This is a genomic window from Spirosoma taeanense, from assembly GCF_013127955.1.
In the GTDB taxonomy this organism is placed as follows: domain Bacteria; phylum Bacteroidota; class Bacteroidia; order Cytophagales; family Spirosomataceae; genus Spirosoma; species Spirosoma taeanense.
On record NZ_CP053435.1, the window covers coordinates 2,822,006 to 2,879,676 of the forward strand.

Here is a 57,671-nt window from a genome sequence, read left to right on the forward strand (position 1 = left end):
CAGGAAAGGCGAAAGCAGGCTTAAACTTTTTCCTGTAACCAGCCGTTCTCCTTGTGTATGGAAACGCTCGAAAAAATCCGTAAGGCGTACACTGAATACGTCCTTGAGAACGGAAAACAACCCACCTCCGTCTTCCAGTTCGCTAAAAAACTGAAACTTGCCGAAGCCGACTTTTACGTCCACTACCCATCGTTTGATGGGATTGAGGCTGATATCTGGCTGACGTTTTTCAATGAAGCGAAAGCGGCCGTTGAGGGCGATGAAACCTTTCAGGGTTATTCAGTACGCGAAAAATTGCTGGCTTTTTATTATACCTGGATTGAATTGCTTAAAAGGCAGCGCAGCTTCGTCGTTTATAGCTACGGCCGCCTGCGCGAAGGCACTTCGTCCGGTGCCGTGAGCCCAACGTCCCGAGCTGGCATGAGCGCCCGCCGAAACAGCGCCAATAGTCGGGTACTGCAGCCATTTAAAGAGGCCTTTCTCGATTACGCCCGCGATCTGCTGGCCGAAGGCCGCGAAAGCAAGGAGGTCGAACCGCGCCCGTTCGTAACCGACCGCTACCCCAATGCGCTTTGGGCGCAGACGCTCTATCTGCTCGATTTCTGGGTACGGGACGTCAGCAAGAACTTTGAAAAGACCGATACTGCCATTGAAAAAGCTGTGAACACCGCTTTCGATCTGATCGGTCGCTCACCCCTAGATACCCTGTTCGATTTCGCCAAATTCATATACCAAAATAAATGAGTGAACAAGCGAATGAATGAGTGATTCATGCGGGCGAGCCCCGTTTCACTCATTTACTCGCTCGTTCACTCTTTGAACTTATGAAAACCCAAAGCTCCGTCCCGACGACTAAAGTTGCCCGCGCCAGCCAGTTTGTGAAGGCCGGAGTCAAGGTTGGCGGGAATTATATCAAGCATTACAGCAAGAAGCTGATTGACCCCAGCCTGTCGAAAGATGAGCTGCATAAGGATAATGCCGCCGACATCTACGATGCGTTGAGCGAGCTGAAAGGCTCGGCTCTAAAAATGGCGCAGATGCTGAGCATGGACCGGGGTTTGCTGCCCGTAGCCTATTCCGATAAGTTCACGATGGCGCAGTATTCGGCTCCGCCCTTGTCGGGACCGCTGGTCGTGAAAACGTTCCGGACGTATTTTGGTAAGTCCCCCTCGCAGCTATTCGACAAGTTTGATATTGAGGCCGTCAATGCGGCCAGCATCGGGCAGGTGCATCAGGCCTGGAAAGACGGCAGAAAGCTGGCCGTAAAGGTGCAGTATCCCGGTGTGGCCGACGCGGTCAGTTCGGATCTGAAAATCGCTAAGCCCCTGGCCGTTCGGCTGCTGAACCTCAACGAGCGCGACATTGACCGCTATATGGGCGAGGTGGAGTCGAAGCTGCTGGAAGAAACCGACTACGAACTGGAGTTGAAACGCTCCATCGAGATTTCGCAGGCCTGCGCCCATCTGCCGGGGCTGGTGTTTCCGACGTATTATTCTGAGTTTTCGTCCCGCCGGATTCTGACGATGGATTGGCTCGATGGCCTGCACCTGAAGGATTTTCTGAAAACGAATCCGTCGCAGGCGGTTCGCGACCAGATCGGGCAATCCCTCTGGGATTTCTATGATTTTCAGATTCATACGCTCCGGCAGGTTCACGCCGACCCGCACCCGGGTAACTTCCTGATGCGGCCCGACGGCACGCTGGGCGTCATTGACTTCGGCTGCGTGAAGGTGATTCCGGACTTTTATTACGATAACTATTTCCGGCTGGTTAATCCGGATACCATTGAAGACGACGCTCTGACCGAACAGATTTTCGAAAATCTGGAATTTTTGACCTCGGCCGACTCACCGAAAGACCGGGCGTTTTTCTCCGATCTGTTCAAACAGATGATCCGGATGCTGGGCGAACCGTTTGCCGTTGAGGAGTTCGATTTTGGCGATGACACTTACTTTAATAAAGTGTATGCTTTTGCCGAAGGACTGTCAAAGGTAGACGAGCTGAAGAATTCAAAGGTGGCCCGTGGGTCGCAGGATGGTCTGTACGTTAACCGTACGTATTACGGTCTGTATGCCATGCTCAACGAACTGAAAGCCCGCGTCGTCACAACAAAACCCGAGTGGCTCCGGTCGAAAAAGGCCATCGCGGTCTGACGCAAGAAAAGCGAAAAGCCCCGGGAATGAACCCAGGAGCTTTTTTCGTTTTTGCGGGTTTATGGGCGCAGGCGTACCAACTCCAGTGTTACCTTTACTTTATGTTATTAACCACCGATACGCCCATAGCGCATACACGACCTCGTTTTGATGACATATTTATGGAGCTGGCCGTTAATCTGGCCAAACGCTCACACTGCATCAAAGCGCAGGTCGGAGCCGTGCTGACCCGCGATACGCGCATCATTTCCATTGGGTACAACGGCCCGCCCGCCGGTACGCACAACTGCGACGAGGAATACCCCGGCGTCGGTTGTCCGCGCGACTCCAAGGGCTCATGTTCGCTGGCGCTCCATGCCGAAGAAAACGCAATTCTGTACGCAGCCAAAAATGGCTCGGAGGTGGAAGGTGCCACGATTTACGTCACCCTGTCGCCCTGCATCGCCTGCGCCCGGATTATCTACAGTATGAAAATAGCCCGGGTCATCTACCTGCATTCGTATGCCGAATACAAAGGGATCGCGTCGGACGAGGGCGTTGATTTTCTGCGTCGGTTTGGCGTTACGGTGGAGCGGTACCACCCTGGCAAAGGGGTTACACTGGTTGCCGAGCCGCCCCTGGCTACCAAGCGCCTATGAACCTGCTGGCGCACGCCTATCTGTCCAATCGGCAAGACGGCCTGATCGTCGGTAACTTCATGGGCGATTTTATCAAGGGCGACCCCACTCACCCGCGGCACGAACTGACGCCCGTCGAGATTATGGGGGTTCGATTGCACCGCGCCATCGATACCTTCACCGATGCGCATGCTGAAGTAGCAGCCGCGCGCACGCTGCTGTATCCACGCTGCCATAAATACGCTGGTGTGGCCGTGGACGTGTTTTTTGATCATTTTCTGGCGATTCGATTCGGCGAGCTGACCGGCGATTCGCTGGCTGGCTTTACGCGCTTCTTCTATGAGACCCTGCAGCGGCATACCGACCGACTGCCGGTGCCCGCCCGCCGGATGCTCAGCGCCATGGTTCAGTATGACTGGGTGACACATTACCAGACCACCGATGGTATCGACCGGTCGCTGAAAGGACTATCGCGCCGGACGACCTTTGCTTCGGGGCTGGACAGCGCCATTGTCGATTTTGAGCGGTATTATTTTCAGATTGGCAATCATTTCGACTACTTCTGGCCGCAATTGGCCGCCCATGCCCGCCAGACACTGGTGCGACTATCAACTGTCGGTTAACTTTGCAGCCGGAGTTTTGGGGAGAGAGAACTCCAACTACCGCATCCCGGATCACAATAACAGAAAAAGAGTTTGATTCCCGCCGTTGACGCCCTGCTGAAAGACATCCGCAACAAGCGGATTGCGCCCGTTTACCTGCTACACGGCGATGAGCCGTATTATATTGATCGCGTTGCCGAGGAGCTCGAAAAAGTAGCCGTACCCGTTGCCGAGCGCGGATTCAACCAGTTTGTCCTGTTCGGGAAAGACACCGACGTCGGCGCGGTGCTGAATTACGCCCGTCGATATCCGTTTATGGCTGAGCGGCAGCTGGTTTTAGTCAAAGAAGCCCAGCAGATGGCGGGTATTACCGATAAATCGGCGCAGACGCTGCTCGAAGATTACGCCCTTAATCCGCTGTCCAGCACGATTCTTATGCTGTGTTACGTCCGGGAGGAAGGTAAACCCAGCCTGGATGAGCGCAAGTCGTGGGTGAAAGCTTTCGGAGCCAAAGGCAAGCTGCTGGGCGTAAAGAAGCTATACGATAACAAAATTCCGGATTGGGTAGGGGAGTACTGCCGAGAACAGGGCGCAAAGGTTAGCCCCAAAGCCTGTCAGCTCCTGGCCGACCATATCGGTAACGACCTCAAGCGGCTGGCGGGCGAGATCGACAAGATCCTGCTGAACCTCCACGTCGGCGAAGAGATTTCGGCCGCTACGGTCGAGCGGCTCGTGGGCATCAGCAAAGAATACAACGTCTTTGAATTACAGAAGGCGCTCGTGCAGCGCGACGTGGTGAAGGCCAACCGTATTGTAGACTACTTTGCCCGGAATCCGAAGGATAACCCGCTGGTGGTGATTCTGGCGCAACTGTTCGGCTATTTCAGCAAGGTGGTGCTGGTGCAGGCCAGTAAGGACCAGACCGATAAAGGACTCGCTCCGCTGCTGGGCGTAAATCCGTTCTTCGTGAAGGATTATTTATCCGCGGCCCGGACGTTCCCCCTGCCAAAAGTAGCGGCCATTATCCAGGCCATCCGCCGGGCCGACGCCCGCAGCAAAGGCATTGATGCGCCGACCATGACCGAAGGTGACATTCTCCGCGAACTGGTCTTTGAGGTGCTCCACTAAGCCGTAGTCAGCGCGATTACACAACGCATCAGAAACCTGAGTTCTGGAATAAATGAAAACTCCCCATCTATCAGTGCACAGATGGGGAGTTTTTACGTAAGGCGGTTTCTATACGCCTGGGTAACCTGGGTTCTGCGGCCGCAGACTTGGGTTATTCAGCATTTCCTGCTTGGGCAGCGGAAGCAGCAGATGCTTCTCCTGCAGAGGCTGGTTGGAACTTAGGTTTACGTGCCCGACGAAGTTGTCGAATCCATTAGTTTTCTCATTGTACACCTTCCGCAGACGTACCATGTCGAACCAGGTGAGTTGCTCGTAAGCCAGTTCATGCCAGCGCTCCCGCCAAACGGCTTCCCGGAACGTAGCCTGCGAGTAGGTACCCAAGGCGGGCGTTTCGAGTTTAGCCCGGTCACGAATGCGTTTCAGCGCGTTGTAGGCTTCCTGCGTCGGACCACCCACTTCGTTCTGTGCTTCTGCATAGATCAGCAGGGTTTCGGCGTAACGAATCTGGGGCACGTTGAGGTTGTTCTGGCGCGTACCAGCAACCCCGGCTGTACCATTGGCTGTGCGGTTGAAATGCTTAAACACATAGGGCGCTCCCAAGCTGAAAGGGGCCCCATTACCGTTGGTATAATACGAGGTGTAAAAGAAGCCCTCCTGATCCTTTGCCCGCAGGTCACCCTTTTCGTACGAATTATAGAAAGCCGAGGTGGGTACCGAGCTGCCCGTTCCGCCGGGGCCATTATAGGTTACCGGTTTAAAGTTGGGGTAGAAATTATCCATCGGGTTACCCGCCACCAGCGTATTATACTGCAGCATGAACAGGTGTTCCAGCCGGTTTTCAGTACTCTCCCGGTGTAAGTCTTCGTAGGTCGAAAACAAATTGATCACTGAGGGGTTCGCATTGGCATACGTGATTACCTCAAACGCTTTGTCGGCGGCCAGTTTGTAATACGCTGCGCCCTTGCTGAGCGGAAAGCCCGCCATGGTCAGGTACACTTTAGCCAGTTGGGTTTTCACCGCGGCCAGGTTAACGCGTCCGCTGACATCCATCCACGCCAGGCCGGCTTTTTCAGCCGTGGTCAGATCGTCCACAATCAGCTTGTAAACTTCTTCTTTAGACGCACGGGTCGGCATGAAGTCTTCCGACGCTGCCGTTTGTGGCTTGGTAATCAGCGGGATATCGCCCCAGAGCTGCACGGCCGTGAAGTAGGCCGACGCCCGCAGAAATCGAGCCTCACCCAGAATTTTGGTTTTCTGAGCCTCGGGCATTGGATTGATGCCCGGCACCTTGTCGAGCACCTGGTTAGCCTGGGCAATAACCCGGTACAGACCATTCCAATAGTTAACCACGTGCGCAGTGTTCCCGTCGTGAACCAGACCATACAGGTTATTGAGGTCCGAGTTCTGCGCCGTTTCGGTGGTCGACGTTCCGGTCAGGGCTTCCAGTAACTGCCAGTTGCTGGAGAAGATACCCGCTCCGCCACCCATGAACCGCAGGTTATCATAAACGGCAGCCAGGGCGGCTTCGGCATGGTCAGGAATGGTATAAAAGCTGGTCGGCGTCAGGTTCGAGGGAGCTTTCTCTTCGAGAAAATCCTTACAGCCAATGGGCCCGGTCAGAGCCAGGCCGCAAAGCAGGGCCCGACTTACAGTTTTTACGAGCGTATGTCTCATCATTTGAAAGTCAATAAATTAAGAAAGACTTAAACTACAGACCGATCTGGAGACCCAGCAGGTAGGTAGTTGGTTTTGGATAATTGTGCCAGATCATGCCCTGCGAGAAAGCGCTGTTGCCACCGCCCTGGTTGGTGGGTGTTACTTCCGGATCGCCAACGATGGGGTCTTCAACCAGCAGGAAGAAGTTTTGGGCCGAAGCATACAGGCGGAGCCGGTTCAGTCTTAGTTTGTTCGTGACTACCGCCGGGAAATTGTAGCCGAACAGCAGGTTACGACCACGGAGGAACGAACCGTTCTTAATCCACCAGCTGTCTACGTTAGTTACATAGCCCGCCCGCGTATCCCGAACCTGAGCGATCATCGTGTTCTGGTTCTGCGGAGTCCAGGCGTTCAGAACAGACGTATAGCTGTTAGCGAGCGCCTGGCGGTCTTCGCTGGGGTGCAGGTTCATGAGCATAACGTCGTTACCGAACATGAACTGTAATTCAAACGTAGCGTCGAAGTTGCCAAACCGGAGGTTGTTGGTCATCGCGCCCCAGCCTTTCGGGCTGCCGTTGCCAATGATGCTGCGGTCAGCATCCGTGATGGCTTTATCACCGTTCACGTCCAGGTACTTGATATCGCCGGGCAGAATCGTCAGACCGTTCCGGTAGCTGGTAAACTTAGCGGCTACTTCACGCTCTGCTTCGCTCCATACGCCCACGCGGGTCAGTCCCCAGAACGAACCAACCGGCTCGCCCACGCGGATGACGTTGGTTGGGTTCGTGAAGTTCGGACCACCTACGTTAAAGATATCCGAAGGGGTAGCCAGCGACAGAACCTTGTTGCGGTTAAACGAGATGTTGAACGTTGTATTCCAGGAGAAGCTGCCCCGGTTGATGTTCACCGTATTCAAACCAAACTCGAAACCTTTGTTCTCCATGGAACCTACGTTGCGCCGGATGGTAGCGTAACCGCTCGACTGCGGTACGGGTGCATCGAGCAGCATGTCGGTGGTCAGGCGGTAGTAATAGTCTGCTTCGAGCGAAACGCGCCCTTTGAACAGACCAATTTCCAGACCCACGTCTGTCTGCGCTGTTTTTTCCCAGCGCAGGTCCGGGTTAGCCAGGCGGCTGATGCCTGTACCGCTTACGCGCGTGTCATTGTAAATGGTTCCGTAGTTGGAACTCAGCAGCGACAGGGACGTATACGGTGGAATTTCAGAGTTACCCGTCAGGCCATAGCTGCTCCGCAGTTTCAGGTTCGAGATGAGGTTATTTCCTTTCAGGAAGTCTTCCTCCGACACCCGCCAGGCCACAGCCGCTGAGGGGAAGAAGGCAAACTTGTGGTTTTCTCCGAACTTGGAAGAACCATCTGCCCGGCCGGTTGCCGTAAACAGGTATTTGTTCTTGAAGCCGTAGTTAATACGACCAAAATAGGAGTTAAACGCAAACCGCGACGCACCTGATCTAACAGAGGGGTTGGTAGCCCCGGCACCTAAGTTGTTGAAACCAAAGTAGTCCGTTGCGAAGCCGCTCACGCTGGCCCCCATAGTGAACTGATTGGTTTCCTGCCACGAAATACCCAACAGACCCGTAAAGGAGTGATCCTGCCCAATCTGCTTGTTATAGGTCAGGTAGTTTTCCAACGACCAGAACGAGGTACGTGTATTGTCAGTCTGTGCGTCGCCATTTCCGCCAATATTCAACGTACGGGTCTGCGACCGGTTTAACTCCTGCGTCTGGATGTTAGCGCCTAATACCGTCCGCATCTCCAGACCTTTAGCGATGCTGATGTTGGTGTAGAGGCTACCCAGCGTTGTCTGCGTGTTCTGAATGTATCGGCGGTCCATGAGCCGGTGATACGAACTCATGGTTCCTTCTGCGTATGGATAATCCCGGTTTTCGGCCATTACGCCGGTGTCAGGATACCGCACGGGTAGGAAGGGGAAGTCCTCCACGATCTGCCGGGCTACCGCGTCATTGACGTCCACCAGGTTTTCACTCTGGTTGTTGTAGCTCAGCGTACCTCCGATTTTCAACCATTTTTTCACCTGGTCATCAAGCGAGAAGCGGCCTGAATAGCGCTTCATGTACGATGTTTTGATGAGACCCTGATCGTCCCGATAGTTGAGCGACAGCGAGTACTGCGTCCGCTCATTACCTCCGCTGAAACCCAGCTGATGGTTCTGCGACAGTTTATTCTGGGTCGTTTCTTTAAACCAGTCGGTATCGTACAACGGATTCAGGTTGGCGTCGAAAACACCTGGGTGAGCCGCGCTGAAGGCTTTCCGCCGGGCTATGGGGTCCAGGTAGGTCCACTTACCAGCGGCCCAGCCGACGGGGTCATACTTGGCAATGTTGGCATAGGCCAGGTCCTCAACGGCCAGGTACTCTTTGGCGTTCAGCACCCGTGGCCGGTTGGGACCAATGGTGTTTACGCTGTACTGCCCATCGTACGTAACCCGGCTTTCTCCGGCTTTCCCTTTTCGGGTCGTGATCAGAATAACCCCGTTCGCACCCCGAGCACCGTAAATAGCCGTTGACGACGCATCTTTCAGCACCTCAACGTTGACAATATCATTGGGGTTGATGTAGTCAATGGCGTTACTAAACTGATCGCCGGTACCCTGCGGCAGCATAACGCCGTCCACGACGTAGAGCGGGTTGTTTGACGAGTTAATGGAGCTGAAACCCCGAATCCGGACGGTCGTACGTCCACCGGGACGGCCCGAGTTGGTGTTTACCTGGACACCGGGTAGCCGGCCCGAAAGCTGCTGGTTGAGCGATGGCGCAGGTCGCTCCAGCAACTCGGCTTCTTTCACACCGGAAACCGCGCCGGTCAGGTCCGACTTGCGGGTCGTACCATACCCTATGACGACAATCTCGTCCAGCGTCTTGTCATCCGCCTTCATGGATACGTTGATAGACGCCTGATTGCCTACGGTGACCTCCTGAGGCAGGTACCCGACAAAAGAGAAAACCAGGGTAACCCCGGATTCGGGTACGTCGAGCCGGTAGCGACCATCGGCATCCGTAACCGTACCCCGTGTTGTGCCTTTTACGACGATACTAACGCCAGGCAACCCTTCATTTTTCTCATCGGTAACGCGCCCCGTCAGGGTCCGGTCGGCAACCATGTAGTTGGTCAGGCTCGTGGCACGTTTGCCGAGTGCGTCCCACTCAGGTGCGGTAGTGGCATGGGCAAGGCTGATGCAGGAGCAGGCCAGGAAGACATGCGCAACCGAAGTCCTCACCATCCTGACAACCTGACCTTGCGGTTGTAAAGGGTTTTTCATAAGCTTCTCGTCGGGCCCCGACGGATTAGTTTAATATTATGGTTGACAAATAAGGTTTTTTGTAAGAACTACCTAGTGACCGGAAACTACTCTTCCGGTGATATTATTTTTTAATAAAATTTAAAATTCACTGTAGTACGGAAGGATGATATATATTGCCCTTTTCTTTATACTATTTCGGTCCCATACAGGCAGACGTTTCCTCCCCCTGGGGGCGGTCGCCTGCCCGGATCAGGAATGGCCCACTAATTATTTGTACCCAGTTTCAGCCTGTTATGACGGCTTCCGAGATTACGGCGCATTTCTCGCGGATTCTTCCGTTGAAAGTAGGCGTCGTCGGGGACTTTGCCCTTGATTTATACCTGACTGTTCAGCCGGATACCGGCGAACGATCGCTCGAAACCGGGCGCGCAGTTTTCTGGGGTAGCCAGCCCCGGTCATCGCTGGGTGCAGCCGGTAACGTCGTGCAGAATCTGGTGGCGCTGGGTGTCCGCGACGTGCGCGTGGTGGGCTGCGTAGGCAATGATCTGTTTGGCCGGGAGATGCGGCATCTGTTCACTGATCTATTGGTCGACACCCGGCATCTGTATACGGTTCATCAGGACTGGGACACCTGCGTGTATACCAAGCCGATGCAGGCGGGTACGGAAGCGAACCGGATTGATTTCGGAACGCAGAACCAACTGAATAACTCGCTTTTCAATCAGCTACTGTTCGATCTGGAGCAGACGTTGCCCGACCTAGACGTACTGATTCTCAACCAGCAATTCGCGAATCCGCTGCTGGACGAAACCCGGGTAACCCGCCTGAATGCCTTGATTGCCCGCTTCCCGAACGTTCGGTTCGTGGCCGACATGCGACAGGTGGGTCAACTGATTCGCGGGACTACGCTCAAGGTAAATACCGCCGAGATGGCCCGGTTTCTGAACCTTGACCTGCCCGATCAGCCAGACTGTGGCTGGTGTGCCCACCAGGCCAGAACCCTGAGCCGCCAATGCCGGGGACCCGTGGTTGTGACGCGGGGCGAAGCCGGGATGCTGTACGTCGATCAGACAGAAATCCAGTCGGTTCCGGGATTGCCGCTGCGGGGTGAGCTGGATACGGTCGGGGCGGGCGATACGGTCGTAGCAGCCCTGGCGGCCTGTCTGGGAGCGGGCATGGCTCCCGCTCCGGCCCTGGAAATCGCGAACCTCGCAGCCGCTGTCACCGTTCAGAAACTACAACAAACCGGCACGGCCAGCCTGACCGAAATCCTGGCCGTACACGCTATGTACAACCACCATGACTAAAGAAACCCTGATGCAGTGCCGCCAGGAACTGCATACCCACCTCACGCAGGAGTTATTGCCCTTCTGGGTAAACCGGAGCCCGGACCGCCAGCACGGGGGCTTTATCACTCAGTTTGATCAATACGGTACCGATACCGGCGAGGATGAAAAGTCTCTGATTGCCCAGACCCGCTCCATCTATACGTATGCGTCGGCGCACCGGGCCGGCTACGGGAATGGCGAACTGGCCGATCTGGCCCGCCACGGGGTCGATTACCTGCTGAACCAGATGTGGGACGACGAGTTCGGCGGATTTTACTGGATGACGAACCGCCAGGGCGAGGTGATCAACGACCAGAAGATCGTGTACGGACAAAGTTTTGCCCTGTACTGCCTGAGTGAATACACCCTGGCGACGGGCGATACACGCGGGGTTGACTACGCCGAAAAGGTGTTTGATCTGCTGCAGAAATACGCCGTTGATACAACCTATGGGGGGTACTTCGAGATGTTTTACCGGGACTGGACTCTCAAAGGACCCGGCCCTGCCGGGGGAGACCGTAAAACTCTCGATGCCCATATGCACCTGATGGAAGCCTTCACCACGCTGTATGAATGCACCCGACGGCCCATTCACCGGCGTAAACTCCGGGAAGTGATCGAACTGCTGGTGAAGAAAATTATGCACCCGCAGTTCGGTACGGGCGTCCCCCAGTTCTGGGCCGACTGGCAGGTAGCACCGCAGATTAAGTTCGAGGTAATCTGGGGCTGGGACCGCTTCACAGAGGACGGCGTCAAGCGGGAAGCCGAAGATAACACCAGTTACGGTCATAATGCAGAGTTCGGCTGGCTGTTGCTGCACGCCCTCGATGTGCTTGGCCTGTCTTACGACACCTACCGCTATGTCCTGCAGAAAGCGTTTGCCCATGCTGCGCACTACGGTGTTGACTGGGAGTTTGGCGGGGTCTTCGTGGAAGGGTCGCACGACGGCACGGTCTATGACCGCGAGAAAGAGTTCTGGCAGCAGGCCGAGGGGCTGATCGGGTTTCTGGATGCGTACCGGTGGCTGGGCGATGAGCTGTACTGGAACGCTTATGAAAATGTCCACCGGTTCGTGCTGGATAAGATGATCAACCATTCCGTTGGCGAATGGTGGCCGCTGATGACGCGGCAGGGCGTCCCAATCTGGACGCATATGAGCCATTCCTGGAAAATCAATTACCATACCGTGCGGGCTATGGTGCAGTCCATTCGCCGGCTGGATCTGCTGCTGGCAGCCAACCCCACCGCTTAGTCGGTTCGGGGTAGCCCGTCCGTCAGTTCAATAGAGGATTTTGCCGGTTCATCCGGTTCAACGTAGCCCATCTGGCATTGGGTGGGCTACTTTCGCTTCATCTTTCCAAATCCTCTTTTCAAGACTACTGATGAACGCTAAACGAATCCTGTTTGCCACCATGCCCATGGATGGCCACCTGAACCCCCTGACGGGCATTGCCCTGCATCTGCAACACCTCGGCCACGATGTTCGCTGGTATACCGGCCCGACGTACGCCGACAAAATTCACAAACTCGGGATTCCGTATTATCCGTACCGGAAAGCGCAGGAAATCAACCAGCTCAACCTGGACACGGTGTTGCCCCAGCGCCAGCGGATTAAAGGCGCGATTGCCCGGCTCCGCTTCGATATTAACCAGGTGTTTCTGCTGCGGGCACCGGAGTTTGTGGTTGATCTGACGGAGATTTATCAGGACTGGCCGTTCGATCTGCTGGTCTGCGATGTAGTGTTTACGGGCGCGCCTTTTATTCAGCAGTTACTGAACGTTCCCGTGGCGGCAATTGGCGTCGTACCGTTGAGCGAAACATCCAAAGACCTGCCTCCGTCGGGAATGGGCCTGACGCCAGCCCGAAGTTTCCTGGGTAAGCAGATTCAGTCGCTGCTGCGCTACGTAACGATCAATCACCTGCTTAAGCCCTGTACGGATCTGTACAACCGGCTGCTGGCCGAACATGGCCTGCCCCCGACCCAGGACTTCGTCTTCGACGCGTTTATTCGTCAGAACGACATTCTGCTGCAAAGCGGCACGCCCGGGTTTGAATATTCCCGTCCGAATCTAAGCCCGAATATCCGGTTTGTGGGCCCGCTGCTGCCCTATAGCCGGGGCGTCAGCCATCCGTTCGTGGACGTTGCAAAAACCAAGGAGTACGAACGGGTCGTGCTGGTTACGCAAGGCACTGTTGAACGGGACCCGGCCAAGATAATCAGTCCAACCCTGGAAGCGTTTAAAGATGATACCCGAACACTGGTCATTGTGACGACGGGGGGCTCGCAAACGGCTGAGCTGCGCAAGCGTTATCCGCAGGCCAACATGATTATTGAGGACTTCATCGATTTCAACGCGGTGATGCCCTACGTCGATGTCTACGTCACAAACGCCGGTTACGGAGGTGTCCTGCTGGCAATTCAGCACGGTCTGCCGATGGTAGCCGCTGGTCTGCACGAGGGTAAAAATGAGATTGCCGCCCGCATTGGTTATTTCAAACTGGGCGTTAACCTCAAAACCGAAACCCCAACAGCCGCGCAGATTCGCCGGGGCGTCGAACAGGTCCTGGCCGATCCTGACTACAAACAGAGCGTCGGGGAACTCCGGAATGAGTTTGCCCGGTACAACCCGAATGCACTCTGCGAACATTATATTCTGAACTTACTTAAGCAGCGGGAACCGACCCCGCAACTGATCGAAGCCTGATTTCGTCCTGCACGCTTGGTACTTCATCAGAAACCAGGCATGCAGGAGAATCCAGAACATAACCACCAAAAACACCTGTTGACACAAAGAAAATCGCATTTTCATGCCTTCACTTGCCTGTTCATAGTCGACCCGTTCAAATTTTTCGTTATTATTGCAACTTTGTTGCATTAATGGGGTTGTAGTCCTTAGGGCTGCATCGAAATGGCGGTCAAGCAATTCATGCGGGGTTTCTGGAAGCAAGCGTTTATGGGGTGGCTGCTGGTTGGAGCAGCCACGGGCGGGTGGGCGCAGACTCCCTGCGTCACCGTATTGACCGGCCGGATTTTGGGACAGGACACGCATCAGCCGCTGGCGGGCGCTACGGTATTCGTACGTGAACTGGGTACTGGCGCTGTGGCTGACACGGCTGGTTACTTTCGGCTATCGGCTGTCTGTCCGGGTCAATACACTCTTAATGTGCAGTTCGTTGGTTATAAGTCCATTACGTCATCTATCGCCGTTAGAACCGATTCGTTGCAGACGCTGGCCCCAATTGAGCTGCTCGCCGACAGCAAAACTCTGCAGGAAGTGGTCGTAACAAAACGACGGTCTGAGGCCGATCAGTTGCTTCAGATTCAGACCAGCCTGGCTGGCAACGCGCTTGCAGCCACGCGGGGGCTGTCGCTGGGAGAGAGCCTGAAAACTTTGCCCGGGCTATATTCCATCCAGACCGGCCCGTCGATATCGAAACCCGTCATCCACGGCCTTTACAGCAACCGGATTCTGACGCTGAACAATGGCGTTCGGCAGGAAGATCAGCAGTGGGGCAGTGAACACGCTCCGCAGATTGATCCTTTTCTGGCATCCCAACTGACCGTAATTAAGGGGGCGGCCAGTATTCGCTACGGTTCCGACGCCATTGGCGGGGTAATTCTGGTGGAGCCGAAAGCGATGCCACTCAAGCCCGGTTTCGGGGGTGAGGTGAACCTGGTCGGAGGGACCAACGGGGGACAGGGCGTGGTTTCGGGACTGATCGAACAGGCCTTCGGGAAAAAACTGACGGGGCTGAGCTGGCGACTGCAGGGAACACTCAAGCGTGTAGGGTATGCCAGAACCCCTGACTACTATCTAGAGAACAGCAGCTATCATGAGAACTCGTTCTCGGGTGCCGTCAACTATACGCGCCGGATTGGCACCACGGGGACGGCAGGCATTGACGTGTTCTATAGCCAGTTTTATACAAAAGTAGGCTTGTTTACGGGCGCGCAGGTGGGCAGTCTGGCTGATTTTTACGCGGCCATCGCCCGTCCCGAACCGCTTCATCAGCCTGGCTTCTCGTACGCGCTCGGGCGGCCCTACCAGCAGGTGCAGCATGATTTGCTGAAAGTCAGGGCGTTCGTCCGGTCGGATCGACTGGGAACCCTGACAGCTACCGTGGCCCGCCAGCAGAACGTCCGGCGCGAATACGATTTGTTGTCATTTAGTCGCGCTACCGACCCCGAACTTTACCTGAAGCTGGTCACGCAAACGGCCGATTTAATCTGGGAACACCAGCCCCTTAAGACCGGGGGCGGGGGCAGTGGTCGGGGAGCATAGGATTCAATGGGCTGACGCAGGGTAACGTTCGCCGGTTTCTGTTTCTGATTCCAAATTACCGTAGCTATGGCGCGGGGCTATTTGCTCTGGAACGCTATGCCAACGACCGCTGGACACTGGAAGGCGGTATCCGCTATGATTACCGCTGGCTGCGCGCTTATTTCCTGGACGAGCCCAGTAAGCAGGTCAGCACTCAGACCCGCAACTGGCGCAACGGAACCGGTTCGCTTGGCGCAACGTACCAGCTAAACCGGCAGCTATCCGTTTCAGGGATTCTCAGTACGGCCTGGCGGGCACCCAGCGTCAGCGATCTATACTCCGATGGCCTGCATCAGAGCGCGGTGGCTTACGAACGGGGCAACCCGGATCTGAAACCCGAGCAGGCTTACAATGCCAGTCTGTCGGTGGAATACACGGGCAAACGACTCTACGCTGATCTTGGACTATACAATAATCTAATCCACAATTACATCTATCTGAAACCCGATTCGGTGCCCGTCATCCGGCAGCGGGGGGCATTTCCGGCCTATTCTTACCGCCAGGTTCAGGCGTTGTTCCGGGGGATCGATGCAACCATCCGGTACCAGCTTACAGATCGGCTGACGTTTACGTCAAAGACTTCTCTGCTTTTTGCCTACGATCACACCAACCAAAGCTACCTGGTTAATGTCCCTCCGAACCGCACCGATACCGGACTACGCTATGCGTGGCCGAAAGAGGCAGGTGCGGGGCGGATTTCGGGCCTGTATGCCAGTGTGAACACTCTGTACGTGGCCCGGCAGAACCGGGTGCCGAGCGTAAGCCAGCGTCAGGAAAACGGACAAATTATCTTTACCGGCGATTTTGCCCCCCCACCGGCGGCCTATGCACTGCTGGGGGTCGAAGCCGGTTTTACGTGGCGGATTGGCACGCAATCGCTGAACGTCATTCTGACGGGCAATAACCTGCTGAATCGGGTGTACCGGGATTATCTCGACCGGTTTCGCTACTTCGCCGACGAGCCGGGACGTAACCTTATGCTCAAGCTAAAGTTACCCCTGACCTTCACCCGGGCAAATTCCTGATCGTTCATTCTGTTTTACACCTACCTATATATACGATGTCTTTTTTTCAAAAAACGCTGATCTGGATCCTGCCGGTTACCCTGATGGCCGGAGCCTGTAAACACGACGAACAAAACGTTGCCCCTACGGACGACAACGAAGCCATTACGACCGCCAGCTTATCATTTACCAATACAGCGGCTCCGCGCGAAATAGTAACGGCCACTATTGAAAACCTGAATACCCAGGCGGACCTTTCGCAGGCAACAATTAACCTGAAGGCCAACACTACCTACACGGGCGGCATCGTGCTGCTTGACAAAACCAAAACGCCCGTTCTCGTCGTCACGGATGAAATCCGGGAAAAAGCGAACGAGCACCTGCTGGTCTATACGTTCACGCCCGCAACCGGCTCACCGGCATCCCTAACCGTGACGGCTACTGATTTGGACACGAATCCGACGCCCTTACCCGTTGGGCTCACGACGCGTGCACAGACTGGCATGGCTGGTTCGGGCAAACTGAACGTGGTGTTGCGCCACCAGCCGAACGTGAAAAACGGCCTGCCAGCACCCGGTTCTGATGATTTAAACATAAACTTTCCGGTGGTTATCCGGTAGAGTCCGTGAAAACAAAAAGCCTGACGCTGGCCAGCGTCAGGCTTTTTGTTGCGTTTTATTCGCTCATTCCTGTAGTGACAACAAAGTGATTCAGGCGTAAAGAAAAATCCGGAGCCTACTCGTAGAATAGCCTTATTCGTGAAGCCAGCGGTTTATCGTCGCCAGCCAGTTCACCCAGCTAAACCGACGCGCCGATCGGGGCAGTTTCACCAGGCTCCAGAACGGTGCCACGAAGCAGGTAATAGACATGGCTGTGTACCGCTTCATGGGCGACCCCTGACTGTTGCATTCTTCAATCAGGCAGAAGCCGGTTGGCGCATAGATAGAGTTCACGCGCCAGTAACTGCCATCCCGATTCTGCAGCACCGCCCCGGGATGGATTGCTTCAATTCTTGCTCCGGACGGTGATGAACCCGGGTCCAGAGACGATAACCACTGCTCAATCGTCAGGCTGCCCGGTTGCTCATAGCACCGCAGCGTGATGAGGTCAGACGAAGCAAGTTTATATTTTTTCATATATGGGTGAGATCAAGTTCAGGCATTAACGATTAAGTCTACCTATTAGCTTTGTAACTGTATGCTTAACTCGCCAGGGAACATTTAGTTGCAAATTTCTCGAAAAAAATGACGTACAGTGTATGCCAACTGGATGTCAATCAATTATCGCGATTGTATACAGCCAGAACCCAAGTAGAACTGAACAAATTTCGGGCCGAAACTGCGCAACATAGGAAACGCCCAACCAGATATGACCTGATTGGGCGTTCGTGTTATAGCAGTAGCGGGGAGCAGGATCGAACTGCCGACCTTAGGGTTATGAATCCTACGCTCTAACCATCTGAGCTACCCCGCCGGATTGATGGCACAAAAGTAAGCAAAAAACGTCCACGCGCAAAGGCGTGCGTTGACTTTCGCAAAAAAAATCGTTTACCTTTGCTCGAAACCTAGTTATACCCACCTTAGTCAAGGAGTTAATATGGAGAAGAGAAAATTTGTGGCTGAATACGAACTACGGGCTTCTCCCAAAATGCTGTTCCCGTACATCAGCACCGCATCGGGCCTGTCGCAGTGGTTTGCCAGTAAAGTCAACACCATGCCTGAACAGCGATTCGATTTTCAGTGGGACAATGAAAGTCATATTGCCCGGCAGGTTTCCATGCGGCAGAACAAAGGGGTGCGGTTTGAGTTTCTGGACACGGCCGACAATGGCTCCGATAATAACTACGTTGATTTTCGCGTCGATCAGTCTGAACTGACTCAGTCAACGTTTCTGCGCATCACCGACTACTCTTCAACCACCGACGAAGACGAACTGAAAGACCTCTGGGACGGTTTAATGGATAAGCTGAGAGAGATCGTAGGTAGTTAAAAAACTAAAAAATACCGCGAGGTGCCGACGTTTCTCCGGTTGCTGACGTTTGTTCCACAGGGGCGAGTTCCCAACGCCAGACTTCAGTGAACTTCCCGAAACGGTTGCATGAAGAAAATTGATAAATTAGTACTCGGCTCGTTCTGGGGGCCGTTTTTTCTGACCCTCGGCGTCGTCATCTTCATCTTTCTGATGCGGCTGCTGATGTTTTACATCGACGAGTTTGTTTCCAAAGACCTCGATTTAGCCACCTTCGGCCGCCTGCTCTTTTATTTTGCCCTGCTGACCATTCCGACGGCGCTGCCCCTGGCCGTGCTGCTCTCGTCGTTGATGACGTTCGGGAACCTGGGCGAATTCTTTGAACTGACGGCCCTGAAAAGCGCAGGCATTTCACTCACGCGCGCCATGCGTCCGCTGCTGGTCGTAGCTCTCGGTATCAGTATATTCTCGTTCTGGTTTAATAATAAGGTAGCACCCTGGGCTAATCTGAAAGGCTATAGTCTGCTCTACGATATCAAAACCGCCAAGGCTACCCTGAATCTCAAAGAAGGCATTTTTTACAACGACCTGCCGGGCTACAGTATCAAGGTCGATCAGAAAGTCAAAGCAGGTAAGGAGAGCACGACCGGCGACCTGCTGAAGGGGCTGGTAATCTATAAGCACCCCACGAGCGGTATGGAAACCGGCAACCGGGAGATTATCCTGGCCGACTCGGGACGGATGTATACCGATAAAGACCTGACTTATCTGGTCTTTGAACTCTTCAACGGTAACGATTATCAGGAGTATTCCGACAACAATACGGTGAGTTATGCCAGTACGGGCACACCGGGTAAAGGGGCGCAGTTCGTCAGGAACGGCTTTAAGGATTACCGGCTGGTCATCAGTCTCGAATCGTTCGGGATTAAACGAACCGACGAGAACCAGTTTGAGTACCACGAGTACATGAAGAACCTCAGCGAACTCTCCACGCTGACCGATTCGTTGCGTAAGGACCTGAAAAATACCAGCCAGAGCGTCGCGACTACCTCCCGCCAGTATTACAATTATCAGTTTAAGACGGTCGCTCTACCCCCTGATCAGAAAAAAGTAGTCGCTGGCAAGTGGGTCGATTCGCTGGTGCGCCGGAAGAAGATCACCCAGCAGGAACTGGCGCAGACCGCGCTTAGCCAGGCCCAGAATATCCTGTCCTATGCGTCTTCGAACGTAACCTACCTGACCGAGAAAGAAAAGAACGTCTGGAAGTACCAGCTGGAAAGCCACCACAAGTTCACCCAGTCGATATCCGTATTCGTTATGTTCCTGATCGGTGCTTCGATGGGGGCCATCATCAAGAAAGGCGGCTTTGGGCTGCCCGTGCTGGTCTCGATCGTATTCTTTATCTTTCTATACGTGCTGACGCTCACGGGCGATAAATACGCAAAAGATGGCCTGTTGTGGGTACCGCTGGGTGCCTGGATGGCTAACCTCGTCCTGTTTCCCATCGGGTTGTATCTGATGCAGCGCGCCCGGCACGACTCGCGGTTGTTCGATAAGGATATATACGTGATTGCCTGGGAACGGCTGAAACGAAAGTGGAATGAACGCCGGAACCAATCGACCGTTGTAGGTGGTTAATCTGTTCGGATAAAAACTGCTCCCTGGCGACTAATTGCCGCCGGTTTTTCACTACCTTTGCACCCAAATTCATTAGTTTCATTTATTAGCTGTCTGAAGATGTATTTAACGACCGAAAAAAAGCAGGAGATTTTCTCTACCTCGGGTTACGCCAAAAGTGCTACGGACACCGGGTCGGCCGAATCCCAGATCGCGCTGTTTACGTACCGGATCAGTCATTTGACCGAGCACCTGAAAGTTCACAAGCACGATTACGGCACCCAACTGGGTCTTTTAAAATTAGTTGGTAAGCGTCGGCGTCTGCTGAACTACCTCCAGAAGAAAGACATTATGCGGTACCGGGCTATTCTGGCCGCATTAGGACTCCGTAAATAACTGGCGTTCACAAAAAAGGGAATCTGCTCATAGTAGATTCCCTCATTTTTGTAGTTTCCTTACTGAAGCGGTGATTGCTGCGGTGAAAGCGGTTTAAGGAAGGTTGTTTTAGTTGATGTATTAAAGCTGTAAGAGGGCGTATTCAAAATCTGTTGTATGTTTCAAATCACCACGCAATCTGTTGCGCTGCCCGACGGGCGGGAAATTACCATCGAAACCGGCAAACTGGCCCGACAGGCCGACGGAGCGGTGGTTGTACGGTTGGGCGACACCATGCTGCTGGCCACCGTTGTATCCAGTAAAGAAGCTAAAGAAGGAGTTGATTTCCTTCCCTTATCAGTTGACTATCAGGAAAAATTTGCCTCCTCCGGCCGAATTCCCGGTAGCTTTCAACGGCGTGAAGGTCGCCTGGGCGATCACGAAATCCTGATCAGCCGCCTGGTAGACCGCGCGCTGCGGCCAATTTTCCCCGAGAATTACCATGCCGACACGCAGGTAATGATTACCCTGATTTCGGCCGATCCGGAAGTTCAGCCCGATGCCTTAGCTGCGCTGGCCGCTTCGTCGGCGCTGGCGGTGTCGGATATTCCCTTCAACGGGCCCATTTCGGAGGTGCGCGTTGCCAAGATTGACGGCGAGTACCGGATCAACCCTAAAACGTCGGATATTGAGCGGGCAACGCTCGATCTGATCGTGGCGGCTACCGAGAAAGATATCTGCATGGTGGAAGGCGAAATGAGCGAGTGCTCGGAAGCCGAAGTGGTTGAGGCCCTGAAAGCCGCCCACGAAGCCATCAAAACCCAGTGCCGGGCGCAGAAAGAACTGGAAGCTAACGTTGGCAAGACCGAAAAACGGGAGTATAACCACGAAACGCACGACGAAGAGTTACGGGCGGCCGTTCGGGCGTACTGCTATGATAAAATTTACGAGGTTGCTCGTCGCCAGAACCCCAGCAAAAAGGGGCGCAGTGAAGGCTTCCGCGAAGTGCGTGATGAGTTCCTGGCTACCTTCCCCGAAGGCAGTGAAGTGAACGTGGCACTGGTGAAAACCTATTTCGGTGATCTGGTCTGGGAAGCGTCGCGTCGGCTGGTACTCGATGAGCGCGTTCGGCTGGATGGACGTAAACTGGATGAAATCCGGCCTATTTCGGCGGAAGCCGGTTATCTGCCCGGTCCGCACGGTTCGGCTCTGTTCACCCGGGGAGAAACCCAGTCGCTGACGACCGTAACGCTCGGTACTAAAATGGACGAGCAGATCGTGGATCAGGCGATGTACCAGGGCTACAGTAAATTCCTGCTCCATTATAACTTTCCCGGTTTTTCGACGGGCGAAGTAAAGCCTAACCGGGGTGCCGGTCGGCGGGAAATTGGACACGGTAACCTGGCCCACCGTTCGCTCAAGAAAGTGATGCCGCCCGAATCCGAAAATCCGTATACGATCCGGATTGTGTCGGATATTCTGGAGTCGAACGGTTCGTCGTCGATGGCAACGGTCTGCGCCGGTACAATGGCGCTGATGGACGCCGGGATCAAGATTAAGGCACCCGTCGCCGGTATTGCCATGGGTCTGATTTCGGATGGGGAAAAATACGCCGTCCTGTCGGACATCCTCGGTGACGAAGATCACCTTGGTGATATGGATTTTAAAGTGACCGGTACCGAAAGAGGCATTGTAGCCTGCCAGATGGACCTGAAAGTAGATGGTCTGTCGTATGAAGTGCTGGCGCAGGCGCTGGAACAGGCCCGGGCGGGTCGTCTGCACATCCTCGGCGAAATGCGCAAAGGCATCGCGGAGGTTCGTTCGGATATGAAACCCCATGCGCCCCGCGCTATTGTCATCAAGATCGACACCAACCAGATCGGGGCCGTTATCGGACCGGGTGGTAAAGTCGTTCAGGATATCCAGAAGGATTCGGGTGCTGTGGTTAACATTGACGAACACGACAATGCCGGTTGGGTAAGCATTTTCGCGACCAATAAGGAAAGCATGGACAAAGCCGTTTCGCGCGTAAAAGGCATCGTTGCCGTTCCCGAAGTTGGCGAGGTTTATGTGGGTAAAGTAAAGACTATCCAGCCCTTCGGCGCGTTCGTTGAATTCATGCCCGGCAAGGATGGATTATTGCACATTTCCGAGATTAAGTGGGAGCGTCTGGAAACGATGGACGGGGTCTTGCAGGTAGGTGAAGAGGTGACCGTAAAGTTGATTGACGTGGATAAAAAGACTGGAAAATACCGTCTGTCCCGCAAGGTGCTGTTGCCCAAGCCAGAGAACAAAAATGCGTAAGCGATTGTTACTTTTTCGTGTAATGCAACGTCCAAAGTTAGCGTTATATAGTAACCCCACCAGGGGCAACGTATCATGAGACAGCTAAAGATTTCAAAACAGATTACCAACCGCGAGAGCCAGTCGTTAGACAAGTACTTGCAGGAAATTGGTAAAGTAGACCTGCTTACGCCTGACGAGGAAGTAACGCTGGCCCAGAAAATTCGCGAGGGGGATCAACTTTCGCTGGAACGGTTAACCAAGGCAAACCTGCGCTTTGTGGTGTCGGTTGCCAAGCAATATCAGAATCAGGGCCTTTCTCTGGGCGACCTGATCAATGAAGGAAATCTGGGTTTGATTAAAGCCGCGCAGCGCTTCGACGAAACGCGTGGGTTCAAGTTTATTTCGTACGCCGTCTGGTGGATTCGCCAGTCGATTCTGCAGGCGCTGGCCGAGCAGTCACGGATTGTCCGGCTCCCGCTCAACCGGGTCGGCTCGCTGAACAAAATTTCGAAGACATTCTCCGACCTCGAGCAGAAGTTTGAGCGGGAGCCGTCGCCGGAAGAACTGGCGGCCGTGCTGGAGATTTCGGCCGCTGAAGTTGTTGACACCCTGAAGATTTCGGGTCGTCACGTATCGATGGATGCGCCGTTCGTGCAGGGGGAAGAAAACAGCCTGCTCGACGTTCTCGAGAACGATGGTGAAGATAAGCCTGACTCGGGCCTGATCAACGATTCGCTCCGGAAAGAAGTACAGCGCGCCCTGTCGACGCTGACCCAGCGTGAGGCTGATGTCATCACGCTCTACTTCGGTCTGAACGGTGAGCATGCCATGACGCTCGAAGAAATCGGAGAGAAATTCAACCTGACCCGTGAGCGGGTTCGTCAGATCAAAGAGAAAGCAATTCGTCGTCTGCGTCACACCTCCCGGTCAAAGGCTCTGAAAACTTATCTGGGATAAGTTTTCGAATAATATGCAAAAAGGCTCCTACTGCGCAGTAGGAGCCTTTTTTGTTATTGTTTCTTACTAGAATTCAAACCGACTTTTTTTAATAATAACATATTTACATTGATTAGTATTAAACAGATTTAATTAGTTGCCAGCTTCCATTCTGTTTAATTTTAAGGCTGTTATAGATGCAAAAGGCTACCTATTTTTGAATGAGAGTTTTTTCCTGTTTCTTGCTTTACCCGGCTGCGAGGTTGTGGTTATGCATCCTCTGCCTGCTTGGGCATTCGATGGTGGCTGCGCCCGGTACAGCTTATTCAGGGGTAAACAATACCCATCTGGTGAACGGAGGGGCTGGCGCCCATGATCACCACGCTTTCTTCCTTGACTGCGAAGTTCCCTACAATCCATTAACCTACGAGATAACCGCCGGATCGGCCCATTTGTACTGGTATAATATCAGTTACTCAAACGTAACCTGGGATATACAGTATCGGGTTGTTGGAACGCCTACCTGGACAACCATCAGCGGCCTGACCAGTTCAAATTTTGTCTTGATGGGACTTGCCAACAACACCACCTATGAATGGCAGGTCCGTACGAACTGTTCGGGGGAGAGTTCGGCCTTCACCGCTTCCACTAGCTTCACCACCCAATGCCAGACGCCGGGCAGCCCTTTTGCGTCGGATATCAAGGCGGTGTCAGCAAAGCTCAACTGGACGGCGGCTGCTCCCAATCAGACCTACGCAATTCAGTATCGGGTCGTGGGAACAAGCAACTGGACTGTCATGACCGAGGTGCTGCGTTCCTCCTTTACGGTATCTGATCTAGTTAATAATACAACGTATGAATGGCAGGTGAAAACCGTCTGCTCGGCGACGGAAAGCTCGACGTATACGGCCATCAGTCAGTTCACTACCCAATGCCGTCAGCCTTCGGGTCTGACGACGGATCTCGTTGCCGCCCACTCGGCCCGGCTCAACTGGAACTCCGATTACAGCGCATCGCCGGAGATTCTGTATGACCTGCAATGGCAGGCGGTTGGCGACGCCAACTGGACGACCGTATCTGGCCTGACTTCAGTATCCTATAGCCTGAGCGGCCTGACGAATGGGCGATCGTATCAGTGGCGAGTGCGGTCGCGCTGCTCGGCCGCCGACAATCCAAACTATACTGCGCCGGTCACGTTCAATACCTTATGCGCCAATACAGCATCCCTGCTGAACGTGACGAGCGTGATGCCCTCGGCAGCTTCTTTAAGCTGGTATACCACCGATTTTAGCGCGAAAGAGCCATACGTGCTCCAGTGGCGCTCAACAGGTGCAACTACTTGGAATTCAGTAAGTCCGGTTACCTCGCCTTACTCCTTGACGGGCCTGTCGAACAATACGACCTACGAGTGGCAGATCGCTAACGGGTGTACAGAAAGCATGGTCTCTACGCCAACAGCGTCCGTCACGTTTACCACCCAGTGTTCAGCCCCCAGTGAACCCTCCACCGCAAACATCTCGTCTACGCAGGCTCGCTTGAACTGGTTTCCCCCGTATTATTACGGCCCATCAACCAGCTACGAACTACGTTGGCGTGTCGTGGGGACGTCGGTCTGGAACACGGTTACAAACTTGACGGGGACCACATACCTGTTGAGCAGCCTGACTAACGGTGCCAGCTATGAGTGGCAGATAAAAACCCTGTGCTCTGCCCAGGAAAGCTCCGAGTATACTGCGCTGACGACGTTCGCAACTCAGTGTACAAGACCAACTTCACCCAGTGTTAATGCGATTACGTCCACATCAGCCCGGCTCAACTGGTCGGGACCGGGTGAAGGCGTTACGTTTATGATGAACTGGCGGGTGCAGGGCACGACAACCTGGAACGTAGTGAGCGACATCCCAACGACGAGCGTTGATCTGGATGGTTTAGTGAATGCAACTACGTATGAGTGGCGCGTCCAGACGGTTTGTCCGGGCGGTGGTAACTCAACATTCAGTAGTTCGACGACCTTCGTTACGCAGTGTACCAACGCTGCGTATGCCTTTAAAGCCACCGCCATCATACCGACGGGTGCTACGCTCAGTTGGTATGGCCCAACCGAAGGAACGTTGTATGATATCCGCTGGCGACCCCTGGGAACAACGGTCTGGAATACGGTCAGCAATTACGTACCCACGACCACGAGTCTGAACCTGACGAATCTGACTAATGCCACGACGTATGAATGGCAGGTCCGGACGGTCTGCCGGGATGGACAGGGCTCGGTCTATGGGCCGTTACAAACCTTTACTACCCAGTGCCAGATGCCGATGTATCTGACGGCCATGGGTGTAACCGGCACATCGGTAAGCCTGAACTGGGCCGCTAACGGGAACCCACCTGATATGCCGTATCAGGTGCAATGGCGGGTGCAGGGAATCGGCGCTGACTGGAACACGGCGAATCCATCGAACCCGTCCTTTCTTATGTCGGGTCTGACACCGAATACAACCTACGAGTGGCGGGTGCGAACGCAGTGTTCATCAACCACTAATTCATCCTTCGCGGATGTCGTGACGTTCAGCACGACCGATGCCCCAGCCGGAGCGTGTACCGTGCCGGTCTCGCTGACCGCGAATAATCTTCTGCCCACCGGAGCGCGGCTGTCGTGGATTGGGTCGGCAACAGGTTACGAAATACGGTATCGGCTAATCAATACGGATAGCTGGACCGTCGTTCCCGACCTGACGAGTTCGGGCTATGAGATCACCGGTCTGCTGGCCAATACCACGTATGAGTGGCAGGTGAAGGCCGCCTGTTCAGATTACTCGGCCTCCGCCTATTTTCAAACGCAGTGCGCGCTGCCTACCGCAACCTCAACGACAAACATCACTGCCAGCGGTGCCCGGTTCAACTGGTCGGGAGGCAATGGCGGAGGTCTCTACGAAATTCAGTATCGGGTTGTCAATACGCCTGACTGGACTACGGTAGGGAATTTATCAACGACCTATTATGAGGTTGCGGGGCTCAGTAACACGACCAGTTATGAATGGCGGGTCCGGCGCGTCTGCTCCGCTACCGACCGACCGGCCTTCACCCCATCCATTACGTTCATGACCAGCTGCCGTGCGCCCACGAACCCGTACGTGTCTGAAACGGGATCGACATCGGCTGAGCTGGACTGGTCGGGCACCGGCGATTCGTTCGAAGTGCGCTGGCGGCCCACGGGTAGCAGCACCTGGACGACCGATGTAAACATGGCCGCAACGGAACACTCCCTAACGAGCCTGACGCCCGACACGCAGTATGAATGGCAGGTCCGCCAACGCTGCGGGGCAAACAGCGTGTCTGCCTATACCGGGGTGGAATTTTTCCGGACCCGCTGTTCGCTTCCAGTCAGTCCGGTTGCCACCGAGCTGACCGCCAGCACTGTTCGATTAAGCTGGGCCGGCGCGGGCGATACCTACGACATTCAGTGGCGGCTGTTGGGGACAACCGCCTGGACTGCAACGGGAAGTTTCGCCGGAAAGCAGTACGTGCTAACGGGTTTGACCGACAATAGCGTTTACGAATGGCAGGTTCGGTCGGTTTGTACGCCAACCAGCAGTTCTGCCTTTACGACCCCCAGCACGTTTCAGACGGGGTGCCGGCAGCCCTATAACCTGGTCGTGGCTCTACAAACGTCAAACTCCGCTCAGCTTTCCTGGAGCGGGGGTGGAGCGGATATAACCTATGAGATCCAGTGGCGGGTTACCAATACGCCCGGCTGGACAACGATCAGTAACCTAATCCAACCAGCCTACCGGCTCAGTGGTCTGCCAGCGAAAACAACCGTTGAATGGCAGGTCCGCACGGTTTGTTCGGCGACCAGCAACACAGCCTTCGTGGGTGGGCCAACTTTCCAGACGCAGTGCGCTCTGCCTGCATATCAACGCACCGATTTCGTGTCGCCTAAATCAGCTCAGCTTAGCTGGGGACCAGTAGCCGACGGCAACTTCGAGCTGCAGTGGCGGGTAGCAGGTGGCATGAACTGGAATTCGGTAAAAACAACCCGTACTCTTTACAGTCTGACCGGCCTGACTATCGGCACAACCTATGAATGGCGGGTGCGAACGCTTTGCTCACCGACCGATAGCTCCGCATTTATAGGCCCTGTAAGTTTTACCACCCAGTGCAGTTCCCCCAGTGCGCTGACGACCAGCAACGTTGGGCCCGGCTCGGCGGTGCTGAACTGGACCGGGCCAACATCCGGCGAAGTGCCTGACTCAACGATTACGTATGAAGTAAACTGGCGCGCCCAGGGTAATCCGGCCTGGACAGTCGTGCGGGGGCTGACCACAACAACCTACGCGCTAACGGGCTTGACATCCGGCACGGTTTACGAATGGACAGTCCGCACAAGCTGTTTGGCGGGGGATAACTCCTTGTTTGCTCCATCGGTTACGTTCAGTGCGCAATGTCTGGCGTCGGTGGCGTCGGTGCAGGTTAGTAGTGTATCAGCAGGTTCTGCTTCTCTGACCTGGGGTTCTGGTGCACCGGGGACTTATACTCCCAACTACGACCTGCGCTGGCGGGTTCAGGGGAGCGCCACCTGGACTACCGTGTCGAGCCTGACCAGTACGGCCTACTCGTTGACCGGTCTGGCGAACAATACTCGTTATGAAGCGCAGGTACAGGGCATTTGCTCAGATGGGCAACGAACGGACTTTTCGCGTGTGGTTACGTTCCGAACGGCGTGTGTCTTGCCGGCAGAGCTGAGCACGACGGCTATCGGTTCATCGTCGGCCCGGGTAAACTGGTCGACACCAGTCAGTGCAACTTATGTGTTTGATCTTCGGTGGCGTCCGGTGGGTAGTGCCGACTGGACGACGGCTGGCCTCGTTACATCGGGGTACGCACTGACTGGCCTGACAAATAATACCCTGTATGAATGGCAGATACGAACAGGCTGTAACCCGACGAATATAACGGTATATTCGGCTCCGCAGATATTCCGCACCCGTTGTACAGCACCAGCGGGAACGTTTACGTCGAGTATAACCGGGAATTCCGCTCAGCTTAACTGGACAAATTTCGACGGTGCATCCATGTATGAAGTACGCTGGCGAGCGGTAGGAACGAGCACCTGGAGTGTAAGCGGATCGTTGACTTCCTCGCCTTATACACTGACGGGCTTATCCGTGAATAGCTGGTACGAGTGGCAGGTACGGACAATCTGTTCAGATGGACAACCGGCCGATTTTAGTCCGCTGCTGCGCTTCCTGACGACAGATACAGTAGTCTGCACCAGTATGTTTACCCTGAAAAACGGGGATTGGAACGACGTAACGGTCTGGTCATGTGGTCGTTTACCCAACAGCTCAGACCCGATTCGGGTGAAGCATACGGTATCGTTACCAGCCGGATACGTCGGTAATGTGCAACAAGTAAGCCTAGATGTTGGGGGCCGGGTGAATTTCGGCTTGAACGCCCGGCTGCGCATGAACCCCTGACGTATGAGGCTGAATCAACTGATGCTTTAAAAGAACGAGGCCCGCTGGTTGCGCAATCAGCGGGCCTCGTTCGTCAGGAAATTGCTTTACTCCGTCAGATTTTTGAGGTAGGCAATGCTTTGCGGTACCTGGGTATCTTCATGGTTGCTTTCATCTTCAATGTAATAATGCTTGATGCCGACCTTCTTGGCGGCTTTCAGCACGGCCGGCATGTCAATCTGGCCTTCGCCCAGGACGACATCATTCTCGGGGGGCGTACCACCGGTAAGATCGCCCTTAATCCCTTTCTTGAGATCTTTCAGGTGCATCAGCTTCCATCGGCTGCCATACTTAGTCAGCAATTTAACCGGATCGGCACCACCGTGGGTCGCCCAGAGAATATCCATTTCGAACGAAACGTATTGGGGATCGGTATTTTTAACAATATAGTCGAACAGCGTGCCATCCTGGTACGGCTGGAATTCATACCCGTGGTTATGGTAGCAGAACGTCAGGCCGTTATCTTTCAGGACTTTACCCACCCGGTTAAAATCTTCGACGGCTTTCTGGGCATTTTCGAGGGTAAAGTTTCCTTTCTGATGCGGAATCCAGGCAACCATCACAAACGAAGCGCCCAGGGCTTTGGCGTTTTTAACCACCGATTCGGGGTCTTTCACAATCTGTTCGTAGCCGGCGCCCGTCGCCGTCATTTTTATACCTCGTTCGTCCAGCAGTTTTTTGTATTCCTCCGCCGTCAGACCTTTGGGCACTCCGCCTTCCATTTCTGTAAAGCCCAGTGATTTGATCAGGTCCAGGGTAGCGACGACATCCTTGGGGAAATTGTGCCGGTAGGTATAAGCCTCGACACCCAGCGGAAAGGTATAAACGCGTTTACCTGATTGCGCAAAAACGCTGTTCAGGCCCATCAGGCCAAGCGACAGCAGGGTGGTAAAAAACAGCTTACTCGTGCGATTGTGTTTCATAGAGTGATTGACAAGGTTTTCTTCTGTAATGCATGGGGTTGTCCGCAGCCTGCCTGTTAAACGATCAGAAACCAACTGGTAGAGTTGCGGATAGGGTAAAAAGCCAATTCCTGGGTAAGGCTACTATAGACCGCTTACGGTTTTATCAGGAAAAGGCCCGCAGCATGGGTAGCGGACTGGAGATAACTAAAGTAATGCGAGAAGTTCATGGTAAAATTCACGCAAACACGGCATTGACAATTCTGCCAACGATAAGGCCAGTAAACAGAGCTACCGACTGGCAACCCTGTTTACTGGCCTTATGGCTTATCCGATATTTTTATCAGCTACTCTGACGTCTAGTTTTTGAGAATCCAGGCGGGTGTATGTGCTAACTGACTAACCGCAGCCACACTGGCGATAGCTTCAGTTCGGTCTGTGGAGCCTGCTGCGGCTACCTTATACAACTGACCTTTAACGGCTGGCATAATAACGTACGCATCCATATAACCAGCTTTGCGGAGCTGACGTTTCAGGCGGAGCGCATTACGTTTACTGGAGAAGCTACCGGCAATCACCGTAAATCGGGGACCTGAATAAGCCGGAACTGGCTTAACCGCTACGACCGGAGCTGTGATAACTGGCTGAACTTTAGCCGCCGGAGCTTTCGTTACAACCGGTTCAACGGCTGGCGTGGTAACCGGCGTGGGCGTCGCTACAGCCTGAACTGCTACGGGCGTCGGGGCCGGAGTTGGCGCCGGTTTTGAAGCCGGGGCTGCTTTCCGTACAACCGAGACCGGGGTTTCTGCTGCATAAGCACCATAGTTCAGCCAGGCAGCCGGAACGCGGAACAGGTTGGCCGGGTCGAGACTACCCTGGAGTGGTTGCCCTGGCTTGATCACGGAAAAATAACTCACCAGTCCCAGGGAACCCACCAGCAGAGCGGTGGCGGCTACCCGCCAATAGGAGCGGGATGGACGATGAGGCACCAGTGTCATTTCTTCGTCCCGGACCAGAACCGGACCAAGCGCGGTTAGCGGCACGGCCTCCAGCGCGGGTTCAGGCTGTTGCTGCGGGTTGAGCAACTGCACCGACAGCGCGCTCATGCCATAGGCTTCGCCAAAGAAATTATGCCGGAGGCTGGGATCGAACTGTAAGCGGCCTTCTTCGTTGTGGCTAAAGGTGCCAATTCCGTCCAGTTCAAAGCGGCCGGTGGTTTCTATCTGCTGGCGCAGCTCGCTGACGAACAGGCCGATATGGCGCTGGGCCCCCTCGCGGGTAACCGGCTCGTGCAGCATAATATAATTCGCCAGAATGCCGTCGTCGAGCCGCAGGGCCTCGTTAAACGCAACGCGCTTGCGTGGGGGGAGGTACAGGCCACTGGTTTCCGTGAAAGAAGCCGGTTGGTAGTGCGTTAGAAAAGCGCCCAGTTCGGGGACCACTACGCAGTCATACTGATACAGCAACTTTTTAAGGTAGTCATTTACGGAAGCCATAGTCTGGATCGGTGGCGGATTAAAACGAATAACTGATTCCTCCGAGAAAGTTAAGCCCTTGGACCTGATAATACAAATAGCGCTGGTAGTTCTGACTAAAGATATTATTTAACGACACGAACGCTGAAACCTGCTTTCCTAGGAAATAGTCAATTTTCAGGTTCGCGTCGTAGATGGGTTTTAAGGTGTAGGTTACGTTAGACGTAAAGTTTTTATTTTTTATCCCCTCATAAAAATACAAATCGGCCGTAACGAATAATTTTTTATTCAGAATGTATGAATTCGTCCAGGTACCGGCCAGTCGCGGACGGCCCCAGGCCTCTTCGAGCCGATCCAGACCATAGCGGAAGAAGTCGGCTTTAAGTGTCGAGCGAAACTTATCTTTCTGCGCGTACCCGATCTGCCCCGAAATTGTCAATACCTGCGATACCCCCCCGTCGTATAAAACAAAGAATTTTGTGGTGTCCGGGATGGTGTTGTTAAAGGTAGAGAAGTTCCGGTAGCGGGCAAAGGAAACTTTCCCTTCGTAGGCGAACCCTCCGCCCAGGTTTCCTTTCGATCCACCGTAAATATCCATCAACTTAACAGTGTTAGCTAAAACGACCTGGGGCGCAAGCCATTTATTCTCAAGGAGTAAGGAGCGGAGCGTGTTCCGATTAATATCGCCGTCAATGCCCGCAAAAAAGTGAATATTGCTCACGGGAACCACATCAATATCAAGAACCGGAAAGGCCCTGGTGTCGTTAATGCCCTGCCGACGGTCGGTCTGGTTAACGGCGTTGATCCCGGCGGTTACGGTCAAGAACGACGACGCGTACTTAAAGGTTGGCTTCACCCGAAACAGGTTCCGGTTGTCCACCAGGCTACCATCCGAACGCTGGGTAACGTAGGCATCGGCTGCCACCAGAGCAAAGACGTTGTCAGTAATTCCCAGCGAACCATTGAAGTTGGTAGCCCAGTCGGTTTCGGCCGCGTTGAAGCGGTCGCGCAGGGACGTAATGCCGGTGCGGAGCGAATAGTCGATCGCGTTTTCAGTGTTGGCGTTTTCAATACCCACCCGGAAGTTGATGGTATTGAGCCGTTGTTTGATCAGTTCCGGATTAAACCCGGTCTCGGCTGCGTATTCCCGGCTGTAGCCATAGAAGTTATAGGTGTTGCGATCAAAGCCCAGGTCGCCCTGAAGCTTGAAAGCGTCGGTCAGCAGCTTGCCTGTCACCCGCACCCGCGTGTCGCTCTGCGCCGAATTCTTACCGTCGACCGGCCCAATGGCGGAAGACAGGTGGCGTACCGATCCTTCCAACGCTACGTTCGACAGGTTGTTGATACCCACGAACCCTTCGCCAAGAAACGAACTGTAGTTCCCCGCGCCCAGTTTTACGTAATTGTTGTAGGCGGGCGTGGCGTCGGGCTGGGTCGTGCTGGGCGGAAGCACCGTCGTGTTGATGCGCGGGTCGCCCACGGTTAGTTTACGATCTTCGAACTCGTAGGTGAGCTTCCGCTGCTCAGCGGAAGGTTTAACCGACGGAATCTTGTTGAACAGCCGGTTGGCGGGCGGCAGTTCAATCTTTCGGCTCTTCTCGACGGTAATTTCCTGATTGTCGATTTCGCCCTCCCGGGTGGGACGCGTCGGGCGCGGCTGTTGCTGGGCAAAGAGCGCCGTGGAGAGAAGCAGAAGCAGAAGGGTATATGAAGGACGTCTGATCATGATGGGAACAGGATGAGCGATGACGGGAAAAGAGGGCGAAACCGGCGATAACACCTTGCCAATCAGCCCTTTTCCGCCGTCGCTCTTCATAATTAGTTTTTCGATTCGAGACCCGCCAGCTTTTGTTTGGCTTCGGCGATAATGGTTTCGTTGGTCGAGTTTTCAATGATGGAATTCAGGACGGCTTTAGCCTGTGCCAGTTCGTCCAGGGCAACGTTGTTATCGGCGACCAGAATGAAGGCTTTGCCTTTCCAGTATTCAAAATCCGCGAACTGCTCATTGAATTTGAGCAGCGTCGCCACCGATTCCTTGTATTTTTTCTGTCGGTAGAGTATATCACCAAGGTAATACTGTGCTTCGGCACCGTTCACGTCTTTAGCCAGGGCAATTGTCTTATCGAATTCAGCCTGCGCCGTTTTGTAATCGCCTTTGGCGAAGGCCACCTTACCCAGCATCAGCTGCGCCCGGTTCTGAGCACCCGGTACCACGTTTCCGGCCGCTATAACCTCCCGGGCGATAATGGCCGCCGAGTCGGGTTTGGGGACGATGAAATACGTATCCATCAGGCCCAGCTGCGCCGTTACCTGCGCGGCTTTGTCGTTGGCGCGGTTGATAATGAACTGGTAATTCCGAATAGCGCGTGGGTAATTCTTCTGCTGGGCTTCCAGTTCAGCAGCACGCGTGGCAGCCCGTACCAGATAATCGGACCGGTTGTCGGCGATGATCAGGTTGTAATAGCGCAGGGCGTTCGTGGGGTCACTGGTCAAACGGTACGATTCGGCCAGATAATAGCGGGCCTCGTTGGTATTCGGACTGGCCGGGTATTCCTGCATGAACGCTATCAGGGACTGAATGGCCTGCGGGTATTTCTCGTTAAAGAAAATGTTCTTGGCATTTTCGAACTGCACCCGTTCCACGTCCGTACTGCCGGGGTTGCCCTTTTTATACTGCCCCAGTACCTGCGAAAACTCTTCCGGCCGACCGGCGTCATTCAGCGTGTTCTGGATACCCAGCAGGGCACTCTGCGCCTGATCCGAATCACCGTAATTGTCCAGAATCCGTTTGTAATCAGCTACGGCGGGGTCGTACTGCTGCAGGTTCCCGTAAGCAATGGCCCGTTTCAGCAGGGCCGCCGGCACGAGGGTGCTGTTAGGCTTATCCTGGATCAGCTTCGTAAAGCCCCGGATAGCCACCTGATAGGCGCCCTTCTCAAAATCAACGTTAGCTGTCTGAAACAAGGCCTCATCGACAAACCGTGAGTTGGGATATTGTCGCTGCACCTGATCGAACTGGGCTTTGGCTTCGGCGTCGCGACCGACGTAACTTAGGATCACCGCTTTCTGGTAGGATGCGTAATCCTTGTCCGGGGCGTTCTGAGCGATGGCCTGGTCATAATACCGCATCGCGTTCTCGTACTGCTTGTTGGCAAAATACGTATCGGCCAGTCGGATGGTGGCATCCAGGAGCTGCGCCCGGTCGGCCGAACTGGCCCCCCGGCTCACAAAATCGCGGAAATACGGCAGGGCGCGGTTGTAATCTTTCTTGTTATAATAGGCATAGCCCAGGGCGTACAGACTGCGGGTGGCGTACTCGCCGGCGTTACTTTTGGCAATGCTGGCGTAGAGCGGGATGGCCGTATCGTACTGTCGGCCAGCCGAATAGGCTTCGGCTTTCCAGAACTGGGCGGCCTGCTGCATCTCGGGGTCGACCGGATACCGCAGCGATTTGTCGAGGTTGGCGACGGCCTGCGGGTAGCGCTCGGCGTTAAAATCGTTGACGCCCTGGTTATAGGTCAGGCGCTGGTAGGTCGCGTTGATTTTCGGGGTCCGTCGCTTCAGCCCCTCGATATAGGCGATGGCAGCCGGGTAATTATTTGAAGCGAAATACGCTTCGCCGACCAGCTCGTTCGCTTCGTTCTCAAACTTGCTGTCGGGGTATTGTTTCAGGAAAGTCGTCAGTTCTTTAACGGCTTCGGCGCCGTTGTTCTGGTCAACCAGCAGTTTGGCGTGATTGAAGCGGGCTTCCTCCTGAATCTCGCGGCTGAACGACAGACGACCGGCCTGGTCAAAGGCCGTCAGGGCATAGGTAGGGTTCTGCGTCTGCAAATAACTCACCCCCAGCGTATAGGCAGCATACTGCGCCGTGGTATCCTTGCCACTAGCCAGCGGCTTGAGCTGCGTAATGGCATCGTTGTAAGACCCCGTGCGGAAGAGCGACTGCCCATACCGAAACTTAACGGCTCCCGGCGCTTTCGTGCCCGTCGCGTTAATATACTGCCGGTAAAAGGGAATAGCGCGGGCGAACTGATTCTGCTGGTAATACACTTCAGCCGTAAACAGGGCGACTTCGTTCAGGCCCCGGCCGTTATTCCGCCGAAGCAGCGGCTCGGTATAGGCGAGCAGGTCGTCGAACCGGTGTTGGCGATACAGCGCCTGGGCAATCCAGTTGGGCACCTCGTTCTGGTAGGTCGGGTTGTTCTCCACCCGCCGGAAATCCGCTACGGACTCGTTGTAGTTACGGTTGCGGAAATTGATCACCCCCGCATAATAGGACGCAGCCGGCGCATCGGCCGAATTCGGGTCGAGCTTGACTTCATTCAGCAGGGGCAGGGCCCGCTGCAGATCCTGCGTATTGTAATACGCGAGCGCCAGCTGGTATTTATAGGCGGTCTGGCGGGCGCTGCTGCCCCCCTGGGCCACAGCCTTCTCCAGGAACCCGATGGCTTTCGCGTAATCCTGTCGGGTGTAATAATACGTGCCCAAATCGCCGTATAACTGCCCGGCTTTGGGATGCTGGCTGTGATTCTTGACAAACCGGTCCACGAGTACTTCCGCTCCGGGCTCATCGATATACAGACTCGTCAGGGCAATATAGTATTCGGCTTCAACGGTGTTCTGATCATTGGTATTCAGCAGCGTCCGCGTGCCATCGCCCCGGCGGGGTTCGAGATACTGGCGGAATTCATAACGGGAAGCCGCATAGTTATTCTTTTCGAACAGTTCGAGGCCGTTGCGGTAGTGATAGTCAGGTTCGGAATGACTCTGGGTGCGCTGGGCCGAAGCCGACAGTGCCGTAAGTAGCCCAAGGGTCAGAAACAGCAGCCAGTTGCCGGGAACCGGGAGGAACTGAGGTTGACCTGGTTGGGATTGGGAATAGGGCATAAACAAAATCAACGGTTGTGAATGCTTGGAATGCGTCGTAGTTTCGCCGACAAATTGGCAAATTACCATCCAAATCTGGACAAAAAACGAAGGTATTTCTGTTTCCGTATGAAAAAAAACACCCAGCTGCTGTATTTACTTACTGTCTGGACTCTTTTTGCTCCGCTCAACGTTTTTGCTGCCCGTAACCCTGCTGACGATATCGACCCATCGGCGGCTTCGCCCACGATTACTTATCTGCTGGCCATGCCGGAGCCGCAGACCCATTATTTTGACGTAGAAATGCAGCTCAGAAATATAGCTGCCGTCACCCAGGCGAAAAAAAATGGGTACGTCGATATCAAGATGCCGGTCTGGACGCCGGGGTCGTATCTGATCCGGGAATACGCTAAAAATGTAGAAGCCTTTACGGCAACGGCCAGTGGGAAACCCGTGCCGAGCGAGAAGATCCGTAAAAACGCCTGGCGTATTTATTCCGGCGACGACAACCTGACGATTCGTTACCGCGTGTACGCCAACGAACTGACCGTCCGGACGAGTTTCGTCGATAGTGATCATGGTTACGTGACGCCCGCCAGCATGTTCATGTTTCACGACGCCCTGAAGAACCAGCCCCATCGGGTAGTGGTGCAGCCCTATAAAGACTGGAAGAAAGTGGCGACGGGTCTGAAGCCGGTAGCGGGCCAGAATTTTACCTACGAAGCCGCCGACTACGATATCCTGGTCGACTCACCCATTGAAATCGGGAATCACGAAACGTTTCAGTTTACGGCCTCCGGTATTCCGCATACGGTGGCCATGTTTGGCGAGGTAGAGTATAACCCTCAGCGCCTGGCTGCCGATTACAAACGCGTCTGCGAAACAGCCGCGTCGGTCGTGGGGGAGCACCCCTGTCAGGATTATCTGTTCATTGTCCACCACATTCCGCCGGGCGGGGGCGGTCTGGAGCATCTGAACTCCACAACGCTTGAAACCACGCGCTATGCTTATGCCACCGAATCCAATTACAAAGGGTTTCTGACGCTGGTGGCCCATGAATACTTTCATCTCTGGAACGTAAAACGCATCCGGCCCATCGCGCTGGGACCGTTTGACTACGAGAATGAGAACTACACGCATATGCTCTGGCTATCGGAGGGCTGTACCTCGTTCTACGAAGATTATATCCTGCGCCGGGCGGGTTTTCATACGCCGGAGGCTTACCTGGGCATCGTCGCCAACGACATCACCCAGATTGAAAATCAGCCGGGAGTCCGGCTGCAGTCAGCAGCCGAGTCGAGCTGGGACGCGTGGATCAAAGGGTACCGACCGAACGAAAACTCGGCCAACACGACCATTTCGTACTACAGCAAAGGCTCCGTGCTGGGTTCGTTGCTGAACCTGGCCATTCTGGCGGGCAGCAACGGCGAGCGGAACCTGGACGATCTGATGCGGTATCTGTATACCGAGTATTACAAGAAGCAGAAGCGCGGCTTTACCGACGAAGAGTTCCGCCGGGCTGCCGAACAGACAGCCGGCCGCAAACTCGACGACTTTTTTACTGTCGGCGTCAACAGCGCAGCGCCGATCAACTATAACGCGTATTTCGAGCCGGTTGGCCTGCAACTGACCAACGTGGCTGCCCGGACCCAGGATGGGTTTTTAGGCGCCGGAACGACGGTTCAGAATGGCAAGTCCATCGTAACGAGCGTCCGTCGCGGATCGGCGGCCTATACCGACGGTCTGAACGTAGGCGACGAAATTATTTCCGTCGACAGCGTTCGTGTGGGCGACGATCTGCTGCGGCTCATCAGCGGTCGGCGCATTGGCGACAAACTGACTATTCTGGTTAACCGCGCCGGGCTGATTCGTAAGATTCCAGTTACCCTGACGGCCAACCCGCTGGTCAGCTACCGCCTGCAGCCGCTGCCGAATCAGACCCCGCAGCAGAAAGCCTTGTTTGAGAAATGGCTGTTTATTCAATAAGAGTTATAACCAGGTGTTAAATACAAGGGGGACCCTGATCAGCGTCCCCCTTGTATTTGAGCTAGGTTTCAGATGGTTCCAGTCCAGTAGTGCTGGGCTTTTTGAAAAGCCTGTTCGCCAACCTGGCGACCCAACTGGAGCCCTGATGTGTTTCCTTCATAAAAGTGTATCCCTCCGTATAATCGGGATTCGCCGGCCTCCAGAGCCGCCTGCGTAAACGAACTCCAGCGCATCGCCAACCCAATAACATCGACGGATGGGTCAGCCGAAAGGGGCCTGGTTTGCAGATAAAAGTACCCGAACGTATCGCTTCCCGTGAATCGCCTGAGCACTTCGGCAGCCGCCATACTAAACGCGCTGTGGCCGGAAGTGTATTCAGCAAACGGCGGGGTAGGAAACGTATTCACCTGAAAGGTTCGCCAGTTCTCTCCCTGTATATCGATGGTTCCCCGCCCGGCACCGCCCCAGGCCCGGATCGTTTTTCCCCGGAATAAATGCCGGATGGCCGTGATAGGCCGACAATAGTCATAAAACCGTTTGGCTTCCCAGGTAGCAATAGATGCGTCAAAAATAGCATTAGAGACCGCAAAGAAGAGCTTTACGCTTGCATCCAGGTCCAGATGGTCCCGGTTTGCCACAAAGGCAGTGAAAATCATCCAGTGACCAGGCGGCAATTCGGACCTCGGCCCATCGGCCCAGTATTCGGCAATTACTTGTTGAATAGGGGTAAGATTCGCCTGCACCTCGATGATGTGTTTCGCCTGGTCCAGAAATCCCTGAGACGTTAACGGCTCGGGCTGACCCGGCCGAAACTGGCTGCCCGACGTAAGCGCAAAGGGAATGACATTGCCCCAGTGGGGCGCAATAAAATCAGGGGAGGCTGGCCGACCCTCACTCGTTAAGTAGACCAGTTTCTGCCATCGGTCGGGATGGGGAATATCGTCAACCGTGGAAGGGAAAAGCGGGTTCAGGGGCGGATTGACGCTGACATATCCAGAGGTATCGGCGTAGTTTCCGGCTTCGTTGGCACCATCGGTTTGGCGGAAGGTCAATACTATACTTGCCGCTTTGTTGCCAATACCGATCGGGGTGTTCAGGGCCATTGAGTTATTCGTCGGGTCCAGACCCAGTGACACCATTCGATCAACAAAGAGGGACCTTGCCGCCGAGAACTGATCGGCTAAAGCCCGGAAGGCGGCATAATGGATGGCCGTTTCCTTATTAGGTGAGGTGTTTTCAGCCGATGGCCGTTGGGGAATACCGGGTTGCGTCGGTTTGGCAACGGGGTCGTAGGCGGCCCAGGCATCGTACACGCTGGTGTATACAATGGCAATCGAGCGGGCAACAATCGGCGGACCGGGTTTCGTCTGGCGGATAGCCTCCAGGAGCACTTCATTCCATTCATTCAGTACGTTCAGCATTCTCGTATGGGGATTTTGAAATTAATGGCGTGGACACTGCCAGGCAGAGCCCCGGCTATTTAGTCGTTGCTGGAATCTATGCAGGAAACAGAGCCAGGATAGGCATGGACGATCCGTCCGCCTTTATCGGCGGTTAACAGCCACCAGAGTCAATCCTGAAAAAGAGTATTACTTAAAGTAAACATTTATTCATATTTACATAATGAGCTATTAATAAGAACATTATAAAATAGTGTTATTGCTTGATGCTGCTCACTTGTGTTATAAATGCCATAAGTCGATTCGCTTAGTTGACCGACGGTTTTCGAACATAAGCCCGTCAAAATCACTTTTGAGATAAAGGCTTTCGGGACGCCGTCGTACCTTTGCCTTTATTAATCCAGTACATGTCATCAACGTTACGATTTGAATTAACTACGCCGGTCATTGACGACCGACCCATATTTGTTGCCGGAAATTTCTGCGACTGGATACCCAATTCAGACCTGTTTCGGCTTGAGTCGCTGGGGCCTGGTCAATATGGTCTGACGCTGGAGGGCCTTACGCTTCCCGATGTCATCGAGTATAAATACACTAAAGGCGGCTGGGAGCAGGTGGAACTGAGTGTGTCCGGCGAGGGGGTTCCGAACCGGCAGGTCGCCGTTGATGCGGGGCTGGTACAGGATTACGTTGCCCACTGGCGCTGGTTCGGCATGCCGTTTAATCCGGAACTGCTGCCCAGAATTGAACTGCTCAGCGCTGAGTTTGCCGCTCCCCAACTAGGTACTGCCCGCCGGATTCACGTGCTGCTGCCGCACGATTACGAGCGAACCGACAAACGCTATCCCGTGCTGTACCTGCACGACGGACAGAACCTGTTCGGTGAAGGCGCTGGCTACGGTACCTGGGCGGTAGACCAGAAAATGGCCCTGCTGGCGGCCCGGGGTCATCACGAGGTTATTTTAGTATCGATAGACCACGGTTACGATGAACGCATCCGCGAGTTTACCCTGCACCGGACCCGCGCCGGTAAAGGCAAAGGCCAGCGATACCTGGATTTTATCCGGCGCGAGCTTAAACCCGTGATTGACGCCAGCCTGCGGACCCGGCCCGACGCGGCCCATACGGGTATCGGCGGCAGTTCGCTCGGTGGCCTGATCAGTATCTATGCCGGACTGATGCACCCCGATGTGTTCGGCCGACTGATGGTGTTCTCGCCTTCGCTCTGGATTTCTCCGAAAATCTATTTCGATGCTATCCAGTTTCAGGCCCCCGAGCCCATGAAGGTTTATGTGTACGGGGGCGAACAGGAATCGGGTTATATGGTGCCGAATATTCAGCGGCTGAATGAGTCCCTGTTGAAACAGCCTCAGAGCGGCCAGTCCGTGGAAGTTCATTTATCCGTCGATCCGGCGGGTACCCATCAGGAAGCCCACTGGGCGCGCGAGTTTCCCAAGGCGGTTGAATGGTTGTTTTATTAATTGATTCTCGTTCATGATTATTTCACTGCAAACGCATTCGAGTCCGGCCGATGTGCTGATTATTCCGGTTGCTCAAACGGATGGCTTACTGGAGCAGTTGGCTCGCCTGGCCGATTCCGTTGGCCTGCCCACGCGGGTACTTCAGGCTGATTTTAAAGCCGAGCCCAACGAACTGTTTTCTCAGTATCAACCCGATGGCAGCCGGGTCTTTCTGCTCGGACTTGGTAAAGAACCGGGGTCGCTGGACTGGTTGCGGACGTTCCGAAAACTTTTCTTTACCCAGAAGACAAAATTGCCTCTTGCGGTAACTATCGACCTGACGGGCTTCGCCGGTGCGGTTGCAGAATCCGTCGTGCTGGGGGTGCTCGGGGGCGGCTACGACCTGCGGCTATACCAGACGGACAAGACTGACCTATCGGCTTTTTACGCCGAAGAAGGCAGGTTAACAGTGTTAACCACGCCTGCTGAGCAGGAAACGGCGCAGGCCGCTCTGATGCGGGGCGAGGTGCTGGCGCAGACGCAGCGGCAGATGCTGGATCTGATGAATGCTCCGGCCAATTACAAAAATCCGCAAACGCTGGCTGACTGGGCGCTGACGTCCGGACAGGCACATGGGTACAAGGTGACGGTACTGGATGCCGACGCCCTGGCTGAACAGGGTCTCGGCGCGCTGCTCAGCGTCGCGCGGGGCAGTGAAGTAGCCCCCGTATTAATCATTGCTGAGTATACACCCCAGCCGGACGACCCGTCAGCCCAGCCGGCATGGCCCAGGGTAGGGCTGGTGGGTAAGGGCGTTACCTTTGATACGGGTGGGATATCGATCAAGACCTCGGCGAACATGCACCTGATGAAAAGCGACATGGGGGGGGGCGCAGCCGTACTGGGCACCATTGAAGTGGCTGCCCGGCTGAAGCTGCCCGTTCATCTGATCGGGATCGTACCGGCCACGGAAAACAGCGTGGACGGTCGCTCGACCAAGCCCGGCGACGTCGTGACGGCCTACAGTGGCAAAACCATCGAGATCATTGACACCGACGCCGAGGGGCGGGTGATTCTGGCCGACGGACTGGGCTACATGATCCGAAACTTTCAGCCCGACGTGCTGATCGATCTGGCTACGCTGACGGGGAGCGTTATTGCCGCCCTGGGCTACCATGCCGCCGGCTTATTCACCCAGAACGATGAGCTGGCCGCGCAGCTCATAACCGCTGCCAACGAAACCGGCGAACGGCTCTGGCGGATGCCGCTCTGGGATGCGTATAAGGAGGATATAAAGTCCGACGTCGCCGACGTAAAAAATTTCAGCGGTAAACCCCTTGCCGGTTCAATCAGTGCGGCCAAGTTTCTGGAGGTTTTTGCCGAGGGGCATCCGGCCTGGGCGCATCTAGATATTGCCGGAATGGCCTTTGCCGATACGGAATTTGGCCAGCAGAAAAACGCAACCGGGTTCGGAATTCGGCTGCTAGTCGATTACCTGCGCCGGTTAAGCGCAAAACACTCCGAAACCAAGTCCGGTTATTAATACACAAAGAATTGTTTCGGACTAAACTGGTAAACGGCGATGACTTCCCTGACGTTTTTATGCATTGCGTCCTATTTCAAGGGCCAGGAGTTTATGCGGTCCTGCAAAGCGCTGGGCAATACGGTCTATCTGCTGACCGATCATAAATTAGCTCATGAGCCCTGGCCGCATGAAGCGATCGATGAAGTTTTCTATCTGGCTTCGCCGAGCAATTCAACCGAGAATCTGGACCGGATGGTGGCGGGCCTTGCCTACGCGATGCGCTCGCGCCGGATCGACCGGGTCGTCGCCCTGGATGATTTTGACGTGGAAAAGGCGGCTCTCGTTCGGGAAACGTTCCGCATTCCCGGTATGGGCCAGACAACCGCCCGGTTTTTCCGTGACAAGCTAGCCATGCGGATGCGGGCGTCGGCGGAGGGGATTCGTGTGCCGGCCTTCAGTTCATTATTTCACGACGAAAGCATTACCCAGTTTCTGCGCAGTACGGAAGCTCCCTGGCTAATTAAACCCCGATCGGAGGCTTCGGCCACCGGCATCCGAAAGGTACACTCGCTCGAAGAGGCCTGGGAGGTCATCCATAGTCTGGGCGACCGGCGGCATGAATACCTGATCGAACAGTTCAGACCCGGGCGGGTATATCACGTGGATTCGCTGTCGTACGAGGGGCGTATTGTATTCACCCGCGCCAGTCAGTACCTGGCTACGCCCATGGAAGTGGCCCACGGGGGAGGGGTTTTCCGAACGATGAGCCTGGCACCGGAAGCGCCCGAAATAGCTGGTCTGTATGCCATCAACCAACAGGTGCTGGATGCTTTTCGGATGCGCCACAGCGCTTCGCACTCGGAGTATATCCAGGGCGATCACGACGGCGAACTGTATTTTCTGGAAACATCTTCCCGAGTGGGGGGCGCGCACATTGCCGAGATGGTCGAAGCCGCTACGGGAGTGAACCTCTGGCGTGAGTGGGCGCGTCTCGAAAACGCCGTTGCGCGCGAAGAAACCTACGAGCCGCCCGTTGTAGACCCTCAATATGCCGGACTGATTGTTTCGCTGGCGCGTCAGCAGTGGCCGGATCTAGCCAGCTTTACCGACCCGGAAATCTACTGGCGGATGGACCGTGAGCATCACGTTGGGCTGATTGTCCGCTCGGAGGACCCGGTCCGGGTCCGGGAACTGCTCGATGCGTACATGCACCGGATTTACTCGGAATTCCATGCGTCGGCGCCCGTACCCGAAAGCCGATAAAGTAGTGACTGACCTCGCACTATCTGTCAAAGTACGTCGTTACGTTCGCCAGTAGCTGTCCAGTCGGTATCCATATCGGCAAAGCGTTGGGCTACGCGTGCCAGGAAGGCGTCATCGAGCATGGCCGGTACGTCCCCGGCGCTGGTCAGATCCATTTCGCTGATCTTGTAGGTCTGTTCGTAGGGACCGGCTTCAATTTTGACGATATATTTGCCGTTCCATGCGTAAAGCCCGATACGGAACTGGGGATGAGGAATGTCCTGAACGAAACGCATAGCGTGGGGTAACGTGAGAAGATTTCCTGAATGAGTCGATTAACAAAGATACAAGCGCAGACCACAGCGCGAAGGCATCCGCCCGGAATTAACCGGATGGCCTGTGTGATCTCTTTTCTTTTTTGTGTAACCGTTCTGTATAGCTGCGACCAGCGCACCGACGAAGCGGCCCAGTTTTTTCTGCGGGGAAATGTTCAGCTGCAGAAGCGCGAATACCGCGAAGCCATCCGGTATTATACGGAAGCCATCGAGAAGAAACCGGATTTTGCCGATGCCTACAATAACCGGGGGCTGGCCCGCTTCCGCAACGACGACCGGGAGGGAGCGCTGGCCGATTACAGTCGGGCCATCCAGGCCGATCCCGATTTTGGGGCGGCTTACCTGAACCGCGCCGAGGTGCTGCTCGAAACGGGTGATGCCGCCGGTAGCCTGGCGGACCTGCAGCGGATCGCAACCGAATACAGCGACTCCACGTTTTACCAGACCCGGCTGGGCGATACCTTTGTTCGACTGAATAATCCGGCGCAGGCACAGGCGGCCTATGACCGGGCCATCCAGCTAAATCCCAGCAACGTAGAGGCCTTGACGAACCGGGGGGCTTTATTCTTTAATCAGAAAGCCTATGAGCTGGCACGCCAGGATATTGAGCGGGCCCTGCAGCTTAATCCCCGGCAGGACGCGGCTCTGAACAACCTGAGCCTGCTGCTGGCCCGCTCGGGCAAGTATGCCGAAGCGCTGACGTATGTGGACCGGGCGTTGGCCGTGCAGCCGGGGCAGCCTTACTATCTGAACAACAAAGCGTATCTGTTGCTGGAACTGAACCGGCCAGCCGAAGCCCTGCCGCTGGTGCAGGAGTCCCTCCGGCGCGATGCGCAGAACGCCTGGGCACACCGGACGCTGGGTATCTATTACCTTCGCCAGAACCAGCCCACGCAGGCACTGACCGCGTTCCGGCGGGCCGAACAGCTGGATGCGTCCGTCGATCAGTTATATTATTATCTCGGAACCGCTCAGCAGGCCGCGGGTAATCGGACGGAGGCCTGCCAGGCCTGGCGTCGGGGTGAATCGGCCGGGGATGAGCAGGCGGCTAACGCCCGGAAGAGGCATTGTCAGGGCTGAGCACAGCCGACGCGTCGATATCCTATGGAATTCAAAAAGCCCAAAGTTGGGGTTGTGCAGGCCACCCCCGCGCTCTTTGATCTCGACCGAAGCGTTGAGATCGTTCTTGCCTGGATCGAAAAAGCCGCTGAGGCCGGTTGTCAGCTGGTGTTGTTTCCGGAATCGTTTATTCCGGCGTATCCCCGCGGCTTAACGTTTGAAGCGGTGGTCGGTCGTCGAACCGAAAACGGCCGGGCCATGTGGCTCGATTACTGGGCCAACAGTCTGGAAGCCGATTCGATACAGACGCGCCGGATCAGCGAAGCGGTCCGTAAAGCGGGGATGTTCGTGGCACTGGGCGTCACCGAACGCGAACCCGTCGGTGGAACGCTGTATTGTTCGTTGTTTTACTTCGCGCCGGATGGCCGTCTGCTGGGACGGCACCGCAAACTAAAGCCCACCGGTCTGGAGCGCTACATCTGGGGCGAAAGCGACGGGAGTACGCTGCTTGGCTACGATACGGATCTGGGACGGATCGGCGGGTTGATCTGCTGGGAAAACTATATGCCGCTGGCGCGAACGGCTTTATACCAGCAGGGGATCGAGATCTATCTGGCGCCCACGGCCGATATGCGTCCGTCCTGGCAGGCGACCATGCAGCATATCGCCCTGGAAGGACGCTGTTTTGTGCTGGCCAGCAACCAGTTCGTGCGGAAGAGCGATTATCCCGGGCGTTACCAGCCTGATCTGACCAACGAGCCGGCGATTATGAGCCGGGGCGGTAGCGTCATTATGTCACCTATGGGGGAGGTGCTGGCCGGACCCCTGTGGGATGAAGAAGGTTTACTGACGGCCGAACTCGATTTTGAGGTTCTGATAAAAAGTAAACTTGACTTCGATCCCGTTGGCCATTATGCCCGACCCGACGTGTTCCGGCTGGACGTAACGAATCAGCCGCCCTTTTCTCAAATTTAAGCCATGAAGAAATTTTACCAGACGAGTTGCTTCGAGAGATCCCCAGTAACTATAACTATAGTTATCGTTACTGATCACTTTCCGCGTAATGCACGTTTAGGGCGGCTTTGTACGTAGAAAACTGCCGTTGGTTCACCAGCTTATCCGTGGTTATCTCGATCAGCTTGGCCTGCTCGCTTACCTGGAAAAAGTCGGGGAGGAGCGAGGTGAGCGTTTCGATCGAATCGCAGTGCTCATACACAAGCCGGGCGTCGCTGGCGGTATTGCGGGCCGTATACCCATGCGGAGTTTCGAAATACGTTACGAGTTCGGGTTGTCGCCCGGGACCGTCAATGAGCCGGAAGATGTGCCCGCTGTCGTTGTTGAGCAGGACGATCCGGAGGTTAGCCGGAACGGGGGCCGACCAGAGGGCGTTCCGGTCGTAGAAGAAAGCCACATCCCCAATAAGCAGCGTAACGATTCGCTCGGTAGCGAGGGCGGCTCCAACGGCCGTACTCAGACAGCCGTCAATCCCGCTGACACCCCGGTTTACCGAAACCTGAATGCCCTGCCGTTCGTCGAGGCCGCAGAGATTGGCGTAACGGATAGGCATACTATTCGCCAGATGCAGGATGGAGTTCTCTGGAAGCTGGTCGAGCACCTGCTGAACGGCCGACCAGTCCGTCAGGGGTTGATTAACCGCGTCGAGAGTCTGGTGAATGAGCCGGGCGGCCTGCTGGTCGGCAGTCTGCCACTGGCGCAGATACGCTCCCGCATCTTCGTCTTCGGCGCCCTGCAAAAATCGCTGGTAATCGAGGTCGGCGAAAAGTTTTTGCAGGAACGCCAGTGACTCGGCCGGAATGAGCGTCGTCAGGCTCTGAAACGAATCGGTAATCCGGTCGATGCTCGGCTGAATGTGCCAGTGCCGCAGGGCTGGGTAGGCTCGGAAAAAGGTTTTTAGATTACGGGTCAGAAACGAGCCGCCCAGCGTAATCAGCAGATCGGGTCGGAGTTGCCGGCCCCGGTCGGCGGATAAACCCGACAGGAACGTATCCGTATGGGTAATAAACTGGCCATTGTGGGCGAGATTACTAACGATCTCGCCCACAATCGGTACGCTAAACTCTTCGCTGATCTGACGTAATAGCTGGCTTAACGCCGGATCGCGGGGGAGTTGCCCAACGGCAATCAGGATCCGTTCGGTCTGATCCCATTCGTCGAGCAGGGTATGCCAGGTATCGGGAGACAGCGTTGGCTGGGTCGATAAGGTTTCAATCACCCGAACCGGTCCAAACTGAAACGACTCATCGGCGGCCGGGTAAAACGGCTCCCGCAGCGGAACATTGATATGTACCGGCCCGGCCGGAGCTAGTTGACTCAGGTGAATGGCTTCGTTAACCGACCGTTCAATGAACCAGCGGGCGTCGGCATGCTGGTAGTCAGCGGGCAGATCGTAACTGCGTTTCACCTGAGGGCCAAATACCCCAATCTGGTCCATCGTTTGTCCATCCTGTTGGTGAAGCCACTCATGGGGCCGGTCGGCGGTCAGCAACAGCAGCGGTATATGCTGGAAAAACGCTTCGGCGACGGCCGGAGCGAGGTTATAAACGGCACTGCCCGACGTACAGATGACCGCGACCGGCCGCCCGCTTTGCTGAGCGAGCCCCAGCGCTACAAAACCCGCCGACCGTTCATCGGCCATGACCCGCACCCGCAGCCGGGGGTGCCGCGCCACGGCCAGCGTCAGCGGAGCGGAGCGCGACCCCGGTGAAACCAGAACATCGGTAATTCCTTTCTGAACGAGCATCTCGGCCAGATCGACAATAGGCTGCAGGATAGGCATAGCAAAAGCAACACGGTTAAGGCTGCAAACATACGCAATGCCTCGTTACGTCACGGGCAAGAGATTGGGGTGGAGTTGGAGTCCGGGGACGTTATCGTCCGCATCTGTCGGAGATTTTCTGTTACTTTGTTCTAGAACCCGGCTTAATCCCACAAGACATTCCTGCGCCCGGTAAACGAAGCGGTCAGGATCGACGTTATAGAACCAAACCCCAGTCTTTAGTTTCATGAACCGCATCACGTTTGAGAACGAGAAAGAAATCCGGCTGAAGTCTCTGGCCGGTGCGTTTGCCATCAACCTGGTCCTGCTGGTGGTCTTGTTTTTCGTTCAGCTTTCCCAGACCATCCCTAATCCGCCCCCCATTCAGTTTGTGGAGGTGAACTTTGGTACCGATGCCCGGGGGAGTGGCCGTATCCAGACGTATAACAAAGCGTCTGACTCGCCCAACCCCGTTGACGTTAAAGCCGCTGAGAAACGGCCCAATCCAAAAGTAACCACAACGCCCCGCCTGGAGAAGTCAACCCCGACGCCCGTTCCCAAGGTGGAGAACGTAAAACCGGCGAAGGTAGCGGCCGAGAAACCGCTTATTGCGAGTAAAGCAGAAAGCCCGGTGACCACGCCCGAACGGCCCGAGCCGAAACGCGTGGAGACGTCGAAACCAGCGGCCCCCGTTGAGCGTCCGGCTCCCCCGGCACCGCCTAAAAAAGTGGAAACGGTTAACAACGATGCACTGTTCAAGCGGTCATCGGGCGGGGGAGGTTCGAATGGTACTGTCGGAAAAGCTTCCGGTACGGGTGGCAACAACAACGGCGACGACGCGAGTGGCGTCGGCGATAAAGGAAATCCCAACGGGAAGATCGATGCGAAAAGCTTATACGGTACTCCCGGTGGCGGTGCTTCGGGCGTAGCGTTCGACGTATCGGGCTGGGCATTGGCCGGTCGTCCGAACGTAAACGACGACTCCGACGAAACCGGGACGATTATCTTCAAGATTACGGTCGATGGCAACGGAGAGGTCGTCAATATCCGAACCCAGCAGACGACCGTCAGTCCGGCTGTGCTGGAAGTGTACCGGAAAGCCGTGCAGCGGCTGCGGTTGCGGCCCAAAGGCGGAGCAACCCCTCCGTCGGCTACCGGGACGATTAAATTTATTATTACCTCGAAGTAAATGCAGTACCCGGAAGCAATCGACTATCTATATAGTCGGCTCCCTGTTTTTCATCGTATTGGTCCCAAAGCCCTGAAGCCGGGCCTGGGCAATACACTCCGTTTGTGCGAAGCCCTGGGCAATCCCCAGCATCGGTTTCGCAGCATTCACGTCGCCGGAACGAACGGGAAAGGCAGCACGTCCCACATGCTGGCGGCCATCTACCAGTCAGCTGGGTACCGGGTGGGATTGTATACTTCTCCCCACCTCAAGTCGTTTACCGAGCGTATCCGGCTCAATGGGCAACCCATTGCCGAAGACGAGGTTGCTCAGTTTGTTGTTCAGCATAAAGATTTAATCGAAGCGGTTGAGCCGTCGTTTTTTGAAGTAACGGTAGTCCTGGCGTTCGATTTCTTTGCGCGCCAGTCCGTCGACGTCGCCATCATTGAGGTGGGACTGGGCGGGCGGCTGGACTCCACAAACGTAATTACCCCGATTGCATCGGTCATTACGAATATTGGGTTGGATCATACCGATATCCTGGGGGAGACACTGCCTCAGATTGCCCGAGAGAAAGCCGGGATTATCAAACCCGGTATTCCCGTAATCATTAGCGAAACCCATCCCGAAACGGCCGATGTTTTCCAGGAGGGAGCCCAGGCGGCCAAAGCGCCCCTGGTCTTTGCGGATCAGGAATCCCATGTTGCCGATGAGGGGTTACTAAAAGGGGTGCGTCGGATTCGGATTACCAGAAACAACGGACAGACGAATATCATTGAACTGGATCTGACGGGGGCTTACCAGCTGAAAAACGTTGTGGGAGCCTTAACCACAGTGGCTGTTTTACAAGCGCTCCTGCCCGTACCGGAAGAGGCACAGCTGATCGGCCTGCGGTCGGTGGTACGTTCAACGGGCTTAAAAGGCCGGTTCCAGACCCTGCAGGAATTTCCTCGCGTTATTGCCGACACCGCGCACAATCAACCGGGCATATCTGCTTTATTGACAACGATCTACTCGCTGCCTCATGCGAATTTACGGATAGTGCTCGGGCTAGTTGCCGATAAAGACCGGTCGAAGATTTTGGGCTTATTGCCTCCTGAGGCCAAGTATTACTTCTGTCAGGCCCAGACGCCCCGATCTTTACCCGCCGAAATACTGCAGGCAGAAGCCGCAGTTCTTGGCCGGATAGGAGAGAGTTTCTCCGATGTAAACTCCGCACTAGCGGCCGCTTTACAAAATTCATCGCCCGAAGACCTGATTCTGATTACGGGCAGTAATTACATCATTGCCGAATTAACTAATCTATAACCGTGACGCGTCGAAAACAGCATCACTTTCTGCATAATGTGGAAAGCGCCCATGTAATTGAAGTCGGTAAACCGCAGTATAAAACCATTAAGGGCCAGTGGCGAACAGACTATTTTAAGAACAATAACCCGATTGTACTCGAGCTCGCCTGTGGTAAAGGAGAGTACACAATTGGCCTGGCGCAGGCGTTTCCAGATAAGAATTTTATCGGGGTTGACATTAAGGGAGACCGGATCGCCCGGGGGTCTAAAGTAGCTCAGACATTGGGGTTAATGAACGTTGGCTTTCTTCGAACGGACATCAATTATTTACGGGAGTTTGTTGCCAAGGACGAAGTAGATGAAATCTGGATTACGTTTCCCGATCCTCAGCCACGCCCCAAACAAGAGAAGCACCGCCTGACCCATCCGCGCTTTCTGGCCGTATACAAGGAGTTGCTGGTACCGGGCGGTACGCTGCATTTGAAAACTGACAATCCGGAACTGTTCAGCTATAGTCTGGAAAAGATTAAGGAGTGTAGCTTTAAGGATTTACATTCGACAACTGATTTATATAATTCAGAGCTGAATGAAATTCACCTGGGTATCAAGACAAAATACGAACAACTCTTTTTCAGCAAGGGGTTTACAATTAACTATTTACAATGTAAAAACGGGTGAAGTTTTGTAAACCCCACCCGTCCATATCTTAAATTGTATTTTGTAACCGAAGCCTATTTAACATTGTGCACTTATGGATTCGTATTGTTAAATAGAGTAATGTAAATAGACTGAGTGAGCTGTTACTTTATTTAAACAGTTTGGTCATCAGGTCCGCAACGCGGCTTGAGTAGCCATACTCATTATCATACCAGCCAACTACCTTCGCCAGATTTCCGTTAACAGTTGTCAATCGGGAATCAAAAATGCAGGAGTGAGGATTGCCAATAATGTCAATGGAAACAATCTCATCTACGCAATACTCCAGGTAACCGCTCAGGTTAGCTTCTGATGCCTGCTTCATGGCATTATTAATTTCCTCTACGGAAGCTTCGCGCTTGAGAATAACGGTCAGGTCGGTTAATGAGCCGTCCGGCGTGGGAACACGCATGGCGTTACCATCGAGCTTGCCTTTCAACTGGGGTAACACTAAGCCAACGGCTTTGGCAGCACCCGTCGATGTTGGAACGATCGACAGGGCAGCAGCACGAGCCCGGCGCATATCGGAGTGCGGAGCATCCTGAAGATTCTGGTCTGCCGTATAGGCGTGGATCGTAGTCATATAACCTTTCTCGATACCGAATACATCGTCGAGAACTTTTGCCATTGGGGCAAGGCAGTTGGTGGTACAGGACGCGTTCGAAACGATGGTTTCGTCCCCGGTAAGTGTATCGTCATTTACACCAAGCACAACTGTAGGAATGTTTCCCTTAGCTGGTGCCGAGATAACCACTTTTTTAGCACCTGCCTGTAGGTGCATACCGGCTCCTGCTTCATCAACGAACCGGCCTGTAGACTCCAGGACTACGTCAATACCGAGCTGTTGCCAGGGGAGGTTCTTAGGATCGCGTTCGGCGTAGGCGTTAATCCGTTTTCCATTAACCGTCAGGCTTTCATTGTCAGATAGAACTTCACCTGAGAATTTACCGTGCACAGAGTCATATTTTAGTAAGTGCGCCAGTGTCGCATTATCGGTCAGATCGTTTATCGCTACGATCTCAATGTTTTCTTTTTCGAGGAGCCGTCTGAACGACAATCGTCCGATCCGTCCGAAGCCATTGATGGCAACGCGTATTTTTTCCATGAACTTGATAATAGGTTTGATTCGGGGCCAAATATAAGGATTAATATAAAGTGGAGAGTGTATTTACTAAGAGCCTAATTTTTAGTAAAATATTCGAACATTTAGCGAAAATTAGTTTATTTATTAGTAAAAGCTAATATTTTTTAGTTATTTTAGCTGAATTGACTAACAAAACTCCTGCATATTAGCTGAATATAACATAAATACTAATATTTACTAAATATAATTCGCTATTTTACTAAAAATATCTCTAGTAACTATTACGCTAAAGAGTAGGGGAGTAATTATTATCCATATCGAAATCAGCACTAAACAATTACTAAGTTATGATCTAAGTGTTGTGAGCAAACTACTGGATTTTATATGCTAAGCGTTATCAAAGGTTAGTTTCCACCAATTTTAGTCGATAAAATTTTACCAAAATATTTATTCTTCATTCCTTTCTCCATCTCTCAACTATTTCTTAGACTCATCATTAAGCATTGCAAATTAGATACTGGTGGTCAGTAACCAATCTTATGCATAACGAATCAAATCTAATTTGAAAACTAACCAACGAAGGCCGGAAGTATTCCTGGAGTAGCTTATCTCTTTTACGTGTAGATAGGGTATGATCAGCAGTCTGGTCAGTAAGCTCATTCATGATAATAGTACCCTATAAGATGAACCAGATTTGTCAAACAATTAGGTTACTCTACTAAGTTTATATTGAGTAATACATTTATCCGAAAGCTAGAGAGTAGGGCAAGTAAAGAGCAGTATCTTGAAGAGTTTAAAGGCAAGCTGCTGTACGTGGTTACGGATAACGAAAGCTTGCTATACGCTAGCCAGCGCATTCGGTTTTTCTAACGGTTTATTTGCTATCAAATCATAGGAGATTTATATCAAGCAACTATTACACAAATGACTTCATGCGTACACACATTTAAAATTTTTAAAAGCGTATGTTTCAACTATACAACGGTTCTCCTTACCTTTGACAAGCCAAGGAGATGATACATATATTATATACTGGTAAACAGAATTTTATTTTGGTATAATTATAAAAGTGCTGTTATTCAGATAGTTATAATCGTTTCTATAAACTATTACTTTAATATTGATGAGTACTGAAGTTGAAAAAATATGGGCTGATCGGGAGCTACTCGCAGAACCTGAGTCCCTGCAGTTGATTAGGGGCATAATTGATCAATTAGATAAGGGGGAACTTCGGGTAGCCAATCCGCCAGTCGACGAAACAAAGGAGTGGACCGTAAACGAGTGGGTTAAAAAAGCGATTTTACTTTATTTTGTCAGCCAGCAGATGAAGTCAGACGAGGTAGGCATTTTCACTTTCCATGACAAAATTCCACTCAAGACAAACTTCGCCGAGGCTCGAGTTCGCGCGGTCCCACCAGCCGTAGCTCGCTATGGATCCTACCAGGCTCCGGGTGTTATCCTCATGCCATCTTATGTCAATATCGGTGCTTATGTTGATGAGCGTACTATGGTCGACACCTGGGCAACGGTTGGTAGTTGCGCCCAGATTGGTAAGGATGTTCATCTTAGTGGGGGCGTTGGAATAGGAGGGGTTCTTGAACCACCACAAGCGGCCCCGGTCATTGTGGAAGACGGCGCTTTTATTGGTTCACGGTGCATTGTTGTCGAGGGTGCCCACATTGGGAAACGGGCAGTGCTGGGGGCTGGTGTTACCATAACAGGGTCTTCTAAAATTATCGACGTGACGGGTACTAAACCGGTCGAGTATAAAGGCTTTGTTCCCGCTAATGCCGTTGTTATTCCGGGGAGTTATACTAAACAATTCCCCGCTGGTGATTTTCATGTACCCTGTGCCATCATTATTGGTGAGCGTAAAGCTTCTACAGATTTAAAAACTTCGCTGAATGATGCCCTCCGGGAAAACAATGTATCCGTTTAATTTATTAACATGATACAATAATCTTGTCTCAATGTACTTTCACAAAAGTCCATTTACGTCTGTAAATGGACTTTTGTTTATTCAATTAAATTACAGATATAAATTGATGTATCATATCAGATTTACTTTTATATTTGACAATTACAAAATCACCTTTGCCATGAACATCAATGACAAGATTAAACAGATACTGATTGACAAGAACCTAACTCCGTCTTATTTCGCGGACGAAATTGGCGTTCAGCGCTCCAGTATCTCGCATATACTGTCAGGTCGTAACCGGCCTAGTTTCGACATTATTCAGAAAATCATCCGTCGGTTTCCTGAACTCGGTTACGAATGGATTATGGAAGAAGAATCTTCAATGAATATTCAGGGGGCAAATTCATCCGCAGGGTACATGAATCGACCATCTAACCGACAGCCTGCTGAGCGTTCGCAGCAAAGCAATAACCCCGCTACTTTCTCTCCACCTTACTTTAATGCTTCGCCCATTGGTACCCGTACAACGCAACGTACCGAGATTCCGCCGGTTAGTCCGGTTGCTTCATCATCCGAACTGGCCTCAGCCTCAACGAACGCCCCGGCATCAGTTACTGGTGAAAAGAAGGTTGAACGAATTCTGATTTTTTACACGGATGGTTCCTTCCGGGAGTACACGCCTGCCAGCTAAGTCATGATCATGATGGGAAAAATAACCTCGATCTGGCTAGTTTAAAATTTAGGGTATCTCTTTATAAGCTACTTTAATCGCCATTTAGATTCTAGTAGCAGTTTTACACCAATAGCTTTACGGGTGCTCCACAGCTGCCAGCTTGTCTCAGTATTACAGATTGCGTTCGGGATCTCATGAGCCTCAACTCTCTAAGCGCCCTGTATTGTTATGCTAAAGAAATAGTTTAGGCGCTTTTAGGCGGTAATACTCTTCGTTATTTGTCATAGGAATAGCCATTTCAAGCGTATTGAAGGGGTTTTTAAGCTAACTGCTTGTAAAGCAAGACTTTAGTGTTCCACGTGGATATTTTACAAATACGGTTGTGGCTCGCTTCCAGATACGCGTCAACGACACGTTTTTTTTGCCCCGTAAGAATTGCTCAACGGTCCTATAACGTATGAGAATACAGCCGTAACCAGCAACTGGTTTCCTAAGATTGATAACCTACTGTCTGTGTATTTGCCATTTGGTTTGCTCTTGAGACTTGTTGTATAATTTATATTATGTTAAGTAGAGTTTTTAAGAAATAGGGTCAGCTTCCGCCGACCCTATCCTCTATTTAATTACTTACTTTCTACGCAAACGATCTTCCGATCTTCGTACTGCTTCAGAATGTTCTGCAGGTTCGTCAAGTTCTCATTCAGGTCAGCCTCATCTTTAATCGACTTAGCTTTGGTGAAGTATGGCAACGCCTGCTTGAATTTTCCGCAAACCAGACCATCCGCTTCTTTACCACGCTTGTTGTACTCGGCCATGTCCATTTTATCGACATCCTGCTTCATCAGAACCGCTTCGTTAAAATAAACAACGCCCAGACTAAAGTTCGCATCGTAATTGTTCGGATCAACGGCCAGCGCCTTCATATAGTAATCCTTTGCCATTTTACGCTGCTCTTCCAGTTTGGGCTTTATCTCGGCCAGTTTGCCTGCGTTACCAGCTGTACTGGCGCTGTTCGCTGCTTCTTCCTTCGCTTGGGCATCCAGTTGAGCAACCATAGCTTTGGTATCGGCCTGCCGCTTGGTTACGTCGGCCAGCTGACGTTTTGCCTCTGCATTCCGGGGTTCTTTCTTTACCTTAGCCGACAGACGGGCTACCTCTCCGTTGATGGCGTCCAGCGCGTCTTTCTGAGCTGCCAGCTTGGTTTTTATGTCTCCTCCTTTACGGCTTTCACCTTCCAGCTTACGCACTTCGGTCTCCAGCTTGGCCGCACTGTTATCGTAGAGAATTCCCAGGTTCACCAGGTTCTGTACGTTGTTAGGATCCTTCTCGATCATTTGCTTCATGCCCGCGATGGCCTCATCCATCCGGTTCGAAGCCAGCATGATGTTAATCCGCTCGTTCGACAGATCTTTATTCCCCGGCGCCAGCGCTATTCCTTTATCGAGGGCCGTCAGCGCTTTATCGATTTCCTTATCATTCCGATAAAGCATAGCCAGCGAGCCATAGATCGACGCATCTTTCCCTCCGTTGGCAATGTATTTTTCCAGCTGGGTTTTAGCCGTTGCGTTGTCCTGAATCTGCTGCGCCCCAATAGCGGTGTACAGCGGAGCAAGCGTATCCTGTGGCAGTACAGTGCTCGCCAGTGTCATCACCTTTATAGCTTCAGGGTAATTTTTCGCCTGGAACTTGGCAACTCCCTGCTGCATGATCGCGTTATAGAGTTCGCGGCTTTTTAGGGCATCCTGTGCTTCTTTTGCCAGCCGACCGGGGCCCCCTTTTTTATCTTTATCCAGCTCAACAACTTTATTGTAGGCTTCATAGGCCACCAGGGCTCCATTTGAATCCAGTTTCATCAACTGGGGAGCCGAAAATTCCTGATAGAGTTTAGCCCGGTCCATCCAGGTGCTTGCTTTTGCCGACGCTTTCGGATCGGTGATCGCCTTATCGCTTTTCTCCTTGTCTTTTTGCTTCGACTCCAACATAGCTGCGTCTACGGCATTGGTGGTGCCCTGCGCCTGCTGGTTCTGAGCGTACGCTCCAAACGTCAGCGTGCACCCCAGCATTGCTAAAAAGATTGGTTTCATGTGTACTTTTGGTTGTGTGTTTTAATTTAAAGAACGAAAGTACGGAATCAATCCGTATAAGCATGACCGGGTATAAAATGTTTGAGCCGTTCAGAACAATAGGTCTCCCCTTCCCGAACGGCTCAACTATTTTATACTCCGGACTAGTCTTCAGTCGCTTCGACTACCGGAACAAACGTTTCCTCGGCTTCTTCCTTTTTGATCTTGGTCACCGACGATATCTCATCGCCGTCCCGTAAACTAATCAGTCGCACGCCCTGGGTATTCCGCCCGATTACGCTGATATCTTCGATCGGGGTCCGGATGGCAATCCCAGATTTATTGATGATCATCAGATCATCGTTATCCGTTACGTCCAGCACGGCGACTAAGCGGCCAACTTTTTCGGTCACCTTCAACGTACCCACGCCTTTGGCACCCCGGTCCGTGATCCGGTACTCCTCGATATCGGAACGTTTACCGTAGCCTTTTTCGGAAACTACCAGCAGCTGGGTATCCGGTGCGCCAATGCAGACCATGCCCACCACATAATTCGTTTTGTCTTCCTCATCGAGTGAGATTCCCCGTACGCCCGCAGCTGTACGCCCCATGGGCCGCACCCGGCTTTCGTGGAAACGGACCGCCTTACCCGCGCTCGACGCGATGACGATATCGTTATCACCGTTGGTCAGGCAGACGCCAATCAGCTGGTCGTCTTCATCGATCGTAATCGCAATGATTCCGTTCTGGCGCGGGCGGGAGAACGCTTCCAGCATGGTCTTTTTAATCGTGCCCTGCCGGGTACACATCACCAGGTAATTGTTGTTGATGTAGTCCTCGTTCTTCAGGTCCGTTACGTTGATGACCGCCCGTACCTTATCGTCCGACTCAATGTTGATGAAGTTTGCCAGCGGGCGCCCTTTGGAGATGCGCGAACCTTCGGGCAGTTCATACACCGGCAGCCAG

General features: G+C 53.7%; 41 protein-coding genes and 1 tRNA gene (1 of these 42 cut by a window edge). 28 read left to right on the forward strand and 14 right to left on the reverse strand.

Features of this window, described 5'->3' with window-relative positions; genetic code table 11:
• Window positions 1–57: 57 nt before the first annotated feature.
• The 5 genes from HNV11_RS11885 (at window position 58) to holA (ending at window position 4,500) form a co-directional block, all read left to right on the forward strand.
• Window positions 58–744: a TetR/AcrR family transcriptional regulator gene (locus HNV11_RS11885; RefSeq protein ID WP_171739871.1), complete on the forward strand. Its 687-nt coding sequence runs from the start codon at window positions 58–60 to the stop codon at window positions 742–744.
• Between the two features lie 80 nt (window positions 745–824).
• Window positions 825–2,153 carry an ABC1 kinase family protein gene (locus HNV11_RS11890; RefSeq protein ID WP_171739872.1) on the forward strand — a complete coding sequence of 443 codons (1,329 nt, stop codon included), beginning with the start codon at window positions 825–827 and terminating at the stop codon, window positions 2,151–2,153.
• Between the two features lie 101 nt (window positions 2,154–2,254).
• Entirely contained in the window at window positions 2,255–2,791 is a 537-nt protein-coding gene (locus HNV11_RS11895; protein WP_171739873.1) for a deoxycytidylate deaminase, read from the forward strand.
• Complete coding sequence (locus HNV11_RS11900; protein WP_171739874.1) at window positions 2,788–3,393, forward strand: acyl carrier protein phosphodiesterase; 606 nt, start codon at window positions 2,788–2,790, stop codon at window positions 3,391–3,393. Before HNV11_RS11895 ends, HNV11_RS11900 begins: the two co-directional genes overlap by 4 nt.
• A gap of 72 nt (window positions 3,394–3,465) precedes the next feature.
• Window positions 3,466–4,500, forward strand: a complete 1,035-nt coding sequence (gene holA / locus HNV11_RS11905) for a DNA polymerase III subunit delta (RefSeq protein WP_171739875.1) — start codon at window positions 3,466–3,468, stop codon at window positions 4,498–4,500.
• Window positions 4,501–4,608: 108 nt separating this feature from the next.
• On the opposite strand, the gene HNV11_RS11910 is transcribed toward holA, so the two are convergent.
• Window positions 4,609–6,174 carry a RagB/SusD family nutrient uptake outer membrane protein gene (locus HNV11_RS11910; RefSeq protein ID WP_171742160.1) on the reverse strand — a complete coding sequence of 522 codons (1,566 nt, stop codon included), beginning with the start codon at window positions 6,172–6,174 and terminating at the stop codon, window positions 4,609–4,611.
• Between the two features lie 34 nt (window positions 6,175–6,208).
• On the reverse strand, window positions 6,209–9,454 hold the full coding sequence (locus HNV11_RS11915; protein ID WP_171739876.1) for a SusC/RagA family TonB-linked outer membrane protein: 3,246 nt from the start codon (window positions 9,452–9,454) through the stop codon (window positions 6,209–6,211).
• A 275-nt stretch (window positions 9,455–9,729) separates the two neighbouring features.
• Between HNV11_RS11915 and HNV11_RS11920 the strand changes: the two genes are divergently transcribed.
• From HNV11_RS11920 to HNV11_RS11940, 6 genes are all read left to right on the forward strand, one after another.
• Window positions 9,730–10,743: a bifunctional heptose 7-phosphate kinase/heptose 1-phosphate adenyltransferase gene (locus HNV11_RS11920; RefSeq protein ID WP_171739877.1), complete on the forward strand. Its 1,014-nt coding sequence runs from the start codon at window positions 9,730–9,732 to the stop codon at window positions 10,741–10,743.
• On the forward strand, window positions 10,736–12,016 hold the full coding sequence (locus HNV11_RS11925) for an AGE family epimerase/isomerase (RefSeq protein ID WP_171739878.1): 1,281 nt from the start codon (window positions 10,736–10,738) through the stop codon (window positions 12,014–12,016). Before HNV11_RS11920 ends, HNV11_RS11925 begins: the two co-directional genes overlap by 8 nt.
• A 130-nt stretch (window positions 12,017–12,146) precedes the next feature.
• Window positions 12,147–13,469 carry a glycosyltransferase gene (locus tag HNV11_RS11930; protein WP_171739879.1) on the forward strand — a complete coding sequence of 441 codons (1,323 nt, stop codon included), beginning with the start codon at window positions 12,147–12,149 and terminating at the stop codon, window positions 13,467–13,469.
• A 204-nt stretch (window positions 13,470–13,673) separates the two neighbouring features.
• On the forward strand, window positions 13,674–15,047 hold the full coding sequence (locus tag HNV11_RS23975) for a carboxypeptidase-like regulatory domain-containing protein (protein ID WP_240163954.1): 1,374 nt from the start codon (window positions 13,674–13,676) through the stop codon (window positions 15,045–15,047).
• Between the two features lie 86 nt (window positions 15,048–15,133).
• Window positions 15,134–16,111 carry a TonB-dependent receptor domain-containing protein gene (locus HNV11_RS23980; RefSeq protein WP_240163971.1) on the forward strand — a complete coding sequence of 326 codons (978 nt, stop codon included), beginning with the start codon at window positions 15,134–15,136 and terminating at the stop codon, window positions 16,109–16,111.
• A gap of 35 nt (window positions 16,112–16,146) precedes the next feature.
• The gene (locus HNV11_RS11940; protein WP_171739880.1) at window positions 16,147–16,710 is read left to right on the forward strand and encodes a hypothetical protein; all 564 of its coding nucleotides are present in this window, start codon (window positions 16,147–16,149) and stop codon (window positions 16,708–16,710) included.
• Window positions 16,711–16,842: 132 nt separating this feature from the next.
• Here the strand turns inward: HNV11_RS11940 and HNV11_RS11945 are convergent, their stop codons facing one another.
• Together HNV11_RS11945 and HNV11_RS11950 are read right to left on the reverse strand one after the other, a co-directional pair.
• Window positions 16,843–17,226 carry a hypothetical protein gene (locus tag HNV11_RS11945; RefSeq protein WP_171739881.1) on the reverse strand — a complete coding sequence of 128 codons (384 nt, stop codon included), beginning with the start codon at window positions 17,224–17,226 and terminating at the stop codon, window positions 16,843–16,845.
• Between the two features lie 263 nt (window positions 17,227–17,489).
• Window positions 17,490–17,563 (reverse strand) — tRNA-Met (locus HNV11_RS11950).
• Between the two features lie 123 nt (window positions 17,564–17,686).
• Between HNV11_RS11950 and HNV11_RS11955 the strand changes: the two genes are divergently transcribed.
• The 6 genes from HNV11_RS11955 to HNV11_RS11980 all read left to right on the forward strand — a co-directional run bounded on the left by HNV11_RS11955 (window position 17,687) and on the right by HNV11_RS11980 (window position 28,746).
• A complete protein-coding gene (locus HNV11_RS11955) occupies window positions 17,687–18,079 on the forward strand; it encodes an START-like domain-containing protein (protein WP_171739882.1) in 393 nt (130 codons plus the stop codon).
• A gap of 108 nt (window positions 18,080–18,187) precedes the next feature.
• Window positions 18,188–19,696: an LptF/LptG family permease gene (locus HNV11_RS11960; protein WP_171739883.1), complete on the forward strand. Its 1,509-nt coding sequence runs from the start codon at window positions 18,188–18,190 to the stop codon at window positions 19,694–19,696.
• Window positions 19,697–19,795: 99 nt separating this feature from the next.
• A complete protein-coding gene (gene rpsO / locus HNV11_RS11965; protein ID WP_080056571.1) occupies window positions 19,796–20,071 on the forward strand; it encodes a 30S ribosomal protein S15 in 276 nt (91 codons plus the stop codon).
• A 156-nt stretch (window positions 20,072–20,227) separates the two neighbouring features.
• Window positions 20,228–22,354 carry a polyribonucleotide nucleotidyltransferase gene (locus HNV11_RS11970; RefSeq protein ID WP_171739884.1) on the forward strand — a complete coding sequence of 709 codons (2,127 nt, stop codon included), beginning with the start codon at window positions 20,228–20,230 and terminating at the stop codon, window positions 22,352–22,354.
• 75 nt (window positions 22,355–22,429) lie between these two features.
• Complete coding sequence (locus HNV11_RS11975; protein WP_009282104.1) at window positions 22,430–23,293, forward strand: sigma-70 family RNA polymerase sigma factor; 864 nt, start codon at window positions 22,430–22,432, stop codon at window positions 23,291–23,293.
• A 242-nt stretch (window positions 23,294–23,535) separates the two neighbouring features.
• Window positions 23,536–28,746, forward strand: a complete 5,211-nt coding sequence (locus HNV11_RS11980; protein WP_171739885.1) for a fibronectin type III domain-containing protein — start codon at window positions 23,536–23,538, stop codon at window positions 28,744–28,746.
• Between the two features lie 86 nt (window positions 28,747–28,832).
• Here HNV11_RS11980 and HNV11_RS11985 read toward each other — a convergent pair whose 3' ends face one another.
• From HNV11_RS11985 to HNV11_RS12000, 4 genes are all read right to left on the reverse strand, one after another.
• A complete protein-coding gene (locus tag HNV11_RS11985; protein WP_171739886.1) occupies window positions 28,833–29,708 on the reverse strand; it encodes a sugar phosphate isomerase/epimerase family protein in 876 nt (291 codons plus the stop codon).
• Window positions 29,709–30,046: 338 nt separating this feature from the next.
• Window positions 30,047–31,183 (reverse strand): HU domain-containing protein, encoded by a 1,137-nt coding sequence (locus tag HNV11_RS11990; RefSeq protein WP_171739887.1) that lies wholly within the window; start codon window positions 31,181–31,183, stop codon window positions 30,047–30,049.
• A 19-nt stretch (window positions 31,184–31,202) separates the two neighbouring features.
• Entirely contained in the window at window positions 31,203–32,888 is a 1,686-nt protein-coding gene (locus HNV11_RS11995; protein ID WP_171742161.1) for a TonB-dependent receptor, read from the reverse strand.
• Between the two features lie 92 nt (window positions 32,889–32,980).
• Window positions 32,981–36,049, reverse strand: a complete 3,069-nt coding sequence (locus HNV11_RS12000; protein WP_171739888.1) for a tetratricopeptide repeat protein — start codon at window positions 36,047–36,049, stop codon at window positions 32,981–32,983.
• 108 nt (window positions 36,050–36,157) lie between these two features.
• Between HNV11_RS12000 and HNV11_RS12005 the strand changes: the two genes are divergently transcribed.
• Window positions 36,158–38,014: a M61 family metallopeptidase gene (locus HNV11_RS12005; protein ID WP_171739889.1), complete on the forward strand. Its 1,857-nt coding sequence runs from the start codon at window positions 36,158–36,160 to the stop codon at window positions 38,012–38,014.
• Window positions 38,015–38,082: 68 nt separating this feature from the next.
• Here the strand turns inward: HNV11_RS12005 and HNV11_RS12010 are convergent, their stop codons facing one another.
• Window positions 38,083–39,435, reverse strand: a complete 1,353-nt coding sequence (locus HNV11_RS12010; RefSeq protein ID WP_171739890.1) for a vanadium-dependent haloperoxidase — start codon at window positions 39,433–39,435, stop codon at window positions 38,083–38,085.
• Between the two features lie 386 nt (window positions 39,436–39,821).
• Here HNV11_RS12010 and HNV11_RS12015 point away from each other — a divergent pair, with 386 nt between their 5' ends.
• From HNV11_RS12015 to HNV11_RS12025, 3 genes are read left to right on the forward strand one after another with little or no spacing between them, the layout of a single operon-like run.
• Window positions 39,822–40,895, forward strand: a complete 1,074-nt coding sequence (locus HNV11_RS12015; RefSeq protein WP_171739891.1) for an alpha/beta hydrolase — start codon at window positions 39,822–39,824, stop codon at window positions 40,893–40,895.
• Between the two features lie 13 nt (window positions 40,896–40,908).
• Window positions 40,909–42,417 (forward strand): leucyl aminopeptidase family protein, encoded by a 1,509-nt coding sequence (locus tag HNV11_RS12020; protein WP_171739892.1) that lies wholly within the window; start codon window positions 40,909–40,911, stop codon window positions 42,415–42,417.
• A gap of 39 nt (window positions 42,418–42,456) precedes the next feature.
• Window positions 42,457–43,662: an ATP-grasp domain-containing protein gene (locus tag HNV11_RS12025; RefSeq protein WP_171739893.1), complete on the forward strand. Its 1,206-nt coding sequence runs from the start codon at window positions 42,457–42,459 to the stop codon at window positions 43,660–43,662.
• Between the two features lie 26 nt (window positions 43,663–43,688).
• On the opposite strand, the gene HNV11_RS12030 is transcribed toward HNV11_RS12025, so the two are convergent.
• Window positions 43,689–43,937, reverse strand: a complete 249-nt coding sequence (locus HNV11_RS12030) for a hypothetical protein (RefSeq protein ID WP_171739894.1) — start codon at window positions 43,935–43,937, stop codon at window positions 43,689–43,691.
• A gap of 105 nt (window positions 43,938–44,042) precedes the next feature.
• Between HNV11_RS12030 and HNV11_RS12035 the strand changes: the two genes are divergently transcribed.
• Both HNV11_RS12035 and HNV11_RS12040 read left to right on the forward strand, forming a co-directional pair.
• The gene (locus HNV11_RS12035; protein ID WP_317167989.1) at window positions 44,043–45,056 is read left to right on the forward strand and encodes a tetratricopeptide repeat protein; all 1,014 of its coding nucleotides are present in this window, start codon (window positions 44,043–44,045) and stop codon (window positions 45,054–45,056) included.
• Between the two features lie 24 nt (window positions 45,057–45,080).
• The gene (locus tag HNV11_RS12040) at window positions 45,081–46,010 is read left to right on the forward strand and encodes a carbon-nitrogen hydrolase family protein (protein WP_171739895.1); all 930 of its coding nucleotides are present in this window, start codon (window positions 45,081–45,083) and stop codon (window positions 46,008–46,010) included.
• A 67-nt stretch (window positions 46,011–46,077) separates the two neighbouring features.
• Here the strand turns inward: HNV11_RS12040 and menD are convergent, their stop codons facing one another.
• On the reverse strand, window positions 46,078–47,832 hold the full coding sequence (gene menD, locus HNV11_RS12045; RefSeq protein WP_171739896.1) for a 2-succinyl-5-enolpyruvyl-6-hydroxy-3-cyclohexene-1-carboxylic-acid synthase: 1,755 nt from the start codon (window positions 47,830–47,832) through the stop codon (window positions 46,078–46,080).
• Between the two features lie 226 nt (window positions 47,833–48,058).
• Between menD and HNV11_RS12050 the strand changes: the two genes are divergently transcribed.
• Genes HNV11_RS12050 through trmB form a run of 3 tightly spaced genes read left to right on the forward strand, consistent with a single transcriptional unit; the run spans window position 48,059 to window position 50,946 of the window.
• A complete protein-coding gene (locus HNV11_RS12050) occupies window positions 48,059–49,000 on the forward strand; it encodes a hypothetical protein (protein WP_171739897.1) in 942 nt (313 codons plus the stop codon).
• Complete coding sequence (locus tag HNV11_RS12055) at window positions 49,001–50,287, forward strand: bifunctional folylpolyglutamate synthase/dihydrofolate synthase (protein ID WP_171739898.1); 1,287 nt, start codon at window positions 49,001–49,003, stop codon at window positions 50,285–50,287.
• Window positions 50,288–50,289: 2 nt separating this feature from the next.
• Window positions 50,290–50,946, forward strand: a complete 657-nt coding sequence (trmB, locus tag HNV11_RS12060) for a tRNA (guanosine(46)-N7)-methyltransferase TrmB (protein ID WP_171739899.1) — start codon at window positions 50,290–50,292, stop codon at window positions 50,944–50,946.
• 127 nt (window positions 50,947–51,073) lie between these two features.
• On the opposite strand, the gene gap is transcribed toward trmB, so the two are convergent.
• Window positions 51,074–52,069: a type I glyceraldehyde-3-phosphate dehydrogenase gene (gene gap / locus HNV11_RS12065; RefSeq protein WP_171739900.1), complete on the reverse strand. Its 996-nt coding sequence runs from the start codon at window positions 52,067–52,069 to the stop codon at window positions 51,074–51,076.
• 1,102 nt (window positions 52,070–53,171) lie between these two features.
• Here gap and HNV11_RS12070 point away from each other — a divergent pair.
• The gene (locus tag HNV11_RS12070) at window positions 53,172–53,987 is read left to right on the forward strand and encodes a 2,3,4,5-tetrahydropyridine-2,6-dicarboxylate N-succinyltransferase (RefSeq protein ID WP_171739901.1); all 816 of its coding nucleotides are present in this window, start codon (window positions 53,172–53,174) and stop codon (window positions 53,985–53,987) included.
• Between the two features lie 160 nt (window positions 53,988–54,147).
• Window positions 54,148–54,660: a helix-turn-helix transcriptional regulator gene (locus HNV11_RS12075; protein WP_171739902.1), complete on the forward strand. Its 513-nt coding sequence runs from the start codon at window positions 54,148–54,150 to the stop codon at window positions 54,658–54,660.
• A gap of 605 nt (window positions 54,661–55,265) precedes the next feature.
• On the opposite strand, the gene HNV11_RS12080 is transcribed toward HNV11_RS12075, so the two are convergent.
• Together HNV11_RS12080 and gyrA are read right to left on the reverse strand one after the other, a co-directional pair.
• Window positions 55,266–56,726, reverse strand: a complete 1,461-nt coding sequence (locus tag HNV11_RS12080; RefSeq protein ID WP_171739903.1) for a tetratricopeptide repeat protein — start codon at window positions 56,724–56,726, stop codon at window positions 55,266–55,268.
• 143 nt (window positions 56,727–56,869) lie between these two features.
• Window positions 56,870–57,671, reverse strand: the end of a protein-coding gene (gyrA, locus tag HNV11_RS12085) for a DNA gyrase subunit A (RefSeq protein ID WP_171739904.1). It continues 1,712 nt past the right edge of the window; 802 of the gene's 2,514 nt are visible here — the last part of the coding sequence; its start codon lies beyond the right edge, outside the window; the stop codon is at window positions 56,870–56,872.

What these genes read in the sequence shown, in the direction of transcription:
- HNV11_RS11885 (WP_171739871.1), top strand. Translation starts at nt 58, where the DNA reads ATGGAAACGCTCGAAAAAATCCGTAAGGCGTACACTGAATACGTCCTT.
- HNV11_RS11890 (WP_171739872.1), top strand. Translation starts at nt 825, where the DNA reads ATGAAAACCCAAAGCTCCGTCCCGACGACTAAAGTTGCCCGCGCCAGC.
- HNV11_RS11895 (WP_171739873.1), top strand. Translation starts at nt 2,255, where the DNA reads ATGTTATTAACCACCGATACGCCCATAGCGCATACACGACCTCGTTTT.
- HNV11_RS11900 (WP_171739874.1), top strand. Translation starts at nt 2,788, where the DNA reads ATGAACCTGCTGGCGCACGCCTATCTGTCCAATCGGCAAGACGGCCTG.
- HNV11_RS11910 (WP_171742160.1), bottom strand. Translation starts at nt 6,174, where the DNA reads ATGAGACATACGCTCGTAAAAACTGTAAGTCGGGCCCTGCTTTGCGGC.
- HNV11_RS11915 (WP_171739876.1), bottom strand. Translation starts at nt 9,454, where the DNA reads ATGAAAAACCCTTTACAACCGCAAGGTCAGGTTGTCAGGATGGTGAGG.
- HNV11_RS11920 (WP_171739877.1), top strand. Translation starts at nt 9,730, where the DNA reads ATGACGGCTTCCGAGATTACGGCGCATTTCTCGCGGATTCTTCCGTTG.
- HNV11_RS11925 (WP_171739878.1), top strand. Translation starts at nt 10,736, where the DNA reads ATGACTAAAGAAACCCTGATGCAGTGCCGCCAGGAACTGCATACCCAC.
- HNV11_RS11930 (WP_171739879.1), top strand. Translation starts at nt 12,147, where the DNA reads ATGAACGCTAAACGAATCCTGTTTGCCACCATGCCCATGGATGGCCAC.
- HNV11_RS23975 (WP_240163954.1), top strand. Translation starts at nt 13,674, where the DNA reads ATGGCGGTCAAGCAATTCATGCGGGGTTTCTGGAAGCAAGCGTTTATG.
- HNV11_RS11940 (WP_171739880.1), top strand. Translation starts at nt 16,147, where the DNA reads ATGTCTTTTTTTCAAAAAACGCTGATCTGGATCCTGCCGGTTACCCTG.
- HNV11_RS11945 (WP_171739881.1), bottom strand. Translation starts at nt 17,226, where the DNA reads ATGAAAAAATATAAACTTGCTTCGTCTGACCTCATCACGCTGCGGTGC.
- HNV11_RS11955 (WP_171739882.1), top strand. Translation starts at nt 17,687, where the DNA reads ATGGAGAAGAGAAAATTTGTGGCTGAATACGAACTACGGGCTTCTCCC.
- HNV11_RS11960 (WP_171739883.1), top strand. Translation starts at nt 18,188, where the DNA reads ATGAAGAAAATTGATAAATTAGTACTCGGCTCGTTCTGGGGGCCGTTT.
- rpsO (WP_080056571.1), top strand. Translation starts at nt 19,796, where the DNA reads ATGTATTTAACGACCGAAAAAAAGCAGGAGATTTTCTCTACCTCGGGT.
- HNV11_RS11970 (WP_171739884.1), top strand. Translation starts at nt 20,228, where the DNA reads ATGTTTCAAATCACCACGCAATCTGTTGCGCTGCCCGACGGGCGGGAA.
- HNV11_RS11975 (WP_009282104.1), top strand. Translation starts at nt 22,430, where the DNA reads ATGAGACAGCTAAAGATTTCAAAACAGATTACCAACCGCGAGAGCCAG.
- HNV11_RS11985 (WP_171739886.1), bottom strand. Translation starts at nt 29,708, where the DNA reads ATGAAACACAATCGCACGAGTAAGCTGTTTTTTACCACCCTGCTGTCG.
- HNV11_RS11990 (WP_171739887.1), bottom strand. Translation starts at nt 31,183, where the DNA reads ATGGCTTCCGTAAATGACTACCTTAAAAAGTTGCTGTATCAGTATGAC.
- HNV11_RS11995 (WP_171742161.1), bottom strand. Translation starts at nt 32,888, where the DNA reads ATGATCAGACGTCCTTCATATACCCTTCTGCTTCTGCTTCTCTCCACG.
- HNV11_RS12000 (WP_171739888.1), bottom strand. Translation starts at nt 36,049, where the DNA reads ATGCCCTATTCCCAATCCCAACCAGGTCAACCTCAGTTCCTCCCGGTT.
- HNV11_RS12005 (WP_171739889.1), top strand. Translation starts at nt 36,158, where the DNA reads ATGAAAAAAAACACCCAGCTGCTGTATTTACTTACTGTCTGGACTCTT.
- HNV11_RS12010 (WP_171739890.1), bottom strand. Translation starts at nt 39,435, where the DNA reads ATGCTGAACGTACTGAATGAATGGAATGAAGTGCTCCTGGAGGCTATC.
- HNV11_RS12015 (WP_171739891.1), top strand. Translation starts at nt 39,822, where the DNA reads ATGTCATCAACGTTACGATTTGAATTAACTACGCCGGTCATTGACGAC.
- HNV11_RS12020 (WP_171739892.1), top strand. Translation starts at nt 40,909, where the DNA reads ATGATTATTTCACTGCAAACGCATTCGAGTCCGGCCGATGTGCTGATT.
- HNV11_RS12025 (WP_171739893.1), top strand. Translation starts at nt 42,457, where the DNA reads ATGACTTCCCTGACGTTTTTATGCATTGCGTCCTATTTCAAGGGCCAG.
- HNV11_RS12030 (WP_171739894.1), bottom strand. Translation starts at nt 43,937, where the DNA reads ATGCGTTTCGTTCAGGACATTCCTCATCCCCAGTTCCGTATCGGGCTT.
- HNV11_RS12040 (WP_171739895.1), top strand. Translation starts at nt 45,081, where the DNA reads ATGGAATTCAAAAAGCCCAAAGTTGGGGTTGTGCAGGCCACCCCCGCG.
- menD (WP_171739896.1), bottom strand. Translation starts at nt 47,832, where the DNA reads ATGCCTATCCTGCAGCCTATTGTCGATCTGGCCGAGATGCTCGTTCAG.
- HNV11_RS12050 (WP_171739897.1), top strand. Translation starts at nt 48,059, where the DNA reads ATGAACCGCATCACGTTTGAGAACGAGAAAGAAATCCGGCTGAAGTCT.
- HNV11_RS12055 (WP_171739898.1), top strand. Translation starts at nt 49,001, where the DNA reads ATGCAGTACCCGGAAGCAATCGACTATCTATATAGTCGGCTCCCTGTT.
- gap (WP_171739900.1), bottom strand. Translation starts at nt 52,069, where the DNA reads ATGGAAAAAATACGCGTTGCCATCAATGGCTTCGGACGGATCGGACGA.
- HNV11_RS12070 (WP_171739901.1), top strand. Translation starts at nt 53,172, where the DNA reads ATGAGTACTGAAGTTGAAAAAATATGGGCTGATCGGGAGCTACTCGCA.
- HNV11_RS12075 (WP_171739902.1), top strand. Translation starts at nt 54,148, where the DNA reads ATGAACATCAATGACAAGATTAAACAGATACTGATTGACAAGAACCTA.
- HNV11_RS12080 (WP_171739903.1), bottom strand. Translation starts at nt 56,726, where the DNA reads ATGAAACCAATCTTTTTAGCAATGCTGGGGTGCACGCTGACGTTTGGA.